This window comes from Halomonas sp. Cn5-12 (genome assembly GCF_021532545.1).
GTDB lineage: Bacteria > Pseudomonadota > Gammaproteobacteria > Pseudomonadales > Halomonadaceae > Vreelandella > Vreelandella aquamarina.
The window spans coordinates 56,500-113,569 of record NZ_JAKGAY010000001.1 but is presented as its reverse complement, the minus strand read 5'-3'; the positions used below and the strand labels follow the sequence as shown (position 1 = coordinate 113,569).

Here is a 57,070-nt window from a genome sequence, read left to right as displayed (position 1 = left end):
CTCTTCGATCTCTTTCGGGTAGACGTTTTCGCCGCCGCGAATCACCATGTCTTTGATGCGACCGACGATCTGGATGTAGCCCTCGTCATCCATGGTGGCCAAGTCGCCGGTGTGCATCCAGCCTGTCTCGTCGATGGCCTCAGCAGTGGCTTTGTCGTTGTTCCAATACTTCAGCATCACGCTGTAGCCACGGGTACACAGCTCGCCGATTTCGCCACGGGGTAGAATGCCGCCGTTGCCGGGGTCGACGATCTTGCTCTCCAGGTGGGGCTGGGTGCGGCCCACGGTGGAAACGCGCTTTTCAATGGTGTCGTTCGCGCCGGTTTGCGTAGAGACCGGGCTGGTTTCGGTCATGCCGTAGGCGATTTGCACGCCCTTCATGTTCATCTTGTTGATGACCTGCTTCATGATTTCAGCAGGGCAAATGGAGCCCGCCATAATGCCGGTGCGCAGCGTCGAAAAATCGGTGCTGGCGAAGTCAGGGTGCTCAAGTTCGGCAATAAACATAGTGGGCACGCCGTAGAGCGCAGTGGCTTTCTGCTCATGAACGGCTTTCAGCACTTTACCGGGGTCGAAGCCTTCATCTGGGTAGATCATCGCCGCGCCGTGGGTCACGCAGCCCAGGTTGCCCATTACCATGCCAAAGCAGTGGTAGAGCGGTACGGGAATCACCAAGCGGTCTTCGCTGGTAAAGCCCATGCTTTCCGCCACAAAAAAGCCGTTGTTAAGAATGTTGTGGTGGGAGAGCGTGGCACCCTTGGGAAACCCCGTGGTGCCGGAGGTGTATTGAATGTTGATCGGGTCGTCGAACTGCAGGGTGGCCTGCAGGTCGTCCACTTCGGTCTGGCTGACGGTGTCGGCCTGGCCAATGAAGTCGGCCCAGCGCCACATGCCGCTGTGCTTCTCGTCGCTGAGATTGATGATGCACTGCAGCTGCGGCAGCTTATGGGCATTCAGCGCCCCTTCGGCGCAGTGGTTCAGCTCGGGGGCCAGCTCGTACAGCATGGCGGTGTAGTTGGAACTCTTGAACTGGTGGGCGGTGATCAAAAAGCGTGCGCCGGATTGGTTGAGCGCGTACTCCAGCTCGTGGGTCCGGTAAGAGGGGTTGATGTTGACCAGAATGGCACCGATCTTGGCGGTGGCAAACTGGCTCAGCGTCCACTCGCTGCAGTTGGGTGCCCAGATGCCGACCCGGTCGCCTTTCTTGACCCCCATGGCAAGCAGGGCCCGAGCGCAGCGGTTCACCTCCCGCTGCAGTTCTCGGTAGCTCCAGTGAATGTTCTGGTGCAGTGCGATCAACGCGTCGTTGTCCGGGTATTGGGCGGCAACCTGGTCGAATTTGTCGCCAATGGTCATGCCCAGCAAGGGTTTGTCGGCGGTGCTGCTGGTGTAGCTGGGCAGGGCGCTGGAAAGCGTTGCAGATGATGCCATGGTGAGTCTCTCCGAAATCTTTTTGTTGTCTGAACGGGAAGTGAGGCGTTTTTTAATTATTAGGGCCGGGCCGTACTAGCCGGGAGTGCGCTGTGTGCACCCTCTGGCCAGCGCCACTTTGGCGCTGGGCTGGCGGCCCAACTGCCGCGTGATCCAGTCGCCGGTGTCGATCACTGCTTGCAGGTCGATGCCGGTCTCGATGCCGAGTCCTTGCAGCAGGTACAGCACGTCTTCCATGGCCACGTTGCCGGAAGCGCCCTTGGCATAGGGGCAGCCACCCAGGCCTGCCGTGGCGGCATCGATGACGCTCACGCCCTCTTCCAGCACGGCGTACAGGTTGGCGATGGCCATGCCGTAAGTGTCATGGAAGTGCGCGGCCAGCCGTTCGATGGGCACGTGTTGGGCGGTGGCTTCGACCATGCGTTTGGCGGCCAGCGGCGTGCCGGTACCGATGGTGTCCCCGAGGGAAATCTCGTAACAGCCCATGTCGTAGAGCGCTTTCGCCACCTCGGCGACTTTCTGCGGGGCGATGTCCCCTTCGTAGGGGCACCCCAGCACGCAAGAGACGTAGCCCCGCACCCGCACGCCTACCTCGTTGGCGCGGGCAAGCACCGGCTCAAAGCGCGCCAGCGACTCGGCAATCGAGCAGTTGATGTTCTTCTGGGAGAACGCTTCCGATGCCGCACCGAATACCGCGACTTCCTCAACGCCTGCCTCCAGGGCGCCTTCTAATCCTTTGAGGTTAGGCGTTAGCGCGGAATACACCACGCCGTGCTGGCGCTGAATACCGCGCATCACCTCAGCGGCATCGCCCATTTGCGGCACCCATTTGGGCGAGACAAAGCTGGCCGCTTCAATGTGGCGAATGCCCGCATTCGCCAGCCGCTCAATCAGCTCGATTTTGGTGGCGGTGGGCACCAGGGTGCCCGGCTCGTTCTGCAGCCCGTCGCGGGGGGCCATTTCAAATAGCTTGATAGACGTAGGCAGTGCCATGTGTGGCTCCTATTCGCTGGGGGCAAAGTCGAGCAGCACAGCGCCCTGGCTTACCGTATCGCCTGCCTGGAAGTGGAAGGTCTCTACGCTGCCATCGGCGGGGGCGGTCATGGTGTGCTCCATCTTCATGGCTTCCATCACCATCAGCGGCATGCCTTTTTCAACCTGAGCACCCGGTTCCACTAGCAGTGCCACCACCGTGCCATTCATCGGCGCGGTGAGAGTAGATTCCGTTTCGTGGTGGCCGTGGTCGATGGCGTCGATGCGCCGCCAGAACAGGCGGGTTTCACCGCTGGGTTCGGCCATCACCACTACATGACCATCTTTATACGCCTGTAAGCGGCGGCGGTGACCGTTGAGTGTGACGGCCACGGCATCGCCTTCCAGCGGCTGTAGGCTGGCAGTCAGTGTGCTGTTGCCAATGGTGAGCTGCCACTGGGTATCCAAGGTGGCGCGCTTGCCCTCTACCACGACTACTGCGCTGTCATTATCCGCGGCTTGAGCGCTTGCCGGGTCACACAGCGCAATGCGAATGGTGTGCGGCGCGTTGAGTCGGAAACCATCGGGGCGGTCCCAAGGGGAGTCGATTTCGCACTCCTGGGCTAATTGATGCAAACCAATCAGCGCGGCGCTGGCATAGTCTTCTGTAGAAAACGGACGCGGAGCAAACAGGGTCGCTTCGTTGCGCTCGATAAAGCGGGTATCCAGTTCGACGTTCTTAAAGCCAGGGTGATTGGCTAAGCGCTGCAAGAAGGCGCGGTTGGTGACCACGCCCTGCACATCCAGCGCCGCCAGCGCCCGGTTGAGGGTGGCTAGCGCAGCGTCGCGGTCAACGCCATGCACAATCAGCTTGGCGAGCATCGGGTCGTAGTGCATCGACACGGTATCGCCGCTCTCCACGCCGCTATCCAATCGCACTTGATCAGCGCCTAGCCCTGCGCCTTCCAAGTCCAGCGCGAAGCGGGTGAGCAGGCCAGTGGCGGGAAGGAAGTCCTGCTCCGGATCTTCGGCATAAATGCGCGCTTCAAAGCTGTGGCCGGTAATGGTCAGCTCGTCCTGGCGGCAGGGCAGCGGCTCGCCCATAGCGACTCTTAGTTGCCACTCCACCAGGTCTTGACCGGTAATCATCTCGGTAACGGGATGCTCGACCTGCAGGCGGGTGTTCATCTCCATGAAATAGAAAGCGCCGTCCTGACCTGGTGAAGAGTCCAGCAGAAACTCCACCGTGCCCGCACCCACGTAGCCAATCTCCTGGGCGGCGCGAACGGCGGCATCGCCCATGGCGGCGCGCAGTTCAGTCGTCATGCCGGGGGCGGGGGCTTCTTCAATCACTTTTTGATGTCGGCGCTGCACGCTGCAGTCCCGCTCGAACAGATACACGCCGTTGCCGTAACGGTCGCAGAATACCTGTACTTCCACATGGCGGGGCTGTACCAAATACTTCTCGATCAGCATGCGGTCATCGCCAAACGCGGCTTTAGACTCCCGGCGGCAGCCGTCCAGCGCGGCCTGGAAGCCTTCACCGCTCTCTACCACGCGCATGCCTTTACCGCCGCCACCGGCGCTGGCTTTTAGCATGACGGGGTAGCCGATCTTATCGGCCTCGGAACGCAGCAGGGCATCGCCTTGGTCGTCGCCGTGGTAGCCGGGCACCAGCGGCACGCCCGCATTCGCCATACGCGCTTTGGCGGCAGACTTGTCGCCCATGGCGGCAATGGCGGAAGCGGGCGGGCCAACAAAAGTAATGCCCGCTTGCTCTAGCGCTTTAACAAAAGTGCCGTTTTCAGACAGGAAGCCATAGCCGGGGTGAATCGCGCCGGTGCCGGTGCGTTGGGCGGCCTCAATCACCGCGTCAACGTTTAAGTAGCTTTCCCGGGCGGCGGCAGGGCCGAGGCGCACGGCTTCATCGGCTTCACGCACGTGGCGGGAGGTGGCGTCGGCATCGGAATAAACCGCCACGGTTTTTAACCCCATGCGGCGGGCGGTGCGCATCACGCGGCAGGCGATTTCGCCGCGGTTGGCCACCAGGAGCGTATCGAATTTGGTCGGGGTAAACGTCATGAGCGTGGCTCCGCAGCGTTATTGTGTTCTTCAGGAGATGTCCAGGCGGGGCGACGCTTGTCCAAAAAGCTGGCGAGGCCCTCTTGGCCCTCTTGGCTCACCCGCAGCTTGGCAATCACTTGGCAGGTGTGCTCACGAGTAGCATCGGCATCTGGAGCTTGGGCCACGGTGGCTAATAGTGCCTTGGTAGCCCGCTGTGCCTGGGGAGAGCCTTTAACCAGCGTGGCGATCATGCTGTCCACCGCGTTATCCAAGGCGTCGTGCTCCACTACCTGGTGGGCCAAACCCAGGCTGAGCGCGGTGGGCGCATCCATCACTTCGGCGGTCAGCGCGTAGCGGCGCATTTGGCGCTGACCAAGGGCGCGCTGAACGTAAGGACTAATCACCGCAGGCGACAGGCCAATATTGACTTCCGATAGGCAAAACTTGGCTTTTTCGGACGCCACGACGATATCGCAGCAGGCGGCTAAGCCCACCGCGCCACCAAACGCCGCCCCCTGTACGCGGCAGATGGTCGGGCAGGGCAGGGTATCCAGGCCGTGCATCAGCGCCGCAAGTTTACGGGAATCAGCCAGATTATCTTCCAGGTCGTAATCGACCATGCGCTTCATCCAGTTCAGGTCCGCGCCCGCCGAGAAGCTTTTGCCTTCAGAGCCGAGCACCACCACCCGTACGTCCCCTGAGCTTGCCAAGTCGTGCAGCTTTTCCAGGTGCGCGTTTAGCTCGGCAATCAGGCTATCGTCAAAGGCGTTATGCACCTCTGGGCGGTTTAAGGTTAGGCGAGCGATACCCGCCTCGATGACTAATGTTGAGTAAGCCATGATGTTCGCCCCTTACATCCGGAACACGCCGAAGCGCGTCTCTTTGACTTCGGCATTCATCGCGGCGGCCAGTGACAGCCCCAGCACATCGCGGGTTTGCAGCGGGTCGATCACGCCGTCATCCCACAGGCGGGCGCTGGCGTAGTAGGGGTGGCCCTGGTGCTCATACTGGTCGCGGGTGGGCTGTTTGAAGGCCTCTTCGTCCTCCTTGCTCCATTCTCGTCCTTCGCGCTCGTACTGCTCGCGTTTTACCTGGGAGAGCACCCCCGCCGCCTGTTCGCCGCCCATCACTGAAATACGCGCGTTGGGCCACATAAATAGCAGATTAGGGTCGTAGGCGCGGCCGCACATACCGTAGTTGCCCGCGCCGAAGCTGCCGCCAATCAGTACGGTGTATTTCGGCACGTTGGCGCAGGCCACGGCGGTGACGAGTTTGGCGCCGTGCTTGGCAATGCCTTCATGCTCGTACTTGGAGCCAACCATAAAGCCGGTGATGTTCTGCAGGAACACCAGCGGGATTTTGCGCTGGGCGCACAGCTCAATAAAGTGCGCACCTTTTACCGCGCTCTCTGAAAACAGCACGCCGTTATTCGCCACGACCCCCACCGGGTAGCCGTGAATATGGGCAAAACCGGTCACCAGCGTGTCGCCGTAGTAGCGTTTGAACTCGTCAAAGTCGGAGCCATCGACGATGCGGCCAATGACTTCGCGTACGTCGTAGGGCTTTTTCAGGTCGGTGCCGACGATGCCGTAAAGCTCTGAAGGGTCGAGCTTGGGCGGCCTAGGCGGCTGCATGGCCAGCTGGCCGCGCTTTTGCCAGTTCAGACGCGATACGCAGGCGCGGGCAAGCTGCAGCGCATGGGCGTCGTTTTCGGCGTAGTGGTCGGCTACACCGCTCACTTTGGCGTGAACATCCGCACCGCCCAAGTCCTCGGCGCTGATGCTCTCCCCCGTGGCGGCTTTTACCAGTGGTGGGCCACCCAGGAAGATCGTGCCTTGCTCTTTAACAATGATGGACTCATCCGCCATGGCAGGCACATACGCACCCCCTGCGGTACAGGAGCCCATCACCACGGCGATTTGCGGGATGCCTTCTGCTGACATCGTGGCCTGGTTGTAGAAAATACGCCCGAAGTGGTCACGGTCAGGGAAGACTTCGTCCTGGCGGGGCAGGAAGGCACCGCCAGAATCCACCAAGTAGATGCACGGCAGGCGGTGCTTGCGGGCAATTTCCTGGGCACGCAGGTGCTTTTTTACCGTAAGTGGGAAATAGGTGCCGCCTTTTACCGTGGCATCGTTGGCCACAATCACGCACTCAACGCCAGATACCCGACCAATCCCGGTGATCACGCCTGCGGCAGGTACCTCACTGTCGTAAACGTGATGGGCTGCCAGCGCGGAAAACTCCAGAAACGGCGAGCCTTCGTCGATCAGGTGGTCGATGCGGTCTCGCACGAATAGCTTGCCACGGCTCTCATGGCGGGCGCGGGCGTTGGCACCGCCGCCTTGGGCAGCGACGGCGGTGAGTTCGCGCAGCTTGCTGACTTCCTTCTGCATGGCGGCCTCGTTGGCCTGAAACACATCGCTGCGCGGGTTGATCTGTGTGGAGAGTGTGCTCATGGCGCGCCCCTGCTAATTTTTGTTAAAGGCTTTCGGTGAAAAGTTCGCGGCCAATCAGCATCCGGCGAATCTCGCTGGTGCCCGCGCCAATTTCGTAAAGCTTCGCGTCGCGCAGCAGGCGGCCGGTGGGGTACTCGTTGATATAACCGTTGCCGCCCAGTAGCTGGATGGCATCCAGCGCGACCTGGGTGGCTTTTTCAGCGCAGTAGAGGATGACACCAGCGGCATCTTTACGAGAAGTTTGGCCACGGTCGCAGGCGGCCGCGACGGCGTATAAATAAGCGCGGCAGGCGTTTAGCGTGGTGTACATATCCGCCACCTTGCCCTGCACCAGTTGGAACTCACCGATGGATTGATTGAACTGCTTACGCTCATGGATGTAAGGAATGACGATGTCCATGGCGGCCTGCATGATGCCGATGGGGCCAGCGGCCAGCACGGTGCGCTCGTAATCCAGGCCGCTCATCAATACGCGAACGCCTTTGCCAACTTCGCCCAGCACGTTCTCGGCGGGCACACGACAATCCTGGAAGACCAGCTCGCAGGTGTTGGAGCCACGCATGCCCAGCTTGTCGAGTTTCTGGGCGGTGGAGAAGCCCGGCATGCCTTTTTCGATAATAAACGCGGTGATGCCTTTGGAACCGGCATCCGGGTCGGTTTTGGCGTACACCACCAGCACGTCGGCATCGGGGCCATTGGTGATCCACATCTTGTTGCCGTTGAGCACGTAGTGGTTGCCATCTTCCTTGGCGCGCAGCTGCATCGACACTACATCAGAACCGGCACCCGGCTCCGACATGGCCAGCGCGCCCACGTGCTCACCGCTGATCAGTTTGGGCAGGTATTTGGCTTTTTGCTCGGCGGAGGCGTTGATCTTCAGCTGGTTAACGCACAGGTTGGAGTGCGCGCCGTAGGAGAGCCCAACGGAAGCACTGGCCCGGGAGATCTCCTCCATGGCGATACAGTGGGCCAAGTAGCCCATACCGCTGCCGCCATCTTCTTCCGGTACGGTAATGCCCAGCAGGCCCATATCACCGAACTTCTTCCACAGGTCGTTGGGAAACTCGTTGTTGTGGTCGATCTCGGCGGCGCGTGGGGCAATCTCACTGGCGGCAAAGGCGTTGACCTGCTCACGCAGCATGTTCAGTTCATCGTCAAGACCGAAATTTAGTTCTGAATAGTGGGAAAACATGGTCAATCACCTTGTCGTTGTTAATCGGGTCGTTATTCGTTGAGGTTGTTTATTTCGCGGTGGCCGGATGTTTCTCGTTAAGCTCTTCGAGGGCTTGGCGGCAGCGAATCTCAGCGCTTTCAAGCTCCAACTGCACCATCGTGATGTCTTTCATCTGCTGTTCCAGCGCGGCTTTACGCTCGCTGATTTTGCTCAGCATCAGCTGTAGCTGCTTCTCGCTGCCGCTACGGGTCTCATCCCACAGCTCAAACAGCTCGCGGATTTCCGCCAGTGAAAAGCCCAGCCGTTTGCCGCGCAGGGTCAGCTTCAGGCGTACGCGATCTTGACTGCTGTAAATACGTGTCTGGCCCCGGCGGGTGGGATGCAGTAGCTTCTGATCTTCATAAAAGCGGATGCTACGCGTGGTCACATCAAACTCGCTGGCCAATTCGCTGATCGAGTAGGTTTTGCTCATGATCGTTATTCTCGTCGATAGGGGATGTCCCTATGGAACACTGACCATGAGGCTAAAACAAGTTTACGTTAACGTAAAGCTGAGATTGCAATGAGTGAGTTACCGTTGAATTTTAAAAAACAACTGATAAATAAAGGCTTTTAAGCTTTAATTTGGTGCATCAGAGTGGTGCGTAGACCAAAGTTGTAATTGTAATACCCTGTGTGGGGTTGCTAGTTTGCACTTACACCTTACGTTCAGGTAAGGATGCGTTGCTGGCTAACGAGTTTCGCTTCCCACCGTACAAGAACAACAAGAGGCGTCCTACCTCATGCGTGCAGACGAAGTGACCAAGGGGCCAGTGCTCGAAACTCGAGGGCTGACCAAAGAGTTTTGCGGCTTTACCGCCGTGGATAACGTAAACCTCCAGGTGCAGGAGGGGCATATTCATGCCCTGATTGGCCCAAACGGTGCAGGTAAAACGACGGTCTTTAACCTGTTAACCAAGTTTTTGCCCCCTACGCGGGGCGAGATTCTCTATCGCGGCCAACCCATCACCAGCAAAAAATCCAACGAGATCGCCCAGCTTGGCTTAGTGCGTTCGTTTCAGATTTCAGCGGTATTTGCCCACATGACCGCACTGGAAAACGTGCGCGTAGCGCTTCAGCGCCAGCTGGGCACGTCGTTCCACTTCTGGAAATCGGAAAAAACGCTGGAACACCTCAACGACCGCGCCCTAGCGCTGCTCGATGAAGTGGGCCTGCGCGAATACGCCGATACGCTCACTGTGGAAATGCCCTATGGCCGCAAGCGCGCCTTAGAAGTGGCCACCACGCTGGCGCTGGACCCCAGCATGATGCTGCTAGACGAGCCGACCCAGGGCATGGGCGCGGAAGATGTTGACCGTATCGTGGCGCTGATCAAACGGGTTTCCCAAGGCCGCACGGTGTTGATGGTGGAGCACAACCTTAGCGTGGTCAGCCGCTTGTGTGACCGTATTACCGTATTGGCACGGGGTGCGGTACTGGCAGAAGGGGATTACGACACGGTTTCCCGCAACCCCTTAGTGCGCGAAGCCTATATGGGCAGCGAAGAGGCTGAGGAGGCTGCCGTATGAATACCGCAGAAGCATTCGAGAGCCAAGAAGCCCCAGAAAACCAGACCCTAGAGATGCTGCGAGTGCAAGACCTGCACGCCTTCTATGGCGAATCGCACATTCTGCATGGGGTGAATTTCGACGTGAAGCGTGGCGAGCTGGTGACTCTGCTGGGCCGTAACGGCGCGGGCCGCAGCACCACGCTAAAAGCGATTATGAATATGGTCGGGCGGCGCACTGGTTCGATTGTCATTAATGGCAATGAAACCCTGCGCATGAAGCCGCACCATATTCCCCGGTTAGGGATTGGCTACTGCCCGGAAGAGCGCGGTATTTTTGCGAGCTTAGATGTTCACGAAAACCTGCTGCTGCCACCCACTGTGCGTTCAGGCGGAATGAGCTTGGATGAAATCTACGGCATGTTCCCGAACCTCTACGAGCGTCGCAAAAGCCAGGGCACGCGGCTCTCCGGCGGCGAACAGCAGATGCTGGCCATGGCGCGCATTCTGCGTACCGGTGCGCGCTTGCTGCTGCTGGATGAAATCACCGAAGGCTTGGCGCCGGTCATCGTGCAAAAGCTGGGCGAGGTATTGGTGCAGCTAAAAGAGCGCGGCATGACCATCGTGCTGGTTGAGCAGAACTTCCGCTTTGCTGCCCCGCTGGCTGACCGCCACTTTGTGATGGATCACGGCCAAATTGTTGAGGAGATCACCGCCGAGCAGTTGCCTTCCCGGCGGGAACATTTAAACAGCATGCTGGGGGTATAAATCGCACACCATCTAAACTGTAAGCACGGCCTTAAAGAACAACAAACGCAACACTTACGTTTCATACACAAGCGCTCCACACACAAACGCTATAACTGAACGTCCGCATCATAAAAACAAAGGCCCTCAGGGCCAGGAGACGAACATGACCTATATGAAGAAGACGCTGGCCGCCAGCATCGCCGTTGCCGCTGCCTCCAGCATGGCGATCTCGACCGCCCACGCCGAGATCAGCGATGGTGAAGTGCGTATTGGCTACTTAGCCGATATGTCCGGCACCTACCGTGATTTGGCTGGCCCAGGTGGCCAAACTGCGATGGAAATGGCGGTGGCCGATTTTGGCGGCAGCGTGAACGGCTCACCCATTGTGATTTTCAGCGCCGATGACCGCAACAGTGCCGACGTGGGTGCCAACACCGTGCGCGAGTGGATCGACCAGCGTAACGTCGATATGGTTGGCGGCTTAGTGGCGTCGTCTGTGTCTATCGCCGTGACCAAAGTGTTGCAAGAGAACAACGGCCTGGGCATCGTCTCGGGCTCGGCGGCGTCTAGTATTACCAACGAACACTGTACTCCGAACCATATTCACTGGGTGTATGACACCTATCCGCTGGCCAACGGCACCGCGAAGGCCGTCGTTGAGCAGGGCGGCGATAGCTGGTTCCTACTCACTGCGGATTACGCCTTCGGCCATGCACTGGAAGCCGACGTGACCAGTGTGGTAGAAGCCAATGGCGGTGAGATTGTCGGCGGCGTGCGTCACCCGTTCCCCACCAGCGACTTCTCCTCCTACATTCTTCAGGCGCAGGGTTCTGGCGCGAAAATCGTTGGCCTCGCCAATGCCGGTGCCGACACGGTCAACGCCATTACCACTGCCAGCCAGTTTGGTCTGACCCAAAGCGGCCAGCAATTAGCAGGCCTGCTGATCTTCCTCAACGACGTACACGCGCTGGGGCTAGAAGCCACCCAAGGGCTGCTGCTGACCACCGGCTGGTACTGGGACATGGATGAAGAGTCCCGCGCTTGGTCTGAGCGCTACTTTGAAGAAACCGGCCGTATGCCCACCATGGTGCAAGCCGGTATCTACTCCAGCACTATGCACTACCTGAAAGCCGTGGAAGCCGCTGGCACCGATGACCCCGAAACCGTGCGCGCGAAAATGGCCGAAGAGCCGATCAACGACTTCTTCGCCCGTAACGGCAGCATTCGTGAAGATGGCCGTATGATTCACGATATGTACCTAGCCCAGGTAAAAACGCCGGAAGAGTCTACCGGTGAGTGGGACCTCTACGAGATCCTTAGCACCATTCCCGCCGCAGAAGCCTACCGTCCGCTGTCTGAAAGCCAGTGCTCGCTGGTACAGAACTGATCTGCTGACGCGCTCCAGGCTCAGGCATCTGCTGCCTTGGCCTGGGCCAAGCAAGCCGTAAAGGCGTGATGAAAGGCGTTTCTAACAATAAGCAACGCGCTGGGGCAGCCCCATAGGGCTGCCCGCTTAGCGGCGAGGAGAGTCATACCATGACGATGATATTCGGCGTGCCAATGGCCGTGTTCATGGGCCAGCTAACGCTTGGGCTTGTGAACGGTGCCTTTTACGCACTGCTTAGTTTGGGCCTGGCGGTCATCTTCGGCCTACTGAAGATCGTCAACTTTGCCCATGGGGCGCAGTACATGCTGGGAGCCTTCGCCGCGCTGCTAGGCTTTCGCTACCTGGGCATTAACTATTGGCTAGCACTGATTTTGGTCCCGCTGGTAGTGGGTGGTTGCGGCATGCTGATGGAGCGCTTTCTGCTGCGTCGCATTGCCCACCTGGACCACCTTTACGGGCTACTGCTGACCTTCGGGTTGGCGCTGATTTTCGAAGGCACTTTGATTAACTTGTTCGGCGTTTCTGGGGCGCGTTACGAAACGCCTGCCATTCTACAGGGCGGGCTGAACCTGGGCTTTATGTTCCTGCCCACCTACCGTGCTTGGGTGCTGGTAGCGGCGCTGGCCATGTGTCTATTCACCTGGTTCATGATTGAGCGTACCCGCTTGGGTGCCTACCTGCGCGCCGGTACAGAAAACTCCCAACTGATGCAGGCGTTCGGTGTGAACGTACCGCTGCTGATTACCCTAACCTACGGGTTTGGGGTTGGGCTTGCCGCCTTTGCAGGCGTGCTGGCGGCACCGCTGTACCCGGTATCGCCCACTATGGGCTCAAGCCTATTGATTGTGGTGTTTGCGGTGGTCGTTATCGGCGGTATGGGCTCCATTTTAGGCGCCATTTTAACCGGCTTAGGCATGGGCATTATTGAAGGGTTAACCAAGGTGTACTACCCGGAAGCCTCTAATACCGTGATCTTTCTAGTGATGATCCTGGTACTCATGCTACGCCCCGCTGGGCTGTTCGGTAAGGAGGCATAACCATGACAACAACGCATACCACCTCGGCAACCCAGTTGCCCTCCGTGGTGCAGGAGCGTCAACGGCGCGCCAAGCTACGCCGCAATATGTTCTACCTTGTGCTGCTGGCGATGGGGTTAGTTGCTCCCTTTGTGGCGTACCCCGTCTTCTTGATGAAGATTCTCTGTTTTGCGCTGTTTGCCTGCGCTTTCAACCTACTGTTGGGCTACGCCGGGCTGCTCTCATTTGGCCATGCGGCCTTCCTAGCCACCGGCGGCTATGTGACCGGCTACTTGCTGGCCAGCTACCCAGGCTTAACGCCAGAGCTAGGCATTCTTGCGGGTACGTTAATGGCAACGCTGCTAGGCGTATTGTTTGGCGTGCTCTCTATTCGCCGCCAGGGCATTTACTTCGCCATGGTCACACTGGCGCTGGCACAGCTGATGTTCTTCGTGTTCGTGCAGTCGTCGTTCACCGGTGGGGAGGATGGCCTGCACGGTGTGCCGAGAGGGCACCTGTTTGGCGTGATCGATTTGAGCAGCAACTTGGCGATGTACTACTTCGTCTTCGCCGTGTTCGTGTTTGGCTTCGCGGTGATTCAGCGCACGGTTCATTCACCCTTTGGGCAAGTGCTGAAAGCCATTCGCGAGAACGAGCCCCGCGCCGTGTCGCTGGGCTACAACGTCGATGCCTACAAGCTGTTGGCTTTCGTTCTCTCGGCGGCGCTAGCAGGTTTGGCAGGTTCCACTAAAACCGTGGTGTTCCAGCTGGCCTCGCTCACCGATGCCCACTGGCATATGTCGGGTGAGGTGATTTTGATGACGCTGCTGGGCGGTGTAGGCACGCTGCTTGGCCCGCTGATGGGGGCAGGGCTAGTGGTTAGCCTGCAGCATCTGCTGGCGCAGTCGCCGTTGGGGAACTGGGTGAGCGTGATTCTGGGCATCATCTTTGTGGTGTGCGTGCTGAGCTTCCGTAGCGGCATCATCGGCGAGCTGGCCAAAATGTACCGTAAAAACTTTAAGTGATGGATTCCCGTTAACCGCGTCTGTCCGTGGATTGGGTGCCTTCGGGCACCCTTTTTTCTGCTTGTGAAATAAGGCCGTAAGCCCATTTCTACGCCAAAGGTCGTGGGGGATTTGGTTGCGCAAGGTAGGGTAAGAATATAAGTTAACGTAAACGTCAACATTGCTAATAATGACAACAGCTAATGCGTGACTTGCCTGCCGCCTGCCTAGGCGCGGTGCATCCACGCACTGTGGAGATACGCCATGAATTTTGAGCTAAGTGAAGACCAAGTCGCTTTTTCCGATATGGCCCGGGCGTTCGCCCAGAACGAGCTGGAGCCCCGCGCCGCCGAGTGGGACGCAGAATCTCTTTTCCCCGTCGATGTGATTCGTAAAGCAGGGGAGTTGGGCTTCTGTTCGCTCTACGCCCCGGAAAGTGTCGGCGGACTGGGCCTTTCCCGGCTCGATGCCAGCATTATTTTTGAACAGCTCTCGATGGGCTGCACCTCCACCACCGCGTACCTCACCATCCACAACATGGTGACCTGGATGCTGGCGGACTTCGGCACACCGGACGCCGTGGCGCAGTGGGGCGAAAAGCTGGCGACCGGCGAGCTATTGGGCTCTTACTGCTTAACCGAACCCAACGCAGGCTCCGATGCGGCCTCGCTGAAAACCACCGCCAAGCGCGATGGCGAGCACTACGTGCTGAACGGCAGCAAGATGTTTATTTCCGGCGCGGGTAGCACCGATTTCCTGGTGGTGATGGCGCGCACCGGCGGCGAAGGCCCCAGCGGCGTTTCCGCCTTCGCGGTGGATGCCAAGAGCGAGGGCATCAGCTATGGCCGCAAAGAGGACAAAATGGGCTGGAACAGCCAGCCCACCCGCATGATTACCTTTGAAGACGTGCGTGTACCCGCTAACCACCTGCTGGGCAACGAGGGCGACGGCTTCAAAATCGCCATGAAGGGCCTGGACGGCGGGCGCATCAACATTGCGACGTGTTCGATCGGCACCGCTCAGCAGGCGCTCAATAAAGCCCGCGAGTATATGCTAGAGCGCAAGCAGTTCGGTAAGCGCCTGGCCGAGTTCCAAGCGCTGCAGTTTCGCCTAGCCGATATGGTGACCGAGCTGGTGGCCGCCCGCCAACTGGTGCGCATGGCCGCCACCAAGCTGGATGCAGGCCACCCGGATGCCACCACCTACTGCGCCATGGCCAAACGGTTCGCTACCGATGTGGGCTTCAAGGTGTGCGACGAAGCGCTGCAGCTCTACGGCGGCAATGGCTACATTAAGGAGTACCCGATGGAGCGCTACGTGCGCGACACCCGCGTACACCGTATTCTGGAAGGCACTAACGAGATTATGCGGCTGATTATTTCCCGCCGCGTACTGGCCGACGGTGCCGCTGAGCTATAGCCGCCAGGGCACATATCACCAAGCCCCGAGCATATAAGGACAAACCATGAGTTGCGTACTATTTGAAGAGCACACTACCCAAGATGGCCACGTGATTGGCGAGATTACCTTGAACGCCGAGCGCTCGCTCAACGCGCTCACGCTGGAGATGATCGAAGAGATCCTGCCGCGCCTAAACCAGTGGCAAAGCGACGAGCGGGTCGTAGCCGTGCTGCTGGATAGCGCAGGCGAAAAATCCTTCTGCGCCGGTGGCGATGTGGTCAACCTCTACAAAGCCATTCAAGGCGACGGCGCAGCCGATTTCCCCGAGCGCTTCTTCGAGAATGAGTACCGCCTGGATTACCAACTGCATACTTTCCCCAAGCCGGTGATCTGCTGGGGCAACGGCATCGTGATGGGCGGCGGCATGGGCCTGTTAAGCGGCAGTAGCCACCGCATCGTCACGGAAACCTCCCGGTTGGCTATGCCAGAAGTCACCATTGGGTTGTACCCGGATGTAGGCGCCAGCTGGTTCCTTAACCGCCTACCGGGCGGCGCTGGGCGGTTTCTGGCCATGACCGGCGGGCAAATTAATGCCCCGGACGCGGTTCACCTGGGCCTTGCCGACCGCGCCATTGCCAGCCACTACCGCGACGAGCTGGCCGAAAAGCTGCTAGCAGCCAGCTGGGGCGAAGGCGAACACACCGACGCCCACGGTGTGGTCAATCGCGTGCTGCGCGAGCTGGAACAGGCCTCCCAAGAAGTGTTCGCGGAGATGGAAGCGCCAGTTTATAAGTCGTCATCTTTAATTCGTGAGCTGATGGACCACGACACCGTCGAGCAGATGGTCGAGGCTGTGTTGGCAGTCGAGACCGACGACAAGTGGTTCAGCAAAGCGCAAAAAACCTTAGCCCACGGCAGCCCCGTTTCGGTCAAATTGATTCACGAGCAGCTTGCCCGCGCCAAGCATATGTCGCTGGCGGAAGTGTTTCAGTTTGAGCTTTCGCTCTCTGTGCAGTGCTGCCGCCACCGGGAGTTCCCCGAAGGCGTGCGCGCGCTGCTGGTGGATAAAGACGGCCAGCCAAGCTGGACCTACCCAGACGTGGCCTCGGTCGAGCCTTCCTTTATAGACGAGCTGCTGGCACCCGCATGGGACACCAGCCCGCTGGCAGATCTTAAATAACGCACACCGCACTCTCTACAACACGCTAATAAGGACAAAAAGATGACTACCGTTGCGTTTATTGGTTTAGGCAATATGGGCGGCCCGATGGCTGCCAACCTGGCGAAAGCAGGTTTTATCGTGCGCGCTTTCGACCTTTCCGCCCAAGCGCTGGAAACCGCGAAATCCCAAGGCTGCGACGTTGCCGCCACCGCCACAGAGGCCGCTACCGACGCCGATTTCATTATTTCCATGCTGCCCGCAGGCAAGCACGTGCGCGGGCTTTACGTGGATGGTGACGCGCCGCTGTTTGAAGTAATTAAACCAAGCGCGCTGGTGATTGACTGCTCGACCATTGATGCTGATACCGCCCGTCACGTAGCCGCTGCTGGCGCTGAAAAGGGCATCGGCTTTGTAGATGCGCCGGTTTCCGGTGGGGTAGGCGGTGCCCAAGCGGGCACGCTGACCTTTATTGTGGGCGGTTCGGAGGCTCAGTTCGCCCAGGCGCAGCCAGTGCTGCAAGCCATGGGTAAAAACATCTTCCACGCAGGCGACCACGGCGCGGGGCAGGTCGCCAAAGTGTGCAATAACATGCTGCTCTCGATTCTGATGGCGGGCACCTGCGAAGCGATCAACATGGGCGTCAAAAACGGCCTAGACCCCGCCGTGCTTTCGGAAATCATGAAGCAAAGCTCCGGCGGCAACTGGGCGCTGAACGTCTACAACCCCTACCCAGGGGTGATGGAAAACGCCCCCGCCTCGAAAGGCTACCAGGGCGGCTTCCAGGTGGATCTAATGATCAAAGACTTAGGCCTCGCCATGGACGTGAGCCAGCAATGCGCATCCCCCGTGCCCATGGGCTCCGCCGCCCGTTCGTTGTTCACCCTGCACAAAGCAGGCGGCAACGGCAAACTCGACTTCTCCAGCCTGCTCAAGCTGTATCAGGATAAGGGTGAGTAGTGAGTGGTAAGTGGTAAATCGTGAGGGGGTGGCGTAGCGCGTGGTAACGAGCAGCGCGAGGCACCCGCGAAGGGCGGCAACGCCGCCCTGGTCGCGCCACAAAACTAACCAACAACAAGGATTGCCATGATTACGCTTTGGGGCCGCAACAACTCCACCAACGTCAAAAAAGTGCTCTGGGCACTGGAAGAACTGGAACTACCGTTCGAGCAGATCATGGCAGGCCTGCAACACGGCGTAAACGACACGCCAGAATACCTCGCCATGAACCCCAACGGCTTGGTGCCGCTGCTTAAAGATGACGCCACCCAAAGCGTGCTGTGGGAGTCCAACACCATCATCCGCTACCTAGCGGCTCAGTACGGCCCCAACCATTTATGGATTGCAAACCCTGCCAAAAGGGCGCAAATGGAAAAGTGGATGGATTGGTCTAGCAGCTTGCTAACCCCCGCCCACCGCACCATTTTGATGGGCTATGTACGCACCCCGCCGGAGCAGCGCGATAGCTCACTGCTAGACCCCGCCATCGCCACCTGCGAAAAACTCTTCGCCCAGCTAGACGCCGCGTTAAGCCAGCAGTCCTGGTTCTCTGGTGATGAATTCGGCCTTGCCGATATCGCCATCGCCCCGTTCACCTACAATCTCTTAAACAGCGGCCTTACTTGGCAGCCCCGCCCGCATCTACAGCGCTGGGTAGAGCAGCTCGCCGAACGCCCCGCCTACCGCAAAATAGTGATGATTCCCGTTACTTAAAAGGCTATTGCTAACCCAACGAGCAACCACGCCCACGAGCTAAACACATCTTGTAGTGCGTGATAACGAGCAACGCGAGGCAACCGCGAGGGGCAGCAACGCTGCCCTGGGCTGTTATCTATATACTTAATTAAGCTACCGGCTGTTATCACAACATTTGAATTTAGTGCTTGTGAAAGTGCTTGTGAAAGTGCTTGTGAAAGTGCTTGTGAAAGTGCTGCTGGGAACGCATGTGGGAGGGCGCTTCAGCGCGCGACGATTCAGCCACCCAAGCCCACCTAAAACCCAGCCTCCAATAATGCCAACTCCTGATCTAACCCCTTTAACACCTCACACCCCAACCCATGCCGCTCAGCGCTCTCAATCAATGGCCCCAAAATCGCCCCGCGTTCGGTAAGCCGCCTCGCCTCCACATCCTGCAACATAGAGGCTTTATTATTCGCCGTGTACTCCACCACCTGCCACACTAACGCTAGCCACACGGCGTCACCTTCACCACCATTCGGCGGGGCAACCTCTTCCTTCGCTAAAATCGCAGCCACTTCCTTCACCACGGCAACCACACGGCCCGAGTAGGCATCACCACGAAGTTCCCCATTGCGCACGCCATGCAACGCCACCAGGGGGTTAATCACCGCGTTGACCGCTAGCTTCTGCCACAGGCGGCTACGAATATCGCCCACTGCCGTAGCGGGAAACCCAGCCTCACTCAACAGCGCCGCTAAGAATTCCGCTAACCCTGGGTGCTGGTTATCCAAATCCCCGATAAACGTTGGCCCACGGCCTGCGTGTACCACGCCATCATCCCCGGTTAAGTACGCCCCCTGAGTCGTGGTAGCGCACAGCACCGGCCCAGGCCACGTTTGGGTAATGCGCGGCTGGGTATAAAAACCGTTCTGCCACAGCACCAGCGGGGTAGAGGGGGGCAGCAGGCTGGCAATACTCGAAAGCGCCGCCTCGGCAGCCATCGCTTTGGTAGTGATATGCACAAACGCAGGCGGCTTAGGGGCATTAGCCACCAACTGTTTAGCGGCGAGTGAGGTTAAGTACTGATCACGCGCTTCGCCTTCTGGCGTGGTGAGCACCTGCCGCGTAGGCAATTCACGGCGGCCAATCACCGCCACCTCCACAAACGGGGCCAGCGAGTGCGCCAATAAACGGCCAATGGCCCCAGGGCCAAGAATCCAGTGGGTTGTCATGGGTAAAGCATCTTCAGCAACGAGAGTGCCGCCAAGCTTACCGTGTTCGGTGTGGGGAGGCTAAGCTAAGGGAAACGCTGCACACATCCCGCCACAGCTGTCATCTGCCCTGCCAGCCGGCTAATCCGGCTGGCAGGGGAAACAGACCACCTTCGCTGATCAGAAAGCGACCGCTGATGCAGTGAAAGTGCCATTATGAGCGTTTCAGCCGCTTAGAGACGAATTGATCAGCGGTTCCTGAAGGTAAGCTTTTTTGTAACTTTATGTTTCGCGATTTGCTTCCAATTGCTCAATCATTTTGCGGGCAGCATTAGAGGGCGTGCGGTTGTTATGTACTAGATAGCCCAACGGACGATGGATGGGCGCGGTGTCTACGGGTAGCGCTACTAGCTCGCTGTCGAGCATTTTTTCGGGTAACAGGCTCCATCCTAAACCAACGCCACACATCATTTTGAGCGTTTCAAGGTAGTTGGTGGACATGCTCACGGGCAGGTTAAGACCTGCTTCTTCAAAGCGCTGGCCAATCAGCGTGCGGGTAAAGGTTTTGGCTCCCGGCAATATGCAGTTCACTTCACACAGTTCCGCCAAGCTCAGGGGCTTGTCATCAGCACGGCTGCGTTGGGCCAGCGGGTGGTCTTTGGCGCAGACAAAACACAGCCGGTCTCGCCAAAGCTCGACTACCTGCAGTTGTTCAACGGGGTGAGGGGCGAGCGTCACAATGGCCATTTCCAGCGTGCCATCCATTACGCCCTGGTAGGCCAGTTCGGAATCTAAAAAGTGCAGGTCTAACGCGACTTCTGGGTGGCGCTGGGTGTACTGCTTTAATAGCGGCGGCAGCCGGTGCAAACCAATATGGTGGCTGGTGGCGAGCGTCAGTTTGCCGCCCACTTGACCAGAGAGATTCGCCAGCGCGCGGCGGCTGTCTTCCACGGTAAACAGAATGCGCTGAGCTTTGGGTAGCAGCACGTTACCCGCCTCGGTGAGTGCGATGCGCCGTCCAATGCGGTCGAAGAGCCGCGTGCCCAGCAAGTCTTCCAGTGTGGCGATGCGCTTGCTGACGGCGGGCTGCGTGAGATGGAGCTGCTCGGCAGCGCGGGAGAAGCTCTGGGTTTCCGCCACGGCGAGAAAGGCTTGCAGGCTTTGGGTATCCACGGCGGCTCCTGGTCATTTATTCCTATTTGGAATCTAAAGTATGAATAACATGAATTGCTTTTATGCACGAGTCGCGTAACACTCCTGTTCATCGCAATTTAAGCAGCACGCAGAGGCTGCCATACCGAACTAGCAGGGCACTGCCCAGGAGAGCCACATGTCAGGTCAAACCCTTTACGACAAACTCTGGAACCAGCACTTGGTGAAACAGCGCGATGATGGTACGGCGCTGATCTACATCGACCGCCAGTTGCTCCACGAAGTGACCTCGCCCCAGGCGTTTGAAGGCCTGCGTTTGGCCAACCGTAAGCCCTGGCGTTTGGATGCCAACCTGGCAACGCCGGACCACAACGTGCCCACCACGGTGAAAGAGCGCGCCGAGGGCAATAGCGGCATTAAAGACCCGGTCTCGCTTATTCAGGTGCAAACCCTGGACGATAACTGCGTCGAGTACGGCATCGAAGAGTTCAAAATCAACGACCCACGCCAGGGTATCGTGCACGTGGTAGGCCCCGAGCAGGGCGCTACATTGCCCGGTATGACCGTGGTATGCGGCGACTCCCACACCGCCACTCACGGCGCATTTGGTGCCTTGGCTCACGGTATTGGTACGTCAGAAGTGGAGCATGTATTAGCCACTCAGTGCCTGCTGGCGCAAAAAATGAAAAACATGCAGGTGCGTGTCGAAGGAAAGCTGGGCCTGGGCGTGACCGCAAAAGACGTAGTGCTGGCGATTATCGGCAAGATTGGCACCGCAGGCGGCACAGGCTACGCCATCGAGTTCGCTGGCAGCGCCATCGAGTCGCTCTCCATGGAAGGCCGCATGACGGTGTGCAACATGGCGATTGAAGCGGGTGCTCGCGTGGGCCTGATCGCCGTGGACGATACCACTATCGACTACCTCGCCGAGCGCCCCTTTGCGCCCACCGCCGAGCAGTGGGAAGCCGCCGTAGCCGATTGGCGCAACCTGGTGTCGGATGCAGACGCCCACTTCGATAAAGTGGTGACGCTGAAAGCCGAAGAGATCGAACCGCAGGTGAGCTGGGGCACCAGCCCGGAAATGGTCACCGGTATTTCAGGCCAAGTACCCGACCCGCAAGCCGCCGATGACGAAACCGTTCAGCGCAGCCACGCCCGCGCGTTGGAGTACATGGGCTTGCAGGCGAATCAGAAGATCACCGATATCAAGTTGGATAAAGTCTTTATCGGTTCCTGTACTAACTCGCGTATTGAAGACCTGCGTGAAGCGGCAAAAGTGGCCAAGGGCAACAAGGTGGCCGATTCCATCAAACTGGCCATGGTGGTGCCGGGTTCAGGCTTGGTGAAGCGCCAAGCGGAAGCGGAAGGCCTGGACAAAATCTTCATTGAGGCGGGTTTTGAATGGCGCGAGCCGGGCTGCTCCATGTGTCTGGCCATGAATGCCGACAAGCTGGGCGCAGGCGAGCATTGTGCGTCTACCTCTAACCGTAACTTCGAGGGTCGCCAGGGCTACGGTGGTCGTACTCACTTGGTCAGCCCTGCCATGGCAGCGGCAGCGGCGATTGCCGGTCACTTTGTCGATGTACGCACCTTACCCGCTAACGACGCCACACACGCGCAGGAGGCCTAAGTCATGAAAAAGTTTGAACGTTTTGAAGGCATCGTCGCGCCGCTGGATCGCGCTAATGTCGACACCGACCTGATCATTCCCAAGCAGTTTTTGAAGTCCATCAAGCGGACCGGCTTTGGCGTCAATTTGTTCGACGAGCTGCGCTATTTGGATGAAGGCCAGCCGGGTCAGGACTGCTCCCAGCGCCCGCTGAATCCGGATTTCGTCTTGAACCAGCCGCGCTACCAGGGCGCCGAGGTACTGCTGGCGCGGCGTAACTTCGGCTGCGGTAGCTCCCGCGAACACGCCCCTTGGGCGCTGGAAGATTTCGGTTTTAAAGTCGTGATTGCCCCGAGCTTTGCCGATATTTTCTACAACAACGCCTTCAAGAACGGCATTCTGCTGATCACCCTGGCGGAAGAGGAAGTGGATCGCCTGTTTGCTGAAGTAGAGGCCAACGAGGGTTATCAGTTAGATATCGACCTTGAGCACCAGCGGGTGATCACGCCCAGCGGCGAAATTCTGGAGTTTGAGGTGGACGCATTCCGCAAGCACTGCCTGCTGAATGGCTTGGACGATATTGGCATCACCCTGCAAGACGAAGACGCTATTCGTAGCTTTGAAGAGAAGCATCGCCAGCAGCGCCCGTGGCTGTTCCGCCAGCCAGCTTAGCGTCCACTCACCGAGTAATGGCAAGGGCAAGTCTATGCGAGGGTCTTTTGCCATGGATGGCAAAAGTAGCGCCCAGGGAGGGGTTCACAGCGCCCTCGCAGAGAGTTGCCATGGGCTATGAATATCTAAATTATCAGTGCTAAGGATTGAGCATGACTCATAAAGTGTTACTGCTGCCCGGTGATGGTATCGGCCCGGAAATCGCGGCTCAGGCGGCGCGGTTATTGAAAGCCTGCCAAGAGGCGGGCTTGGATATCGAGGTAGAAGAGGGCTTGGTGGGCGGTTCCGCTTACGATGTCCACGGCGAGCCGCTGCCCGCTGAAACACTGGAAAAAGCCAAAGCCGCCAGCGCCATTCTGCTGGGTGCGGTGGGTGGCCCCAAGTGGGATAAACTCGAAGACCTTTCCAAGCGCCCTGAAAAAGGCCTGCTGGGGCTGCGTAAGAATCTCGGTCTGTTCGGCAACCTTCGCCCGGCCATGCTCTACCCGCAGCTAGCCAGCGCTTCCAGCCTAAAGCCGGAGTTGGTGGCGGGCTTGGATATCATGATCGTGCGGGAACTGACCGGAGGCATATACTTCGGGCAGCCGCGCGGTATCGAAGAGCGCAACGGTGAGCGCGTTGGTTTCAACACCTATGTCTACTCCGAAAGCGAAATTGAGCGCATTGGCCGCGTCGCCTTTGAGATGGCCCAGAAGCGGGGCAAAAAGCTCTGCTCAGTAGATAAAGCCAATGTGCTGGAAGTCACTATTCTGTGGCGTGAGGTCATGGAGCGGCTGGCGCCGGAGTACCCGGATGTCGAGCTGTCCCACATGTACGTGGACAACGCTGCCATGCAGCTGGTGCGCGCGCCGAAGCAGTTCGATGTGGTGGTAACCGGCAACATGTTTGGTGACATTCTCTCCGATGCCGCCGCCATGCTGACAGGCTCCATTGGCATGCTGCCGTCTGCCTCGCTCAACGAGAGCGGTCAGGGCATGTACGAACCTTGCCATGGCAGCGCGCCGGATATCGCGGGCCAAAACATCGCCAACCCGCTGGCTATGATGCTCTCCGTGGCGATGATGCTGCGTTACTCGCTCAATGAAACGGCGATGGCTGAGCGTATCGAAGCCGCCGTGGGTAGCGTGTTGGACGATGGCTTGCGCACCGCCGATATCGCCTCTGAAGGCATGAAGCGCGTCTCGACGGTTGAGATGGGGGACGCCGTACTCGCGGCGTTCGAGCATTATCAAGCATAAAGCGAGCTTGCTAACTAACTGATTCGCCTTGTTGCTTTGTAAACAGACCGCGTCGGCCGCCCTCAGGGGTGGCCGACGTCGTGTCTGATATGTGTGTATAATATAGGTCTCATTCTTAGTTGGAGGACTTCACATGTTGAAAGTCGGTTTCGTGGGATGGCGTGGCATGGTTGGCTCGGTGCTGATGCAGCGCATGCAGGAAGATGGTGATTTTAACGGCATTGAGCCGATCTTTTTCACCACTTCTCAAGTTGGCCAACCCGGCCCCGACATCGGCGTGGACGTGCCTCCGCTGAAAGATGCGTTTGCACTGGATGACCTGAAAGCGCTGGACGTGATCATCACCTGTCAGGGCGGTGACTACACCAAGAAGGTCTACGGCGACCTGCGCAGCGGCGGTTGGCAAGGCTACTGGATCGATGCCGCCAGCACCCTGCGGATGGAAGACGAAGCCACCATCATCCTCGACCCGGTGAACCGCAAGGTCATCGATGCGCAGCTGGCGAAAGGTGCCAAAACCTTCGTGGGTGGCAACTGCACCGTTAGCTTGATGCTGATGGGCTTAGGCGGCCTGTTTGAAGCCGATATGGTCGAGTGGATGACCTCCATGACCTACCAAGCGGCGTCTGGCTCCGGTGCCAAGCACATGCGCGAGCTGCTCAACCAGATGGGCCACCTGCGTGATAGCGTGGCCAGCGAATTGGCCGACCCGGCAAGCGCGATTCTGGACATCGACCGCAAAGTGACGGCAGCCATGCGTAGCGGTGATTTCCCCACTGACAACTTCGCTGCGCCGTTGGCAGGCAGCTTGTTGCCGTGGATCGACACCAAGCTCGATAACGGCCAGAGCCGTGAAGAGTGGAAGGGTAGCGTCGAGACCAATAAGATTCTGGGTCTTGAGAACAACCCGATTCCCATTGATGGCCTCTGCGTACGTATCGGTGCTATGCGCTCGCACAGCCAGGCGTTCACCATCAAGCTGAAGCAAGATGTGCCGCTGGATGAAATTGAAGAGCGTATTGCCAAGCATAACGAGTGGGTTAAGCTAATCCCCAACGATAAAGATGCCACCATTGCGGGCCTAACGCCTGCAGCTGCCACTGGCACGCTGCAAGTGCCGGTAGGCCGTCTGCGTAAGCTGAAAATGGGCGGTGAATACCTCTCTGCCTTCAGCGTTGGCGACCAACTGCTTTGGGGTGCTGCTGAGCCGCTCAAGCGCATGCTGAAAATTCTGCGTGAGCAGTAAGCGGTCGCGAAACACCGGCGTTTAATCGCTAGCTAAAAGTGGGAAGCTGTTCGCAGCTTCCCATTTTTTTGCCGTGACTTATGTTTCTAATCCATGGCTTCATGCAAATGTATGCGTTGAACATAACGGCATGATAAATACGCTATGATAAGAACGAACTAACTTATCTAGTCGCAACAGAATGCAGGTGTTGCATCGTGGCAGTGAATCGCAGGCAGTAGGGGCCCTACATGAAAAAGAAGCTGGCATGGTGGTTGTGGTTGCCACTGAGCGCTGTTAGCCCGTTGGCTTTAGCAGTTGGGCTTGGGCAAGCCACCGTGAATTCTCCGCTGCAATCGCCGCTAGATGCCACCGTGCCGCTGGTCGATGCCGCCGGTGTGGCGCTAGACGATGTACGCGTGGAAATAGCAAATGAAGCTGCCTTTAACGCGCTGGGCTTAGAGTGGACGCCGCTGGTCGCCAGCGTGCGCGCTGAATTACAGCATATGCCCGGTGGCCCACAGTTGGTGCTGCGTTCTGAGCAAGCGGTGAGCGAGCCATGGTTGGATCTCTTGGTCACCATCACTACGCCTGAAGGGCGGCGTACGGAAGCGATTATGCTGCTGTTTGACCCGCCCAATATGGTGAATGCACGCAGTCCATCGCATGAGCAGCAGAAAATTGCTCTACCCAATCGCCAGTCTGCCGCTTCTGCAGCCCCTGGCGTGCCAAACGGCGGTAGCACTTCCACAGCGAATAACACCGCTTATGTGGCAAGTGGCGATACGCTGTGGAGTGTGGCCGACCGGATTAAGCCCGATAATGCTAGCGTACAGCAGATGATAGTGGCGCTGGTGGATGCAAATCCGAGCGTTTTTCCCTCTGGCAATATCAATAGCCTGCGTGCTGGCCAAACGTTGGCGGTGCCGAGCCGGGAGCAGGTGATGGCGCGCTCTCCCGGTGAGGCAGCGCGTGCGGTACAAGCAATGCGGCGGACAAGTCAATCGCCGCCTGCCGAAGCGGCGGCAGAAATCCCGCAGGAAGAGCCGGGTCAGGCCACTGGTGATAGCGCTTCTGTCGCGGAGTCAGTGGCAGAGCCACTTGACGCTGAGCAGGCGCAAAATCCTGAAAGTGCGCTGGCTGGCCTTACTTTAGATGACGTCATAGAGCAGCTGGCCGAAAGCCAAGCCATGCTCCAACAAGTGCTTGAAGAGCGAGCCCAGCTGCGTATAGAGCTGGCTGAGCTACGCCAGGAGGTTGCTGCGTTAACCGAGGCGCTGAATGCCTCTCAGCAGGAGAGCCGCGCGGCTAATGCCGTCGCAACGGGGCTTTCGGTAGGTGCAGGGCGTGAGCAAGGCCAGGGCGCTTCACCTGAACCTACTGCCAATCAGGGCAGTGTGTTAGCGCCGCTGGCTGAGTATCGGTGGCCGCTAGCCAGTGCTGCCCTCGTGCTGTTGTTGGCAGGGTTAGTCTGGTCGCGCAAGCGCCGAGAGCGTCAGTGGGAAGATGCACCGGTAACCGAATGTTCCGTAACGCCTCCGCCGGCGTCTGCTGCGACAGCCTCAGGGCGCACGGAGCCGCATGTCGCGGAGCCTGCCCATGCTGCCCCTTTTGAATCACAGGCTGCTGAGCCAGAGCTGGAGACCGCAGCGTTTGATGAGGCGCCGGTAATGAAGCCCGGCATGGCTGCGCCAAATGAGGAGCCGCCAACGGTTAGTGACAGCGAAGCACCAAAAGAGTGGGAAGCGGACGAGGATGACGTGTTTACACGCAGCCAAGCATCGGGATTAGCGGCACAGCGTCAGCAGCATAAACCGGATAGCCAAGATCAGGTATCGCTAACGCCTTCGACGGCGAAACAGGAAACCAGTGCGCTCGATGATTTATCCCATGCCGATGAGCAGGAAAGCCCGAAGGAGGGCGTGGAGGACGAGATGTCGCCGCCTGATGAGGATCAGCGCTCTCAGCCCCTGGATTACTACATTGACTATAACCCCCCATCGCTAAAACAAGAGGAAATGGGTGAGGAGGGCGCGTATAACGATGGGCTGAACAGTGGCACGACAACCCCGTCTAAGAGCGCGAATCACACGCGGCGAGTGCCCGAAGAGGAGTGGGAAATCGAAGAGGTGGCATTCGAGCCGCGACGTCGGGATAATAGCTAACCTTCAAAATCCTCTAAATGACGTGGCTCGATGACGCTGTTCTACCACTTTGATGAGACACAACCGCTGGCTGGCCGTTTGGCGATGGGCGTTGAGTACGATGGCTCACGCTTTTGCGGCTTCCAGCGTTTAAAGCATGCGGCCTCTGTCCAGCAGGCCATCGAGGATGCGTTAGCCAAGGTGGCTGGCGCGCCGGTACGTATCCATGCCAGTGGGCGCACAGATTCAGGTGTACACGCCACGCGCCAAGTGATTCACTTCGACCCGCCGGTACAGCGTACCGAAAAGGCCTGGATCTTTGGCGCCAATACCAATCTACCCAGAGACGTGGCGGTGCGTTGGGTGAAGCCGGTGTCCGACGATTTTCATTCGCGCCTTGGCGCGCTGGCGCGCCGTTACCGCTATATCTTTCTGAATCAGATCAGCCGCCCGGTCATGGAGCGCCACAACGTCACCTGGTGTCGCGACCCGCTGGATGCCGATGCCATGCATCGTGCTGCCCAGGCGTTGGTTGGCGAGCATGACTTCAGTAGTTTTCGCGCCGCCGGTTGTCAGTCGAAAACCCCCTGGCGGCAAATGCACTTTGTGGAAGTGAAGCGTCACGGCCCGCTGGTGGTGATCGATATCCAAGGTAATGCCTTCCTGCATCACATGATCCGTAACATTGCCGGAGCGCTGGCCAGCGTTGGCCGGGGGGCGCAGGACGAAGGGCATATTGAGCGCCTGCTGGCGATGAAAAATCGCCAGAAGGGCGATGTCACGGCGCCTGCCTGCGGCCTGCATTTCGTCGACTCCATCTACGATGAGCGTTTCGAGCTACCCAAAGAGCCGCTAGGCCCGAATCTACTCGCCTTTACTGGGGAGTGGACCGGAGAGCGCGTATTGCCGGAAAGCCCTCGGGTGGCCGCAAGGCGGCGGCTGACGTTCTCCAAGCAAGCGAAACCTGAGCAGCAGGAGACTTCCTCATGAGCCAGCTGATGACACGCACGCGTATCAAATTTTGTGGGCTCACTCGCCCCGAAGATATCGCCAAAGCGGTGGCATTGGGTGTCGATGCGCTAGGTTTTGTGATGTGGCCGAAAAGTAGCCGCAGCATTACCCCTGAGGCCCTGCGGGTACTTGCCGCACAGGTGCCTGCGTTTGTGACCCGCGTGGGGCTATTTGTGAACCAGCCTGCCGAGCTGATTGAGCAGTGTCTGCCGCATTTAGATCTTATTCAGTTCCACGGCGATGAGTCGGCGGCGTTTTGCCAACAGTTTGGGCGGCCCTGGATTAAAGCGCTGCGCATGCGCGATGACATCGACCTACACGAGGCGGCAAAAGAGTACGCGGCGGCGCAAGCGCTGCTGTTAGATGCCTACCGCCCGGGCGTGCCGGGTGGAACTGGCGAGACCTTTGATTGGTCTAGAATCCCCGCAACCTTGGAAAAACCTGTTATCCTCGCGGGTGGGCTAACAGCCAATAATATTGCCGCCGCGGTGACTCAGGTAGCGCCGTATGCGGTTGATGTTTCAGGCGGTATTGAGGCATCCCCCGGTGTTAAAGAGGCCGAGTTAATGGCCGCTTTTGTTCGTCATGTGGCGCAGGCCAATACGCATTAAGCGTTACCACCTGTGTGCACTCAGAATTACGATGCGTGGCTCACCGCGAACGTGGGCGCGCTAGACGTTTGTTCATTCATTTTTGCCTTTTCTGGCGATCCTGTGAGGTATGCCTGTGACTGTCTCAGCAACTGAAACCAAGTTCAGCGACCTGACCCGAATGCCGGATGCCCGTGGTCATTTTGGCCCCTACGGCGGCCGGTTTGTGTCAGAAACCTTAAGCTTTGCGCTGGAAGAGTTGGAGCAGATTTATCTGAGTTTGCGTGATGATCCGGATTTTCAGGCCGAGTTTGATCGTGACCTGGCTCACTACGTTGGCCGTCCTTCTCCGCTGTATCACGCCAAGCGCTGGTCAGAGTCGTTAGGCGGCGCGCAAATCTGGCTGAAGCGGGAAGACCTCAACCACACGGGCGCTCATAAGGTTAATAACACCATTGGTCAGGCGCTGTTGGCGAAAAAGACCGGCAAGCCGCGCGTGATTGCTGAAACCGGTGCTGGCCAGCACGGCGTTGCCACAGCCACTGTAGCCGCCCGCTTGGGCCTTGAGTGCGATATCTATATGGGGGCTGCCGATGTGCAGCGCCAGAAGCTCAACGTTTACCGCATGCGTCTGCTGGGTGCCCGGGTTATCCCGGTGGAGTCTGGCACCCGTACACTTAAAGACGCCATGAACGAAGCCCTGCGCGACTGGGTAACGAACGTGGATAATACCTTCTATATCATCGGTACCGTGGCGGGTCCGCACCCATATCCGCAGTTGGTGCGTGATTTTAATGCCGTGGTGGGCCGCGAAGCCCGTCGCCAGTCACTAGAGCAAATCGGCCGTTTACCCGATGCGCTGGTCGCCTGCGTGGGCGGTGGCTCCAACGCACTGGGGCTTTTCTACCCGTTTGTAGAAGATGACGCAGTGGCCATGTACGGCGTGGAAGCCGGTGGCGATGGGGTAGAGACAGGCCGTCACGCCGCACCGCTCTCATCTAACGCGCCGCGTGGCGTGCTGCACGGCAACCGAACTTACCTGATGTCGGATGAGGCGGGGCAGGTGTCGGATACGCACTCTATTTCTGCAGGCCTAGATTATCCCGGCGTTGGCCCCGAACACGCGCTGTGGAAAGACGTGGGCCGGGTTAACTATGTAGCCGCGAACGATAAAGAGGTGCTGGAAGCTTTCCGTGAGCTGACCCACATGGAGGGCATCATGCCCGCGCTGGAGTCGGCCCATGCGTTGGCCCATGCCAAGGTGCTGGCCCCCACCATGCGTCCGGATCAGCATATCGTGGTGAACCTCTCGGGTCGTGGTGATAAAGACATCATGACCGTTGCGAAAATCGACGGCATCGAGTTTTAAGGGCGAGCATGAATCGTATTGACCAGCGTTTTTCAGAATTGAAGCAGCAGGGTCGCAAAGCCCTGATTCCTTATATCACCGCAGGCGATCCAGCACCGCAGTACACAGTGGGCTTCATGCATGCCCTGGTCGAGGCGGGTGCCGACGTGATCGAGCTTGGGGTGCCATTTTCAGACCCCATGGCCGATGGCCCGGTGATTCAGAAAGCCTGCGAGCGGGCGCTGAAACAGGGCACCCGCTTGGTCGATCTGCTGGACATGGTGGCCGAATTCCGCCAGACCGACACCACGACGCCCATCGTCTTGATGGGCTATCTCAACCCCATCGAGCGCATCGGTTACGAAATGTTTGCCGACAAGGCCGCAAGCGTTGGGGTGGATGGCGTGCTGGTGGTGGATATGCCGCCTGAAGAGGCCGAAGAGTTCGGTCCGCTGTTGAAAGCCCGGGACTTGGCTGCGATTTTCCTCGTTGCGCCTACCACTTCCCACGCCCGTGCCGCTACAATATGCGCCCACGGTGAGGGCTACCTTTACTATGTTTCGCTGAAAGGTGTCACCGGTGCGGCCACGTTGAACGCTGAAGACGTGGCCGAGCACCTTGCGCCGCTGCGGGATATGACCGATTTACCGCTTTGCGTTGGTTTTGGTATTCGCGATGGTGTGACGGCTGCCGAAGTGGCAAAAGTTGCCGACGGCGTGATTGTGGGCAGTGCACTGGTTAACCGTATTGCCGATAGCGTCGATGCGCCTGAAACGATCGCCGGGCAGTTAAAAAGCGTGCTGGCAGAAATGCGCACCGCGATGGACGCCTAAGCGCGTTCCCTCATCGTCTACACTGAATTGATTGACGACACTCATCAGGCTTGGCGCTGCCAAGCCTTGACGTACACGGAAGCCTTTTTGATATGAGCTGGTTAGACAAGATCGTGCCCTCCATGGGGCGTATCCAGCGTAAAGACCGTCGTGCCAGCGTGCCCGATGGTCTCTGGCGTAAATGTCCCAAATGTGAAGCCGTTCTCTACCTGCCTGAATTAGAGAAACATCACAGCGTATGCCCCAAGTGTGAGCATCATTTACGCTTAACGGCGCGCAAACGCTTGGACTGGTTCCTGGATAAACAGGGGCGCGAAGAGATCGCGGCAGAGATTGAGCCGAATGATCGCCTCAAATTCCGCGACTCCAAGAAGTACAAAGACCGCCTGACCGCAGCGCAAAAAGAGACTGGCGAGAAAGACGCGCTGGTGGCGATGCGCGGCGAGCTGGATGGCTTGCCGATCGTTGCTGTGGCGTTTGAGTTCACCTTTATGGGTGGTTCTATGGGCGCTGTGGTGGGTGAGAAATTTGTACGTGCCGCCACCATCGCTCTGGAAGAGGGCATTCCGTTGGTCTGCTTTGCTGCCTCGGGTGGTGCGCGTATGCAGGAAGCGCTGTTCTCGCTGATGCAGATGGCGAAAACCTCAGCGGCCCTTGAGAAACTCAAGCAGGCGGGCGTGCCCTATATTTCGGTGCTGACTGACCCCGTGTTTGGTGGTGTTTCGGCTTCCTTGGCGATGTTGGGCGATCTAAATATTGCCGAGCCCAACGCGCTAATTGGTTTTGCTGGCCCCCGTGTTATTGAGCAAACCGTGCGTGAAACGCTGCCGGAAGGTTTCCAGCGCAGTGAGTTCCTGCTAGAGCACGGCACGGTGGACATGATTGTTCACCGCCACGATATGCGTGCCCGCGTGGGTGGCGTGCTACGTAAGCTGACACATCAAAGTGCTAACCCTGCTGAAGGTGATCTGCCCGAAGCTGACGTGGTTGAGCCGGTGGCCAATGAAGAGCAGCTAGCGGAAGCGGCAGAGACATCTGCTCAAGCGGATTCTCGTCACGCGACGAGCGATGACGCTTCACGCAATGCCTAATACCTTAGCCGAATGGCTTCATCACCTTGAAACCCTGCATCCCGTAGGGATCGATATGGGGCTGGAGCGTGTTTCTCTGGTGGCCAAGCGTATGGGGTTGCTAGAGCGCGCCATTGCGAAACAGGTCATCACGGTAGCAGGTACCAATGGCAAGGGGTCTACCCTTGCCATGATAGATGCTGTCGCTCGTGCCCACGGGTTACGGGCGGGTACTTATACCTCTCCGCACTTGCTGCGTTACAACGAACGCGTGACGGTGGATGGCCGGGAAGCCAGCGACCAGCGTTTGGTGGAAGGCTTTCAGCAAGTAGAAAGCGCCCGTTTACAAGAGCCTTCAATTAGCCTCACGTATTTCGAAGCTGGCACGCTGTGTGCGCTGTGGTGCTTGGCTAATGCCACATTGGATATTGCGATTCTGGAAGTGGGGCTGGGCGGCCGTTTAGACGCGGTGAATATTATTGACGCGGATGTGGCTATCGTGACCACGATTGCGCTTGATCACGCGAATTTTCTAGGCAACGATCTTGAACAGATCGGGCGAGAAAAGGCGGGTATTTTTCGCCCGCTAAAACCCGCTGTGCTAGGTAGCCAGTCGCTTCCGCCAAGCGTGTTGGAATCAGCAATAGCGATAGCGGCCCATAGCTACGCACTAGGCACCGCCTTCAGTCATAGCGCTGGTGAGACGGTAGGCAACCCCTGGTGCTGGCATGGCCTTACTGCCGATGGCAGTACACTTTCGCTGGATGGTTTACCAGACCCTGGATTGCCAATTGATAATGCCGCCACGGCGCTTCAAGCGCTGGCCTTAGCGGGTGTCACTTTGCAGTTAAACACGGTGCGCAAAGCGCTGCGTACGGTAACGCTCTCCGGGCGAATGCAGTGGGTAGGGCAGTGGTGTTTGGACGTAGGGCATAACCCTCATGCGGCACACTACGTGGCCCGCCGTTTGCCCGCACCACCCAAAGGGGGTCGTCAGTGGGCGTTGATTGGTATGCTTAACGACAAAGATGCCGACGGTGTGATTCAGGCGCTTTTGCCAAGTATCACGGACTGGGTGTGCGTTACCCTTGAAGGTGAGCGTGGCCGTTCTGCAGACGAGTTAGCCAAACGTATTACGTCGCTGGGCGGACACGTGTATTATTGCGCCGACTCCCCCGCAGCGGGGGTTGCCAAGCTTGCCAAGCAGCTAGCCCCAGAGGACCGCGTGCTGGCCACCGGCTCATTCTTCACGGTAGCTGAGTTACTGGCCATGCCACTGCCGCAAGCAGCGCCGCGGGCACGCTAAGCTTGATGGAGAGGGATATGAAATACGGTAAAACGGAACGCATTAGTGGCATCGTGATACTGCTGGCGCTACTGGCCATCGTTGTCCCTTGGTTGATGAGCGACCCCGCACCTCGGGAAGAGCGCCCTCAGCCCACCTTTGTAATCGAACAGCCTGTGGATGTGGAGCGTCAAGATGTGCCCGTGCCTGACATGCCTGACACCATTGATACACCTGCACCGTCGTCACCTGTCCTTACCGATGAAGCGCTGGATGAGCCGATAGAGGAAATACCTCGAGCGCCACAAACAGATCAAGTAGCGAGCTCTAGTTCTGATGAAGGTTCATCGTCGCAAACCGCTGCTGCCGAGCCTAGCCAACAAGCGCCTTCGCAGCCCAGCCGTGAACCGGATTCTCCGCCGCAAGAAGACCCCATTGCCGCGCTGGTCGCAGCGAATGAGAGCCGCAATAGCGGTGCCTCCGTAGCACCCTCTGCTCAGCAGCAGGGTGAGTGGGCAGTCCAGGTGGGCAGCTTTGGTGATACCGCCAATGCCCAGCGTATTAGCGACCAGCTAAGCGGTGAAGGTTTTAGCGTGTTTCAGCGCGCCCGTGATAACAATCTGACTACTGTATTAGTAGGCCCTTACGCCACGTCTGAGGATGGTGAGGCAGCGATGGCGCTTATCAAACAGCGTATTAATGTGCAGGGTTTGCTTGTTCGAGTAAGAGATTAACGATGGCATTGACCTGGATTGATGCGCTGTTTTTAGCCGTTCTTGGGCTTTCGATGCTGGCGGGCTTTGTGCGCGGTTTCGTGCGCGAGTCGCTTGGCTTAGCTGCTTGGGTCGTTGCGTTAATGGTCGCACGTGTTTTGGCGGAGCCCGTTGCAGAGTTAATGAGCGGCTTTATTGAGAGCTTTGATGCACGCTTAGTGCTGGCATTTGCTCTGGTGATTTTTGCCGTCATTCTGTTATGTGGCATTGTTATTCGCGTGGTGCATGCGGCCGTTGAATGGGTTGGCATGGGGTTGTTGAATCGATTTGCAGGTGCTGCCTTTGGGATAGCCCGCGGGGCGGTGATTCTGCTAGTGGCTACTGTGTTGATTACCCTAACGCCGCTGGCTGAGCTCCAGGCTTGGCAGCAAGCATCGTTACGGCCAACCTTTATTGAGCTTCGCGATTGGGCGGTCAGCCAGCTAGACCAATGGGAGCGGGAGCTGCCGACACCGCCTGAGTCGCTGCGCGATATTTCACTACCTGAACTGCGTCGCCCACAGCCGACGCTACCCTCCAGCAGCGCCCCTGAGGTTGAGTAACGGGAACTGCCAGAAAATTCTCCGCTGGTGCTGCTTCCAGCGCCAGTGCTTGTCAGTTTGATGAACGTACGGGCTTGCGTCAGTAAGCCATGGTATTAAAGCGAGGTAACTGGAATGTGCGGTATAGTGGGCCTTCTGGCCAAGCAGGCAGTAAATCAGGGAATCTACGATGCCCTGACCGTACTTCAGCATCGGGGCCAAGACGCTGCCGGAATGATGACTTGGAATGAGGGACGCTTCCTACTGCGCAAGAGTAACGGATTAGTTCGTGACGTCTTCCATACTCGCCACATGGCACGCCTGAAAGGCAACCTGGGCATTGGTCACGTTCGCTATCCGACAGCTGGCTCCTCCAGTGAGGCAGAATCACAGCCTTTCTACGTTAACTCTCCTTACGGCATTGCGCTGGCCCACAACGGTAACCTGACCAACTCAGAGCAGTTGAAGCAGGAGCTGTTCTCCACGGATCTTCGCCATATCAATACCAGCTCTGACTCGGAAGTGCTGTTGAATGTGTTCGCCCATGAATTGGGCAAGCAGGGGCTGCATCTAGAGGCTGAGGATATTTTCGATGCGGTTCGTAGAGTGCACCGGCGCTGCAAAGGCGGCTACGCGGCGGTCGCGATTATTAATGGGTTTGGTATGGTGGCGTTCCGTGACCCTCACGGTATTCGTCCGGTGGTGTTTGGTACCCGTCAGGATGCTGATGGCCAAGAGGTGATGATTGCCTCTGAGTCGGTGGCCCTGGACGTGGGTGGCTTCGAGCTGGAACGCGACCTTGGCCCCGGCGAAGCGATTTTTGTTGATATGCAGGGGCAAGTACACACCCAGGTATGTGCAGATCGCCCACAGCTACGCTCGTGCATTTTTGAGCATGTTTATCTGGCGCGTCCTGACTCTATCCTGGACGGTGCTTACGTTTACGGCACGCGGATGCAGATGGGTCGTAAGCTGGGTGATCGCATCTTGAGCGAGTGGCCGGATCACGATATCGATGTGGTTATTCCGATTCCCGATACCTCGCGTACTTCCGCTCTAGAGATGGCTCAGCATCTCGGCGTGACCTACCGCGAAGGCTTTATGAAGAACCGTTACATTGGCCGTACCTTTATTATGCCGGGTCAAACCCAGCGCAAAAAATCGGTACGCCAAAAGCTGAACGCCATTGATGTGGAGTTCAAAGGCAAGAATGTACTGCTAGTGGATGACTCCATCGTACGAGGTACCACCTGCAAACAGATTATTCAGATGGCGCGAGATGCCGGTGCGCGTAAGGTTTACTTTGCCTCTGCCGCGCCGCCCGTTCGTTACCCCAACGTTTATGGGATTGATATGCCAGCGGCGTCTGAGCTGATCGCCCATGGTCGTACTGAAGAGGAAGTTGGGCAGCTGATCGGTGCCGACCGCATCTTCTATCAGGATCTGGAAGATCTCAAAGACGCCTGCCGCGAAGTAAATCCTGACATGGAAGCCTTCGACTGTTCAGTGTTTGACGGTAACTACGTCACTGGCGACATCGACGATGCGTATTTGGCCGTCTTGGAAGCCAGCCGTAACGATGCAGCAAAAGATCAGAGCGCGGGTGACCACGCGCTGGTCGATATGCATAATCAAGACGACGATCTGGACGATTAAGTGTCACGCTACCTGCGGTGCCCAAGTGGCCCGCAGGAGAAATGTGTATGTGGTGCAATAATTAGCATTTTGAAATCGCGTTTGGAATAAGGGGCTCTGCCATGCACGAAGATAGCCATCAGGATGAGTGGTCGCTTGAGACGCTCGCTATTCGCTCGGGCCACCACCGCACGTTTGAGCAGGAGCACTCGGAACCCATTTTTCCCACATCAAGCTTTGTGTACGAGAGTGCTGCCGAGGCGGCACGCAAGTTTGGTGGTAAAGAGCCAGGCAATGTTTACTCGCGCTTTACGAACCCTACCGTACATACCTTCGAGCGCCGTCTAGCGGCGCTTGAAGATGGTGAACGCTGCGTGGCGACTAGCTCTGGCATGTCAGCCATTCTCTCAACGGCGCTGGCACTGCTTTCGGCAGGCGATGAGATTGTGGCGTCTCGTTCGCTATTTGGCTCCACGGTCAGCCTGTTTGATAAGTATCTGGGCAAGTTCGGTATCACAACGCGCTATGTGGAGCTTTCCAACTTGGCCGCGTGGGAAGAGGCGATCAGCCCTAAGACCAAGCTGCTGTTTGCTGAAACGCCTTCAAACCCGCTTTCCGAAGTGGCGGATATCCCTGCGCTGGCGGCGCTCGCCAAGCGTAGCGGTGCACTGCTCGCCATTGATAACTGCTTTTTGACCCCCGCACTGCAAAAGCCTATCGCGCTAGGTGCGGACTTGGTCATTCACTCTGCCACGAAATATCTGGATGGTCAGGGACGCGCAGTAGGCGGAGCCGTGGTAGGCAAGCATGACGTGCTGGAAGAAGTTTTTGGTGTCGTGCGCACCTGTGGACCTTGCATGAGCCCGTTTAATGCGTGGATTTTCACCAAAGGCTTGGAAACCCTCTCACTGCGTATGAAAGCGCACTGTGAAAACGCACTGGCACTGGCGCTCTGGCTAGATCAGCACCCGGCCGTCAACCGCGTCTACTACAGCGGGCTGGAAGCACATCCTCAACATGTGTTAGCGAAACAGCAGCAGCAGGGCTTTGGTGCGGTGCTCGGTTTTGAGGTGAAAGGTGGGCAAGAGGGCGCTTGGCAGGTCATTGATGCCACGCGCATGCTTTCCATTACCGGGAACTTAGGTGATGTAAAAACCACTATTACGCATCCGGCAACCACCACGCATGGCCGTCTCTCGGACGCACAAAAAGCGGCGGCAGGCATTTCGCCGGGCTTGGTTCGTGTGGCTGTTGGGCTTGAAAGTCAGGAAGATATTCAGCGTGACTTGGCACGAGGCCTAGATGTACTAGCCGCCCAGTAAGGAACATTGGTTCAAGCTAAATAAAAAACCCACCGTGAGGTGGGTTTTTGTCATCTAAGGAGCTAAGCGTTTCTGCGTTGGACAGCAGCGCTTACCTGTCTTAGGAGGCGTTGCGATGCGGCAGGTCAGACTGCGCAATCTGGTCATTGTTGCTGTTTGAGTGACGCGCTTCAGAGCTAGGCTCGATAACGGTGTTTTTAGCAGCATCACCGTTTACACGCGTCAGATCAGCGGGCGTCAGGTTTAAGCTTTCTGTGCTGTGGTTCACAGAAGAGCTGGCCTGAACGATTTCATTGAGCTCAGCAGAGCCTTGTTCGGCTAGAGCCGCTGTAGAGGTCAATGTTAGGGCGATAGCGGAAATAAGGGTCAATTTTTTCATGGGTCATACTCTCTATAGATAGTGGATTCGTTTAAAAGCGTTGTGATGTGTCGTGTCAGAAAGTGCGCTAATAATAAGTGCGCTAAACAAATAGTAAAATTGATTAAAATTGCTGGGTTTGTTCGATTTTTTAAACTTTCGTCTAAGATGCTAGGCTTGGAACATGTCGTGGAGAATTTGTGAAGAAGCATCAGAGTCATTAGCGACATAACCAATGGTTTTTACGAACGATGTATTCTGCTTTTTTCAGCAGAGTTTTTGCCGGTGAAACGGTATGCTCATTACGAAACGAGCGGGCAGACCCTTGCGGGCAGTTTTATATGGGGAATCAAGGATGTTGCGGAACACACGCAGCGGTTGGGGTGTCATTAGTATTCTTTTTCACTGGCTCAGTGCCCTGGCGATCATTGGGTTGTTTATTTTGGGCTGGTGGATGACCGGATTGGGTTATTACGATCCTTGGTATAACCAAGGCCCCTGGGTTCATCGCTCGATAGGTATTTTGTTACTGTTGGTGACTGTAGGCCGCTTGATTTGGCGTTTTGTACAGCCCACGCCTGCGGCAGAAGGTAGCCGCATTGAACGCGCGGCGGCACATCTAGGCCATATAGCGCTTTATGTACTATTACTGCTTGTGTTGACCAGTGGCTATTTGATTTCCACAGCGAATGGCCGCGGTATTAGCGTGTTTGGATGGTTTGAGATTCCTGCGGTGCTGTACGATCTGCCGAATCAGGCAAGCCTTGCGGGGGAGGTTCATTGGTATAGCGCGATTGCGCTAATGCTGTTGGCGGGTGGTCATGCCCTGGCAGCGTTAGTACATCACTACCGGTATCGTCATACAACGCTGAGTCGGATGGTAAACCCCCGCTATAGCCGAACCAGCCTCTGATTGCTGGGTGACAATTTTTGAACGCTGTCGGGTAAGGTAGAGGCAATGCCGACAGTGCCCATAAAGGAAAGAAAGGAGATGGAAATAATGATGAAGAAAAGCGTAATGGCAGTGGCCGTAGCGGCAGCGGCGATGGTTCCTTTGAGCCAAGCACAGGCAGCGGACTACCAGATTGATACGGAAGGCCAGCACGCCTTCGTTCAATTCAAAATTAACCACCTGGGCTTCTCCTACATCCTGGGCAGCTTTGAAGAGTTCGGCGGCCAGTTCTCTTACGATGCTGACGATCTGGACGCTTCTTCTGTCGAAATGGAAGTTCAAATTGATAGTCTGACCAGTAATCATGCTGAGCGTGACCGTCACATCTTGAGTGGTGACTTCCTGAATGCCAGCGAATTCCCTACCGCTACTTTCACGTCTACCAGCTTTGAGTCTACCGGCGATAACGAAGGTGTGGTTACGGGTGAGTTGACGCTGCACGGCCAAACGCAAGAGATCGAAATGCCGGTAACCCTGATGGGCGAAGGTGAAGATCCCTGGGGCAATTACCGTGCAGGTTTTGAAGGCAGCACGATGCTTACCCTCGGCGATTTCGGTATTAACATGAGCGATTTCCCGGAAGTTATGCACGAAGTTGAGCTGTACGTGACGTTTGAAGGTATTCGCCAGTAAGCGATACGGTTTAAAAACGCCGCCACCCTAACGGGTGGTGGCGTTTTTTTGCGTTTAGTATTCCTACATTTATGACGCTAAGGAGTCAGTTTTTGGCAGCTGTCATGCAACAACGCGAGTTGGCGATAACCCTATGGCGGCAAACGTGGCCGATGGCCATTGGCGTACTGGCGCTATTGGGTTTTCAGCTTGTGGACAGTGCGTTTATCGCACGTTTAGGCACTGCGCCGCTGGCGGCTCAGTCGTTTACCTTTCCTCTGTCGTTTTTGATCATTGGTATACAGGTGGGAATGGGCATTGCCATCGCCGCGCTGATTTCCAGAGCATTAGGAGCAGGAGAGCAGGCGAGGGCCAAGCGGCTCTCCAGTCTGGTGCTGATTGCTGGTGGGGCGGTGATTGCCGTACTGGCAGTGGCGTTATGGCTGCTTCAGGTGCCGCTCTTTCAGCTGCTGGGGGCGGACGAAACGGCGCTGACGTATATTCGTGCCTACTGGGGGCCTCAGCTATTTTCTGCCTGGTTAGGGGCGCTGCTTTACTTTATGTATAGCGTTTTTCGTGCTCACGGTGATACACGCATGCCCGGCAAGATGATGGTGCTCAGTAGCCTGATCAACCTAGCGCTCGATCCGCTGTTTATTTTTGGTGTAGGTGGCTGGGAAGGTTGGGGGCTTCCGGGGGCAGCGTGGGCGACTGCCGTGGCGTTTTCCGTTGGGCTGTTGCTAACAGGGGCTAAATTGCGGCGCTGTCAGTGGGCGACAATGGATGATATTGGGCAAGAAGCTGTGCGCTCATGGCGGCCTTTTACAGGCATTGCCGCTCCCGCGATGGTCAGCCAGTTAATGCCGCCGCTGGCGGCAATGCTTGCCATTGCCGCAGTGGCGGGCTTAGGCGACACCCAAGTAGCGGCGTGGGGGTTAGCGAGTCGCCTTGAGACGCTATCGCTCATGGTGATTTTAGCGATGACCATGTCGTTGCCCCCTTGGCTGGGGCGCTGTTATGGCGCGGGGGATTGGGGGCAAATTCAGCAGCTTATGCGCCTAGCATTAAAAGTGGCCGTGATCTGGCAGCTAAGCCTTGGCGTGCTGCTGGCGTTAGCGTCGCCGTGGGTGGCCATGGCCTTGGCGGGCAATCCAGAGGTGCAGAGTGAACTTGCTCTGCTGATTCGCTTTATGCTGCCAAGCTATGCGGCACTTGGTGTCTGTATGCTGGTCGTATCGGCCGGTAATGCGCTGGGATGGCCGCTTAGGGCAATGCTGCTTTCTAGTGCGCGGCTGTTTATCTGCTACCTGCCCTGTTTATGGCTAGGGGCAGCGCTATTTGGCTGGACGGGCCTCGCTGCTGGTGCAGCTATCGGCAATTTACTGGCCGGGCTAACGGCCTGGGTCTTGCTGAAGCGTATCCTCTCCCGCCCGCATCGGCAGGCGGGAGCGTCAGGCTAGCTTAGCGTTTATAGGGGGCTTCTTGGAACGAGAAGTACGTAAACAGCAGGGCCATGGCTAAGTAGCCCATCACAAATTCCGGCGCGGCGTTAAAAGCGAGTTTGGGCGCATGCATTAAGCCGACAAACGAGAAGCCTGCAGCTATCACAGCAAACGCGGCCGCCCGTCGGAATTGATGATCAATCACAGACACCGTCATGGCGCCCAAGAAAATGGCCATAAACATAGCGCCTTGCCCCATCACCACAATTGCGCTGGAGATATCGCTCACAACTTCGCCTGCACCCCGGTTAAAGCGTGTCATGACGTAGTTGGCGAAGTAGGGCAACATGGCCAGCGCAATGGCGGGGTAGTAGCGGGTATCGTTAGCTTGGAACGCCGTGGCAATCATCGACATGCCCACAAATACCAGAATGGGGGCAACGACGGAGACCGGAATAATGGCGGCCAGGGCGGCAATCAGCCCAAACATGGTGGCCAGTGCATAGACGGCACCGTTGAGCAGGCTGTAACCGCGACCCGCGCCCATCCATTTCGCGCCCACCGTAGCGATATAAACCGTCGTTGGGAATACGCCACCAAACAGCGCGCCGATCATGGTGCCTACTCCGTCTACCGCTTGGCATTCACGCACGTCGTATTTGTCCCCTGCGGCTTCCATTGCCTCGACATTGTTCATAGTTTCGATGGCGTTATAGAGAGTAATCGGTAGCACGACGGTGAGCACGGCCAGCATACCGGTAAACAGCAGGCCTAGCCCTTCAAACCAGGCGAGGTTAGGTAGCAGCGGGTAAAAGCCCAAATGAGTGAAGGCATCGCTGAATCGCTCGCTACCCGCATCGCCAATCAGATAGGCCATGGCGGTGCCAACGACAATGGCAAACAGTGAGGTGGGCAGCTTGAAGGGCATGCTAACCCGGGCAACCAAACCGACAATAATAATACCCAGTACCAACAAGCCGATGACGGGCATTTCCAGCGTTTTGAACAGCATTTCACCGGCAATAAACGTCAGCGCTACGCCCGCGACTGCCCCCAACATGGCGGCACGGGGGAGGTGATATTGCACCCAGCGGCCAATCACGCTAATCACGGCTTCAATAGCACCGCTGATAAAGCAGGCTGCCACGGCGACTTTCCAGGCTAGCTCCGCATCACCCGTTAGCTGTTTGGCAGGTAACAGGACGCCAAATAGAAACACAAACATTACGGGGGTAGAGATGCCGTAGGAGAGGGCGGTAACGTCGCTGCGGTTCTCGTTGCGAGCAAGTCTTGAGGCACTCCAAGCGTAATAAAAATTGCCTACCATCACCGCAACTGCGGCGCCGGGGAGTACTTGGCCGTAAACAATCGAGGTGGGGAACCCCATGCCTAACATCGTAATCGCGATGATAACGAAGTTGGCAATATTGTTTTGAAAGAGCGCGAAGAAGGCGTCGGTATCTTCTTTTTTGTACCACGGGTAGTGAGTGTTGGCAGCCGCCATGTTAGGCCTCTTGGTTATGGTGTGTTGTATACAAGGCAGCGCTGAGTGTGCCGAATATTTGACTAATCGGTCAAGCGTTGCTTTGCAGCGAGCGCCGCGCGGGCGCCCCAGGCTCTGGCGGCGAACGCGCAATTGTACACAACATTTGCCAAGGGGTTGATAATCTTATGGCTTTTCGAAATAGCCAGTTGTTACCAACAAAAACGCCCAGGCGCTTGGCCTGGGCGTGGATAGCGTATGCTGTTGGTTAGTCGTTAACCGCAGCAATGGCTTTGGCGAGGTAGGGCAGATTTTCATGGGAGAAGCCTGCCACGTTCGCGCGGCCAGAGCGCACCATATAGATGCCGAACTCGTCGCGCAGACGATCTACCTGTTCCGGTGTGAGGCCGGTGTAAGAGAACATGCCGCGCTGCTCGGCAACGCAGGCGTACTTCTCATCGAGACCGTAAGGCTTCAGCGCATCAACGAAGTCACGACGCAGCGTGTTGATCCGGTCACGCATTTCGGTCAGCTCTTCGCGCCACATGGCAGAAAGCTCTGCATCATGCAAAATCTCGCTGACAATCGCACCGCCGTGGGCTGGCGGGTTAGAGTAGTTTTCACGGGCCACAATAGCCACCTGGGAGCGAACGTTCTCCATCTGCTCTGCGTCTTTAGCGACTAGAATTAAGCAGCCTGTGCGCTCACAGTAAATGCCAAAGTTCTTGGAGCAGGAACTGGTGATGATCACTTCATCCAGGTTTTCAGCTAGCAGGCGAACGCCATAGGCGTCTTCATCAAGGCCTTCACCGAAACCTTGGTAAGCGAAGTCGACGAGTGGCAACAAATGGCGCTCTTTCAGTACCGCCAGCACTTCTTGCCACTGCTGTTGAGAAAGATCAAAACCGGTCGGGTTGTGGCAGCAGGCATGCAATACCACTACATCGCCTTCGGGGATCTTTTTCAGCGCGGCCAACATACCATCAAAATCTAAACGGTTGTCGGCATCTACATAGGGGTACTTATGCAGTTCAATGCCGGCAGCGGTGAAAATACCGTGGTGGTTCGGCCAAGTGGGGTCGCTGACCCAAATGCCTTTACCTGGCAGTTGGCTGGCAATAAAGTCGGCTGCCAGACGTAAGGCACCGGTGCCGCCAGGGGACTGGGTAGCGCTGGCGCGGTTGGCTTTTAGCACCGCAGAGTCAGCGCCCAATACCATCGGCAGAACGACATTGCCATAAGCGGGTGCACCGTGGGAGCCAATGTAGGTTTTGGTGGTTTCATTCTTGAGCAGGCGAGCTTCTGCTTCCTTGACGGCGCGCATGACCGGCGTGTTGCCAGCGGCGTCGCGGTATACACCAACACCAAGGTCCACTTTCTGCGGGTTGGTATCTTTTTTGAAAGCTTCGATCAGCCCGAGAATGGCATCTCCAGGGACTCGCTCAATTTGCTCAAACATTTATTCGGCTACCTCGTCGGTTCTGGCGGCAAGAATGAAGTCATTAAGATGCAGGCCGTTTATTTTATGAGACCACCACGTCACCGTGGTTTTGCCCCACTCGGTCACCAATGCTGGGTGATGGCCAGCCTGCTCTGCGACATCACCAACACGCTGGCTAAACGCTAGCGCATCAGCAAAATTACGAAACGTAAATTGTCTCGTCAGCTTCATGATGCCATCGTGCTCGATAATCTGCCACTCTGGAAGCGCCTTAAGATGCGCTTGGCATGCGTCATAAGAGAGCGGTATAGCGCTACCGCTGCAGGGTTCGCACTGCGACTGAGCAAGAGATGTCATAGTGTTAGTCTCCAGGGTTGACTTATCTATCAGGGTAGAAGGCAGACACAGTCACGACCAACATCCTTTGCACTATATAACGCTCGATCGGCCCGTTCGATCAGGCTCACCAGTGGCTCTCCGCAACGATATTCAGCCACGCCAATGCTGAGTGTGACGTTACCCTGGCCAATGCCAAAATCGTAGTCTGCAATGGTGTGGCGTAAACGGTCGGCAAGCTTATGGCATTGCTGCAGCGAGGTAAGCGGCAGCACTACCATAAACTCTTCACCTCCTAGCCTTGCCACCATATCTTCACAGCGAAGCAGTGACTGCGTCACATCGGCTAGCTGTGCCAGAACGCTATCACCTTGTAGATGACCCCAGCGGTCGTTGAGCCGTTTGAAGTGGTCGATGTCGATCATCATAATCGAAAGCGGCGTACCGTGGCGTGTGCTCAGCGATGTGAGGTGGGTTAATTGCCCCATCAGTTTGCGCCGATTAGGTAGGCCGGTCAGCGGGTCGGTATCGCTTAGTTTGCGCAAGCGAAGCTCTTCCAGCACTTGGTCAGTAATATCCAGCATAATGCCGTTCCAGCGTACCCCCGTCTCCATTGGCTCGGGGTTAGCGCTAACGGCGATCCAGTGCGGTTTTGCTTTAGGAAAGGGCAGCCTGAAACGCGTATTTAACGGCAGCATCCAGCGCGCGGAGCGCTCAATGGCTGACATCACCTTAGGGTGATCATTACCTGTCAACTGTTCGATTAGTTGGCTTGCATTGGTCGCTAGCTGCTGTCTGTCAACATAAGCAAGCGCCATGCCGCCGCCCTCTAGGTAAGGGAAGTGCATATGGCCGCTATGGGAGCGATAGAATTGAAAAAGCACCCCAGGGATATGTGGAACTAAGGTATCAGCACTTTGAGGAATGGCGACAGGAGGTACAGGTGCATCATTCACGGGCATGCGTGAATCTCCAATTTTATGCCTGTTGTAATTTAGCCGTGAAGATTAGCGGTAAAATCGTAAACAATATGTAAGCTTTTGCTGACAATTCATCTTTTTTTAATATTTTTTGGTAATTAAAAATTGCTTATCTATTCCATTTTTGTTGTTTTGCCGTAAAAATGACAAAAGTTGGGCGGATTATGCTTTTTATTCTTTTTTTGAAATATTAAAAAATAATTTAATTCTATTTGGTGGTCGCTTTGGTTACGCAGAAATTACACACGGGCGCCGTTACGGCAACAGCATCTGAAGCGGCGCCGCGTTCCCAGGGGCGCGTTAGCTTGGTAGGGGCTGGCCCAGGAGACCCTGATTTATTAACGTTAAAGGCTTACAAACGACTTTTGAGTGCGGAAGTCGTGCTGTATGACCGCTTGGTTAGCGATGAAATTTTGGCACTGTTACCCGCAGAGACCGCGCGCCACTACGTGGGCAAAGCGCGCTCCTCCCATAGCGTCCCGCAGGAGGATATCAATCAATCGCTGGTAGAGTGGGCTAGGCAAGGAAAGCAGGTGGTACGCCTGAAAGGCGGTGATCCATTTATTTTTGGGCGCGGTGGTGAAGAGCTTGAAACGCTGGTCGCCGCTAATGTGCCCGTTGAGGTAGTGCCTGGCATTACCGCCGCTTCCGGATGTGCAGCTTATGCGGGCATTCCGTTGACGCATCGCGACCATGCGCAGTCGGTGCGGTTTGTGACCGGACATCTTCAGCATGGCGAATTTACCCTAGATTGGCCCACCTTAGCTCAGCCTGGCCAAACGCTGGTGTTTTATATGGGGTTGAGCAATCTCACGTTGATCTGTCAGGAGCTGATTGCTCATGGTTTAAACCCAGCAACACCTCTTGCACTGATTGAGCAAGGCACTACACAACAGCAACGAACCCACATAGGCACACTACAGCATTTGCCGGATGGCTTTTTAGCAGGTGACATTAAGCCACCCACGCTGTTAATAATTGGTAGCGTGGTATCGCTGCACCGGACGCTTTCATGGTTTGAGACTGATAGCGGAACAGCAGTTGGTTTTTCAGAGGGTAAGCATGCGCGTTTAACAGATGGTTGAGCGTTTTGAGAGCCAAGCCGGGTGGCGTTATGTAATTGTCTGTGTATGCTAGTAAAGAACACTTTTAAAAAACGATCATTCACTTATCGTGCTACTTGCCACTAACGCTGCTAACGCCAGTAGCCAAGCAAAAAGAGGGGCGCAGCATGTCAGAAGAAAACCGTTCAGATCAGTACACGCCAGGCCACAAGCCGGATATGAAAACGCTGTTTAAGGATAACCGGGTCAAAGGTATTGCCGGTATTGCAGCCATTGCGGTGATCTGGGCCATTATGGCGCAATCCAATTCAGGCACCCACCAGGAGCGTGTAGAGGCGCTTGAAGGGCAGCTCGCCAGCGTTGAGCAAGAGAATACTGAGCTCAGCCAGCGCCTGTCGGAAGTAGAGCAGGCCGAAACTGATTTGACCGCGATGCGCGATGAAATGGCGTCTTTAGAGCAGCAGCAAGCAGAGGCAACCGCCAGCCTTGAGTCTGCTCAGGGAGATGTCAGCAGCGTACAGTCTCGTCTTGAAGAGTTAGAAAGCCAGCGTGAAACGCTGCAGCAGGAAGTCACTGCTTTGGAAGAGCAGCTTGCTAGCACCGAAAGCGAGTTGCAGTCGCTTCGTGAAGAGCGTGAGCAAGTGGTAAGTGAGCGCGATGAGGCGGAGGCGTCGCTTCAGCAGGTTGAAGAAGCTCGCCAAAGTGCTGAGGACGCTCGTCAGCAGGCAGAGTCTGCTCGTCAGGAAGCTGAAGAGCAGCGTCAGCAAGCTGTTGAAGAGCTAGGCGCCGCTGAAACCAAGCTAAGCGATCTTGAAACCCAAGTGACGGATGCCAATGAGCGCTTAGCGGCGCTTGAAGAGGAAATTGCTGCCCAGGAGAGCGAGCTGCAAACCTTGCAGGATGAGCGCGATAACGTGGTTGAAGAGCGTGACTCGCTGCAATCAGAAGTGGACTCTTTAACTCAGCTGCGCGAAGAAGAGCAGCAAAGCCTAGAGCAGGTTCGCACTGAAATGGACGACCTGATGGTGGCACTGGATATCGGTCGCGATGAAGTGGCTAAGGTCGAGAGCGATATCGAAACCCGTGAAGAGCAGCTAGCACGTTTAGAAGCGCAGTTGAGCGAGTGGCGCGATGAACTCTCTGCGCTGGATGAGCGTTTAAACGTAGAAGATGCTGCCTCTGGTGAGGTGCCCAGCCTAACGGGTGAACAGCAAAACCAACAAGATCAGCAAAATCAGGAAGGCCAGGACCAAGAAGATAGCGCTGGTGATGACAACAATGCAGAGAGCGAAGATGCCCAAGCGGCTGAAGAGAGCCAGCCAAGCAGCAACTAAGCACGGCGCCGTGGCTTCCGGGGGTTGATAACTCCTTTAGCGGATGTGGGGTGGTTTCCCACATCCGCTTTTGTTTGTTGGTTTAGAAATAGACCGCTGAGGAGTATCATTCACGCCATGTTCACGATAAACAAACAACGGGAGTGCCATTGATGGATGGTGTAAAACATATTGTGGCAGTGGCATCCGGCAAAGGTGGCGTTGGTAAATCCACCGTGACCGTCAATTTAGCGCTGGCGTTGTCTGCACAGGGCTATCGTGTAGGCGTTTTGGATGCCGATATTTATGGCCCCAGCCAGGCACAAATGCTGGGTGTAGAAGAGGGTGTGCGTCCTCAGGCGGCGGCAGATAATAAGTTTCTGCCGTTGGAAGCCCACGGTATTCAGGCCATGTCGATGGCGTTTATGGTTAACACGCGGGATGCCATGGTGTGGCGTGGCCCGATGGTAGTGGGTGCGTTTCAACAGATGCTGACCCAAACCCAGTGGGACAACCTGGATTTTCTGCTGATCGATATGCCGCCGGGCACGGGTGACATCCAGCTAACGCTGGCGCAGAAAGTGCCGGTATCTGGTGCTGTGATCGTCACGACACCACAGGACATCGCGCTATTGGATGCCCGTAAAGGCATCGAAATGTTCCGCAAAGTGAACGTGCCAGTGCTGGGCGTGGTGGAGAACATGAGCCTGTACCACTGCGAGAAGTGCGGCCATGAAGCCGCTATTTTTGGCACTGGCGGTGGCGATCGTATTGCAGAGGAGTACGACACTACCGTGTTGGGACGTTTGCCGCTGACCCTGTCGATTCGCGAGCTGGCAGATTCTGGACGCCCAAGCGTGGTTTCCGAGCCAGACAGTGCCGTTAGCCGTACCTTTGCCGAGATTGCCAGCCAAGTAGCGCAGTCCGTCAGTGCTAGCCAAAGCGGCGGCCCTACGATTTCTTTTAGCGAGTGATGAAGTAACCGATGAGCATTAAATCAGACAAGTGGATTCGCCGAATGGCGCAAAGCGATGCCATGATCGAGCCTTTCGAGGCAGAGCAGGTGCGCTATGTGAACGATCAGCGGGTGATCTCCTATGGCACTTCCAGCTACGGCTACGATGTACGCTGCGCCGATGAGTTTAAGGTATTTACCAACATTCACTCGGCGATTGTTGACCCTAAAGCCTTCGACGACAAAAGCTTTGTCGATGTGAAGGGCGATGTTTGCATCATTCCGCCAAACTCTTTTGCGCTGGCGCGGACGGTGGAGTATTTCCGCATCCCGCGTAATGTGCTGACCATTTGTCTGGGCAAATCCACCTACGCGCGCTGTGGCATCATCGTCAACGTGACGCCGCTGGAGCCTGAGTGGGAAGGACACGTGACGCTGGAATTCTCCAACACCACCAACCTGCCCGCGAAGATCTATGCCCATGAAGGCGTCGCCCAGATGCTCTTCCTGGAGTCGGATGAGGTGTGTGAAACCTCTTATAAAGATAGGGGTGGTAAGTACATGGGCCAACGTGGCGTGACGTTGCCGCGTACCTAATACGCCTTCTGTGCTACTAAAAAAGCCTTGCCGCATCACTGCGGCAAGGCTTTTTTTAACGGAGGCTCTGCTGAGAAATTAGGCGTCGTCGATCTCTTCATCCAGCTCTTCAGCGGCATCCGCATGGGAGAGGCGCATGCCGTACGGCGGAAGCGGGTGGCCGTCCATGGTGGCACCCTCTGCGTTGTACTGCAGGCGTCCTTCCAGGAACCACTGCACCGCAATCGGGAAGATCAGGTGCTCGCGCGCGTGGACTTTCTCCTTTAGCGTCTCCACCGTGTCATCTGGGTTAACCTGCAGCTCCGCTTGCAGCACAACGGGACCGCCATCGAGCTCTTCAGTGACAAAGTGTACGCTGCAGCCGTGGTGCGAGGCGCCATCAGCTAATGCGCGTGCATGGGTGTTCAAGCCCTGGTAAGCCGGCAGCAGTGAGGGGTGAATATTAAGCATCCGCCCCAAGAAACGCTGTACAAAACGCGGTGTTAGAATGCGCATAAAGCCCGCTAGAACGATAACGTCTGGCTCGTGGCGTTCTATCACCTTGATCAGCGCGCCATCGTAAGCATCGCGGCTATCATATTCACGATGAGGAAGTACTACCGCTTCGATGCCAGCTTCATGGGCACGTTTCAAGCCATAGGCATCGGGCTCGTTGGAGATCACTGCAACGATCTCACCGCCCAAGCGGTCATGCTGCTGAGCATCAATGAGCGCCTGTAGATTACTGCCGCTGCCAGAGATCAGTACCACCACGCGGCGTGCGCCCACAGGATCAGGCGTCATGCCGTTTAGGGTGTCGCTGCTGTAGTCGGTGCTGCTCATGCGTTGTGGCTCGCTTGGGCGTGGTCGAGTACGACCGCCTCGTCCTGGCGCTGAATAATCTGACCGATTTGATAAACGGTCTCGCCCTGGGCCTCAAGGTGCGCCTTAGCGTTCGCTGCCTGCTCTGCGGGCACCACGATGACCATACCAATACCGCAGTTCAGCACGCGGTGCATTTCGGTTTCGTTGACGTTGCCTTTGGCCTGCAGCCAGTTAAACACTTCAGGGCGCTGCCAACTGGTCAAATCGATATGCGCTGCCAGGGTGTCTGGTAGAACGCGGGGGATATTTTCCAGCAGGCCGCCGCCAGTAATGTGCGAAAGGGCATGTACGGGAATGTCGGTGCCGCGCATCATGGAGAGCAGTGATTTTACATAGATGCGCGTAGGGGCCATCAAGGCATCGCCTAGTGGCTTGCCGTCAACGGTTTCTTCCAGGGAAGCATTGCTGACTTCTAGAATTTTACGAATCAGCGAGTAGCCGTTGGAGTGTGGGCCAGAGGAGGCCAGACCGAGCAGCACATCGCCTTCGGCCACCTTGCTGCCGTCGAGAATCTCTGACTTTTCTACGACGCCAACGCAGAAGCCAGCTAGGTCGTAGTCGCTGCCTTCGTACATGCCGGGCATTTCTGCGGTTTCACCACCTACCAGTGCGCAGCCTGCTAGCTCGCAGCCAGCGCCAATACCGGTCACTACGTCGGCAGCAATATCCACATCTAGTTTGCCCGTGGCATAGTAGTCCAGGAAAAGTAGCGGCTCGGCACCCGCCACGATCAAGTCATTCACACACATGGCTACCAGGTCGATGCCGATAGTGTCATGCTTGCCAAGATCCATTGCCAGACGCAGTTTAGTGCCCACCCCGTCTGTACCTGAGACGAGTACCGGCTGTTTATAACCCGCGGGCAGCTCGCACAGTGCCCCGAAACCGCCAAGGCCACCCATCACTTCAGGGCGTGATGTGCGCTTGGCAACGTGCTTGATACGATCAACAAGGGCGTTGCCGGCATCAATATCGACGCCTGCGTCTTTGTAGCTGAGAGAGGGAGTAGCCTGGGAGGGAGAGGTCTCGGTCATGACAGGTCCTGTGAAGCCTATGCAAAGCTGCAATGCGATTGTGCTGGCAAGTAGCCAGTGCCGGAGCAATAACGGGGTGCGATTGTATCACTCAGCGACGTAAGTCGCATCGATGTGACGCGTTATCAGGTGCGCTGCGAGCAACTTTTGTTACTATTCAAGCATTACCGCTGACCGTATATCCAGGAAGGAGCGTGGAATGAGAAACTCAAGGTGGGGAATTGCGCTACTTGTCGCGCTGGTTGGCACGGTTTACTTTCTCGATGCAGTACTGATGCCCTTTATTGCTGGGTTGATATTGGCGTACTTGGCCGACCCATTGACCAATTATTTCCAACGCCTGGGAATGAAGCGTACTTGGGCAGTCAGCAGCGTGTTTTTAGTCCTGATGATTGTTCTGGCGCTGAGCTTACTTATTCTTATTCCGCTGGTGGTACAACAGATTAAGCAACTGGGCGAAGCGCTCCCGGGCGTGCTTAACTGGATTGAAGGCGTATTGGCTCCACAGGTGCAAGAGTGGACGGGCTATGACCTCGCCTCCGAGCTGAGCAATGTACGTGAAACGCTGGTTGAAAACTGGCGTGATGCGGGTAGTTACGTTGCCCAGGCGTTAGGCCAGATTGGCCGCTCGGGCATGGCGTTTGTCTCTTGGGTCACCTATGTAGCGCTGATTCCTGTGGTGACGTTTTATTTGCTGCTGGATTGGGAGCGCATGCTTAACAATATGGCGAATCTAGTACCCCGCCAGTGGGTGGACGATACGTTTCGCTTGGCACGTCGCTGTGATGAGGTATTAGCCTCGTTTTTACGCGGTCAACTGCTGGTCATGCTTTGCTTGGGTATTATCTACGCAGTGGGTTTAACCCTGTTGGGGCTTAACTTTGGCCTGCTGATTGGTGTGCTCTCTGGGCTAGTGAGCATCGTGCCATTTTTAGGTTTTATCGTCGGGCTAGTAATTGCTCTGGTGGTGGCACTGTTTCAGTTTGATACGTGGTGGGCGCTATTAGGCGTCATTGCCGTGTTTGGTCTGGGGCAAGTGGCTGAAAGCGTGGTGCTGCAGCCGAAGCTATTAGGCGATAAGATTGGTCTGCATCCGGTAGCAGTTATTTTTGCCGTACTGGCGGGTGGGCATCTCTTTGGTTTAACTGGGGTGTTGTTAGCGCTTCCGGCGGCGGCGGTGATTATGGTGCTGCTGCGAGAAGTAAAAGATCGTTATAAAAATAGTGCGCTGTATGATGCACGGTCAGAACCATTAGAACAGCAAACACAGCATGATGAGCTGGGTCGCGACGACAAAAGGGAGTCATCATGAGCCGAGTACCGGCACAGCTACCGCTTGGGGTAGGGTTGCGCGACGATGCTACGTTTAATAATTACTACGCATCCAGTGCCAATGCTTCGTTGGTAGACCACTTAAGCCATCAGCTAATGCCTGGCTCAGAGCCGTTTCTTTATCTATGGGGCGCGCCGGGCAGTGGCCGTAGCCATCTTTTGCAAGCGGCCTGCCATGCGGCCTCTGATCAAGACAAACGAGCGCTCTATTTACCTCTGGCTGATTTAGGTCATTTCCCCCCGCTGATGCTAGAGGATATTGAGCGTCTTGATTTAGTCGCGATTGATGACCTTGAGTATGTGATAGGCCGTAAGCGCTGGGAGGAAGCGCTATTTCACGCCTTCAATCGCTTACGGGATGCGGGCAAAGCATTACTGATTGCCGCCAATAAGCCTCCACGCCACTTGGAAGTAGCCCTACCGGATTTGGCATCGCGTCTTGCCTGGGGGGTAACGTTTCACCTACATCCTATGGATGATAGTGATCGCTTGGCCGCCTTAAAGCTGCGTGCGAATGTCCGCGGGATGCAACTACCGGATGACGTTGGGCGCTACATTATGCATCGTGGCCCAAGGGAGTTAGGGGAGCTGTGTCGAGCGCTGGAAACGTTGGATCAAGCGTCACTCTCTGCGAAACGTAAACTCACCATTCCTTTCGTGAAATCCGCGCTTAATTGGTAAAACGCCCCTGCCAGAGAACTGGCAAGGGCGTCATCTAGCCGCTTTTAAGTTGCTGAATCGCTTTCGCGATCAGTTCAACATTAGGCAGTTTTGCTCATTTTGCTGGCAGTCGCTTGTGCCTGCTTAACGTTATCTTCCGTCAGCTTTTGGCTCTTCTGCAAGAAGTCCTGCTGCAGTGATACCACTTTGTCTGCATCACCTTTGACGCGCTCAGCCAACTCTTTGGCTACTTTCTGCTGGCCTTCCATGTAGCTGCGCAGGCCCTCAGCGTCTTTAACGCTCATCAGCTGGCGCATTTGTGCAATGCCAGTATCAACATAGGCTTTGTTAGCGTCTAGCTGAGCGTTTAGCAGTTTTTCAGAATAGTCGATGCTGAGGCTCATGTAGGCACGTGCCGGAGCCATAAACAGGTTATCGAACTGCTGAGTCATTTCATTGGTGTTAAAGGTACGCATAATCAACACTCCTGTGCCATTGCTAAGGTCTGTGGGCTGCTAAGCTAAACCCAAGACGATTCGTTTATCAGCGACGGCGAGCTAAGGAATGCACCGTTACTGATCTGGGTTATCTTGCATTGCAGCATAGCAAGCGGTTTTGTGCAGCGCAACAATTTGGGCAAAATAAACCTTGAAAACGCGCCCAGCCAGCTTGGTGGTTTACCAAACCGGGCGGGGTGGCTAGGCTGAAGCGTAGAGAGAATCGTTATCAATGGAGCGGTGTTAGTTCAAATGCCGCTGATGACTTAACAGGAGTGTGGAATGGATACGCGTATTGAACGAGATAGCATGGGAGAGCTTGAGGTACCGGCAAGGGCGCTTTACGGTGCCCAAACCCAGCGTGCCATTAATAATTTTCCCGTCTCAGGCACGCCCATGCCGGTGGCATTTGTGCATGCCGTGGCACGCATTAAGCTAGCGGCTGCTCGTAGCAATCACCAGCTAGGACTATTAGATGCCGAGCGCGCGCAGGCTATCGAAAAAGCCGCACAAGCGGTGATTGATGGCCAGCATGACGACCATTTCCCCATTGACGTTTTCCAGACTGGCTCGGGCACCTCCACCAATATGAACGTGAATGAGGTGCTGGCGACGTTGGCTAGCCGTGAAGGAGTCGAGGTGGCGCCTAACGATCACGTTAATATGGGCCAATCCAGTAACGATGTGATCCCGACGGCGATCCACCTCTCCGCCGCTATCGCCGTGAATGAGTCACTGAAGCCTGCATTAGTCGCGCTACAAGCGACCATTGATCGCCGTGCTGACGAACTCAGCCATGTCGTTAAAACCGGTCGCACCCATTTGATGGACGCTATGCCTTTGCGGATGGATCAAGAGTTAGGGGCGTGGTCTAGCCAGGTGGGGCAAGCCATTGAGCGCTTTGACAGTGCGGTGGTGCGGTTATGCCGCCTTGCCCAGGGTGGAACTGCAGTGGGTACGGGGATTAACGCGCCGGAGGGCTTTGCTGACTTAATGGCGAAAGAACTGAGCCAACAAACGGGCCTCTCTTTTGTTCCTAACGATAGCTTTTTTGCCAGCTTGGCTTCGCAAGACGCTGCGGTGGAATTATCCGGCCAGCTGAAAGGCTTCGCCTGCGTGGTGATGAAGATCGCCAACGACCTACGTTGGATGAACTCGGGGCCGCTGGCCGGGCTGGGTGAAATTGAGCTTGAGGCGCTGCAGCCGGGTAGCTCTATTATGCCGGGCAAAGTCAACCCGGTGATTCCCGAGTCGGCAGCACAGGCGGCGGCGCAGGTGATGGGGTTAGATACGGCGATCACAGTGGCGGGGCAGAGCGGCAATTTCCAGCTTAACGTTATGCTGCCGCTGGTGGCGTTTAATCTGCTCACGTCAATTACTCTGATGAGTAATACCGCCAAGCTGTTGGCTGAGCGTGCTATCGCAACTTTCAAAGTGCGTGAAGATAACCTGCAGGTGCCGCTGGCGCGTAACCCGATTTTGGTGACCGCGCTGAACAGTGTGATTGGCTACAACGCGGCCGCCGCGATTGCTAAAAAGGCATATCAAGGAGGACGGCCGATTATCGATGTCGCGGAAGAGGAAACGGACCTGGACCGCGCCACCCTAGAGCGCCTGCTTGATCCCACTGTATTAACGCAAGGCGGTCTGCCCGAGTAACCTATTCCATCCTACGCCTAGCGATTGGGCAAAACGGTTAAGTTTGCTGCGTCTCCGTTTTGCCCTTTTCAATGGTTTCGCTGGCTTCCTGGTGCTCTTCTTGACTGGCTTCTGGTGTTTCATGCTCGTTCTGGCGAGTAGGGCGATAGCAGAGTGTGGCCAGAATAGGGAAATGGTCAGACCCAAAGGCATCTAAGCGCTGCATGCTGTCCAGCGTAAAGTGTTCACTGACAAAGACGTGATCTAACGGCCAGCGCAGGACCGGGTAGTTAGCGTGAAACGTGCTGAACATGCCCCGGCCACGACGAGGGTCAAGCATGCCGCTGATGCGGCAGAAGCGTCGGGTAGTGCGCGACCAAGCAACATCGTTTAGATCGCCTGCGACCAGAGTGGCAGAAGGGTGGCGATGAATTTCCTTACCAACTAACAGTAGTTCAGCATCGCGCCAGAGCGACTTCTCGCTTTCACTGGGTGCTGGCGGACGCGGGTGAAGAGCATATAGGCGGATTCGGTCGCCGCTTTCCAGCGTGACATAGGTATGGATAGAGGGGATGTCATCCTGAATCAGCCACTTTACCTCGGTCTCGCTGAGGGTTAGTCGCGAGTACATATGCATGCCGTAAAGATTATCGAGCGGAATTTTGACGCTATTAGGCCACTTATCCTCTAACGCTTGATCTAGTTGATCCTGCCACCACTGGTCTGACTCCAGCGTTAGCACAATATCGGGCTGGTATTGCTCAATCATACTGAGCAGTTTATCCGCCTGGCGATTCGGAGTAAGCACATTGGCGATCAGCAGGGTGATTTTTTGATTGCTTGGCGCCTCATGGGTCGATTTCACTTGAACGGGCCAGAGACGCGTCCAAGGGATGATGTAACGCAGCTGTATCAGCAGGGTAAGCAGCGATAAGCCTGTCGATGCCATTCGCCATTTACCTGGCTCCAGCAGCATCCAGCTTGCTAGCGCACATACCCCAGCGAGTAAGGCAATCTGCAGGCGTGGAAACTCAAAACTGCGTATCCACCACCAGCGCAATCTTATGCGAGCAATTAACGTGGAAAGTAGCAGTAAAACGGCGATGCATCCTAGCAAAGGCCCTAGCAAAACCTACCTCCTTATTTCACGGGCGATCAGTATTAATCTATGTCCAGCTTAGTCCTTAGGTTTGATAAGTGCCGACATTATTCATAGAAACAGCGATAAGGTACTCGTTGGTAAGGGTGTGAAGAATAAAAACTACTTGCAATTCAGCTATGAAGCCGTAGAATACGCATCCGTTGCACAGCAGGACCATAGCTCAGTTGGTTAGAGCGCCACGTTGACATCGTGGAGGTCGGCGGTTCAAATCCGCCTGGTCCTACCATTTCATGTGTGCACACTTTTCTAGGACCATAGCTCAGTTGGTTAGAGCGCCACGTTGACATCGTGGAGGTCGGCGGTTCAAATCCGCCTGGTCCTACCAAATTTCAAAAGCCCCGCTCAATGAGCGGGGCTTTTTTGTACGTGCTGACTTTCCCGGCCTTGAATCAAAACGGCCTTGAATCAAAGGAAGCGGGGTAGGTCTGTCTGGCGCATGAACGTAGCAACAAGCGCCTCGATGCCGGCTTGGTCTTCTTGGCTAAAGCGCGCATGTTGCGGGCTGTCGATATCCAGCACGCCCCAGACGAAACCATCGGTCACGATAGGAACCACCAGTTCAGAGTTCGAGTTTGCATCACAGGCGATATGATCAGCAACGGCGTGCACATCGTCGACTCTTTGGGTGGCTTGCTCGCGTGCTGCTGCGCCACATACCCCTTTGCTAA

Annotated in this window: 53 protein-coding genes and 2 tRNA genes (2 of these 55 running past the window's edge); 36 read left to right on the top strand and 19 right to left on the bottom strand. The window is 56.6% G+C overall.

Translation table 11 applies throughout. The features are described from left to right. The 7 genes from L1249_RS00530 to L1249_RS00500 form a co-directional block, all read right to left on the bottom strand. Nucleotides 1-1,431, bottom strand: partial view of an AMP-binding protein gene (locus tag L1249_RS00530; protein WP_235252969.1) — the 5' portion only. Its footprint begins 282 nt before the window's first position; only the first 1,431 of its 1,713 coding nucleotides appear in the window; the start codon lies at nucleotides 1,429-1,431; its stop codon lies off the left edge, out of view. A gap of 75 nt (nucleotides 1,432-1,506) precedes the next feature. Further along, on the bottom strand, nucleotides 1,507-2,424 hold the full coding sequence (locus L1249_RS00525; RefSeq protein WP_235252968.1) for a hydroxymethylglutaryl-CoA lyase: 918 nt from the start codon (nucleotides 2,422-2,424) through the stop codon (nucleotides 1,507-1,509). A gap of 9 nt (nucleotides 2,425-2,433) precedes the next feature. Then, on the bottom strand, nucleotides 2,434-4,485 hold the full coding sequence (locus L1249_RS00520; RefSeq protein WP_235252967.1) for an acetyl/propionyl/methylcrotonyl-CoA carboxylase subunit alpha: 2,052 nt from the start codon (nucleotides 4,483-4,485) through the stop codon (nucleotides 2,434-2,436). After that, nucleotides 4,482-5,306 (bottom strand): enoyl-CoA hydratase/isomerase family protein, encoded by an 825-nt coding sequence (locus tag L1249_RS00515; RefSeq protein WP_058578067.1) that lies wholly within the window; start codon nucleotides 5,304-5,306, stop codon nucleotides 4,482-4,484. The genes L1249_RS00520 and L1249_RS00515 overlap by 4 nt, the downstream gene beginning before the upstream one ends. Nucleotides 5,307-5,318: 12 nt before the next feature. Next, nucleotides 5,319-6,926: a carboxyl transferase domain-containing protein gene (locus tag L1249_RS00510; protein WP_062361129.1), complete on the bottom strand. Its 1,608-nt coding sequence runs from the start codon at nucleotides 6,924-6,926 to the stop codon at nucleotides 5,319-5,321. 22 nt (nucleotides 6,927-6,948) lie between these two features. Further along, nucleotides 6,949-8,118, bottom strand: coding sequence for an isovaleryl-CoA dehydrogenase (locus L1249_RS00505; protein ID WP_235252966.1), 1,170 nt, complete (start codon nucleotides 8,116-8,118; stop codon nucleotides 6,949-6,951). Between the two features lie 49 nt (nucleotides 8,119-8,167). After that, the gene (locus L1249_RS00500) at nucleotides 8,168-8,572 is read right to left on the bottom strand and encodes a MerR family transcriptional regulator (RefSeq protein WP_228219149.1); all 405 of its coding nucleotides are present in this window, start codon (nucleotides 8,570-8,572) and stop codon (nucleotides 8,168-8,170) included. 310 nt (nucleotides 8,573-8,882) lie between these two features. Between L1249_RS00500 and L1249_RS00495 the strand changes: the two genes are divergently transcribed. The 9 genes from L1249_RS00495 (at nucleotide 8,883) to L1249_RS00455 (ending at nucleotide 18,076) form a co-directional block, all read left to right on the top strand. Beyond that, complete coding sequence (locus L1249_RS00495) at nucleotides 8,883-9,668, top strand: ABC transporter ATP-binding protein (RefSeq protein ID WP_235252964.1); 786 nt, start codon at nucleotides 8,883-8,885, stop codon at nucleotides 9,666-9,668. Beyond that, nucleotides 9,665-10,414, top strand: a complete 750-nt coding sequence (locus tag L1249_RS00490) for an ABC transporter ATP-binding protein (protein ID WP_054640828.1) — start codon at nucleotides 9,665-9,667, stop codon at nucleotides 10,412-10,414. The genes L1249_RS00495 and L1249_RS00490 overlap by 4 nt, the downstream gene beginning before the upstream one ends. Before the next feature lie 145 nt (nucleotides 10,415-10,559). Beyond that, complete coding sequence (locus L1249_RS00485) at nucleotides 10,560-11,783, top strand: ABC transporter substrate-binding protein (protein WP_235252962.1); 1,224 nt, start codon at nucleotides 10,560-10,562, stop codon at nucleotides 11,781-11,783. 149 nt (nucleotides 11,784-11,932) lie between these two features. Then, entirely contained in the window at nucleotides 11,933-12,820 is an 888-nt protein-coding gene (locus L1249_RS00480) for a branched-chain amino acid ABC transporter permease (RefSeq protein ID WP_044628348.1), read from the top strand. 2 nt (nucleotides 12,821-12,822) lie between these two features. Beyond that, nucleotides 12,823-13,824: a branched-chain amino acid ABC transporter permease gene (locus L1249_RS00475; RefSeq protein WP_044628347.1), complete on the top strand. Its 1,002-nt coding sequence runs from the start codon at nucleotides 12,823-12,825 to the stop codon at nucleotides 13,822-13,824. Between the two features lie 243 nt (nucleotides 13,825-14,067). Then, entirely contained in the window at nucleotides 14,068-15,222 is a 1,155-nt protein-coding gene (locus L1249_RS00470) for an acyl-CoA dehydrogenase family protein (protein ID WP_044628346.1), read from the top strand. A gap of 46 nt (nucleotides 15,223-15,268) precedes the next feature. Continuing rightward, nucleotides 15,269-16,384: an enoyl-CoA hydratase/isomerase family protein gene (locus tag L1249_RS00465; protein ID WP_044628345.1), complete on the top strand. Its 1,116-nt coding sequence runs from the start codon at nucleotides 15,269-15,271 to the stop codon at nucleotides 16,382-16,384. Nucleotides 16,385-16,426: 42 nt separating this feature from the next. Continuing rightward, the gene (gene mmsB / locus L1249_RS00460; RefSeq protein ID WP_058578070.1) at nucleotides 16,427-17,323 is read left to right on the top strand and encodes a 3-hydroxyisobutyrate dehydrogenase; all 897 of its coding nucleotides are present in this window, start codon (nucleotides 16,427-16,429) and stop codon (nucleotides 17,321-17,323) included. Between the two features lie 126 nt (nucleotides 17,324-17,449). Continuing rightward, on the top strand, nucleotides 17,450-18,076 hold the full coding sequence (locus L1249_RS00455; protein ID WP_228168394.1) for a glutathione S-transferase family protein: 627 nt from the start codon (nucleotides 17,450-17,452) through the stop codon (nucleotides 18,074-18,076). Nucleotides 18,077-18,354: 278 nt separating this feature from the next. Here the strand turns inward: L1249_RS00455 and L1249_RS00450 are convergent, their stop codons facing one another. After that, nucleotides 18,355-19,275, bottom strand: a complete 921-nt coding sequence (locus L1249_RS00450) for a ketopantoate reductase family protein (protein ID WP_235252961.1) — start codon at nucleotides 19,273-19,275, stop codon at nucleotides 18,355-18,357. Between the two features lie 261 nt (nucleotides 19,276-19,536). After that, nucleotides 19,537-20,427, bottom strand: a complete 891-nt coding sequence (locus tag L1249_RS00445) for a LysR family transcriptional regulator (protein ID WP_058578072.1) — start codon at nucleotides 20,425-20,427, stop codon at nucleotides 19,537-19,539. 157 nt (nucleotides 20,428-20,584) lie between these two features. Here L1249_RS00445 and leuC point away from each other — a divergent pair, with 157 nt between their 5' ends. The 15 genes from leuC to L1249_RS00370 all read left to right on the top strand — a co-directional run bounded on the left by leuC (nucleotide 20,585) and on the right by L1249_RS00370 (nucleotide 37,682). After that, nucleotides 20,585-22,036: a 3-isopropylmalate dehydratase large subunit gene (leuC, locus tag L1249_RS00440; RefSeq protein ID WP_058578073.1), complete on the top strand. Its 1,452-nt coding sequence runs from the start codon at nucleotides 20,585-20,587 to the stop codon at nucleotides 22,034-22,036. Between the two features lie 3 nt (nucleotides 22,037-22,039). Next, a complete protein-coding gene (leuD, locus tag L1249_RS00435) occupies nucleotides 22,040-22,687 on the top strand; it encodes a 3-isopropylmalate dehydratase small subunit (protein ID WP_054640831.1) in 648 nt (215 codons plus the stop codon). A gap of 152 nt (nucleotides 22,688-22,839) precedes the next feature. Next, nucleotides 22,840-23,925, top strand: a complete 1,086-nt coding sequence (gene leuB / locus L1249_RS00430) for a 3-isopropylmalate dehydrogenase (protein WP_058578074.1) — start codon at nucleotides 22,840-22,842, stop codon at nucleotides 23,923-23,925. A gap of 133 nt (nucleotides 23,926-24,058) precedes the next feature. After that, complete coding sequence (gene asd / locus L1249_RS00425) at nucleotides 24,059-25,171, top strand: aspartate-semialdehyde dehydrogenase (protein ID WP_044628337.1); 1,113 nt, start codon at nucleotides 24,059-24,061, stop codon at nucleotides 25,169-25,171. Between the two features lie 230 nt (nucleotides 25,172-25,401). Next, nucleotides 25,402-27,315 (top strand): FimV/HubP family polar landmark protein, encoded by a 1,914-nt coding sequence (locus tag L1249_RS00420; RefSeq protein ID WP_172416246.1) that lies wholly within the window; start codon nucleotides 25,402-25,404, stop codon nucleotides 27,313-27,315. Between the two features lie 30 nt (nucleotides 27,316-27,345). Then, nucleotides 27,346-28,284, top strand: coding sequence for a tRNA pseudouridine(38-40) synthase TruA (gene truA / locus L1249_RS00415; protein WP_058578076.1), 939 nt, complete (start codon nucleotides 27,346-27,348; stop codon nucleotides 28,282-28,284). After that, nucleotides 28,281-28,916: a phosphoribosylanthranilate isomerase gene (locus L1249_RS00410; protein WP_044628334.1), complete on the top strand. Its 636-nt coding sequence runs from the start codon at nucleotides 28,281-28,283 to the stop codon at nucleotides 28,914-28,916. Before truA ends, L1249_RS00410 begins: the two co-directional genes overlap by 4 nt. Before the next feature lie 109 nt (nucleotides 28,917-29,025). Further along, nucleotides 29,026-30,264 (top strand): tryptophan synthase subunit beta, encoded by a 1,239-nt coding sequence (gene trpB, locus L1249_RS00405; protein WP_044628333.1) that lies wholly within the window; start codon nucleotides 29,026-29,028, stop codon nucleotides 30,262-30,264. An 8-nt stretch (nucleotides 30,265-30,272) separates the two neighbouring features. Next, on the top strand, nucleotides 30,273-31,076 hold the full coding sequence (trpA, locus tag L1249_RS00400) for a tryptophan synthase subunit alpha (protein ID WP_044628332.1): 804 nt from the start codon (nucleotides 30,273-30,275) through the stop codon (nucleotides 31,074-31,076). Nucleotides 31,077-31,168: 92 nt separating this feature from the next. Next, entirely contained in the window at nucleotides 31,169-32,167 is a 999-nt protein-coding gene (gene accD, locus L1249_RS00395) for an acetyl-CoA carboxylase, carboxyltransferase subunit beta (RefSeq protein ID WP_058578077.1), read from the top strand. Continuing rightward, nucleotides 32,145-33,452: a bifunctional tetrahydrofolate synthase/dihydrofolate synthase gene (gene folC / locus L1249_RS00390; protein WP_228168391.1), complete on the top strand. Its 1,308-nt coding sequence runs from the start codon at nucleotides 32,145-32,147 to the stop codon at nucleotides 33,450-33,452. The genes accD and folC overlap by 23 nt, the downstream gene beginning before the upstream one ends. Nucleotides 33,453-33,469: 17 nt before the next feature. After that, nucleotides 33,470-34,165 (top strand): SPOR domain-containing protein, encoded by a 696-nt coding sequence (locus L1249_RS00385; RefSeq protein WP_058578078.1) that lies wholly within the window; start codon nucleotides 33,470-33,472, stop codon nucleotides 34,163-34,165. Between the two features lie 2 nt (nucleotides 34,166-34,167). Continuing rightward, nucleotides 34,168-34,746, top strand: coding sequence for a CvpA family protein (locus tag L1249_RS00380; RefSeq protein WP_044628328.1), 579 nt, complete (start codon nucleotides 34,168-34,170; stop codon nucleotides 34,744-34,746). Between the two features lie 114 nt (nucleotides 34,747-34,860). Then, nucleotides 34,861-36,381, top strand: coding sequence for an amidophosphoribosyltransferase (purF, locus tag L1249_RS00375; protein WP_058578079.1), 1,521 nt, complete (start codon nucleotides 34,861-34,863; stop codon nucleotides 36,379-36,381). 101 nt (nucleotides 36,382-36,482) lie between these two features. Continuing rightward, complete coding sequence (locus L1249_RS00370) at nucleotides 36,483-37,682, top strand: O-succinylhomoserine sulfhydrylase (RefSeq protein ID WP_058578080.1); 1,200 nt, start codon at nucleotides 36,483-36,485, stop codon at nucleotides 37,680-37,682. 100 nt (nucleotides 37,683-37,782) lie between these two features. Here L1249_RS00370 and L1249_RS00365 read toward each other — a convergent pair whose 3' ends face one another. After that, nucleotides 37,783-38,061 (bottom strand): hypothetical protein, encoded by a 279-nt coding sequence (locus tag L1249_RS00365; protein WP_044628325.1) that lies wholly within the window; start codon nucleotides 38,059-38,061, stop codon nucleotides 37,783-37,785. A 334-nt stretch (nucleotides 38,062-38,395) separates the two neighbouring features. Between L1249_RS00365 and L1249_RS00360 the strand changes: the two genes are divergently transcribed. The 3 genes from L1249_RS00360 (at nucleotide 38,396) to L1249_RS00350 (ending at nucleotide 41,064) form a co-directional block, all read left to right on the top strand. Beyond that, a complete protein-coding gene (locus L1249_RS00360; RefSeq protein WP_228168388.1) occupies nucleotides 38,396-38,953 on the top strand; it encodes a cytochrome b in 558 nt (185 codons plus the stop codon). 87 nt (nucleotides 38,954-39,040) lie between these two features. Then, complete coding sequence (locus L1249_RS00355; RefSeq protein WP_228168387.1) at nucleotides 39,041-39,625, top strand: YceI family protein; 585 nt, start codon at nucleotides 39,041-39,043, stop codon at nucleotides 39,623-39,625. Nucleotides 39,626-39,729: 104 nt separating this feature from the next. Continuing rightward, the gene (locus tag L1249_RS00350; protein ID WP_172515673.1) at nucleotides 39,730-41,064 is read left to right on the top strand and encodes an MATE family efflux transporter; all 1,335 of its coding nucleotides are present in this window, start codon (nucleotides 39,730-39,732) and stop codon (nucleotides 41,062-41,064) included. 1 nt (nucleotide 41,065) lies between these two features. Here the strand turns inward: L1249_RS00350 and L1249_RS00345 are convergent, their stop codons facing one another. From L1249_RS00345 to L1249_RS00330, 4 genes are all read right to left on the bottom strand, one after another. Further along, a complete protein-coding gene (locus L1249_RS00345) occupies nucleotides 41,066-42,550 on the bottom strand; it encodes an NCS2 family permease (protein WP_228168385.1) in 1,485 nt (494 codons plus the stop codon). A 247-nt stretch (nucleotides 42,551-42,797) separates the two neighbouring features. Next, nucleotides 42,798-43,988 (bottom strand): amino acid aminotransferase, encoded by a 1,191-nt coding sequence (locus L1249_RS00340; protein WP_235252960.1) that lies wholly within the window; start codon nucleotides 43,986-43,988, stop codon nucleotides 42,798-42,800. Next, nucleotides 43,989-44,327, bottom strand: a complete 339-nt coding sequence (locus tag L1249_RS00335) for a 4a-hydroxytetrahydrobiopterin dehydratase (protein ID WP_235252959.1) — start codon at nucleotides 44,325-44,327, stop codon at nucleotides 43,989-43,991. A gap of 29 nt (nucleotides 44,328-44,356) precedes the next feature. After that, on the bottom strand, nucleotides 44,357-45,268 hold the full coding sequence (locus tag L1249_RS00330) for a GGDEF domain-containing protein (RefSeq protein WP_235252957.1): 912 nt from the start codon (nucleotides 45,266-45,268) through the stop codon (nucleotides 44,357-44,359). A gap of 242 nt (nucleotides 45,269-45,510) precedes the next feature. On the opposite strand from L1249_RS00330, the gene cobA reads away from it, so the two are divergent. The 4 genes from cobA (at nucleotide 45,511) to dcd (ending at nucleotide 49,215) form a co-directional block, all read left to right on the top strand. Further along, entirely contained in the window at nucleotides 45,511-46,371 is an 861-nt protein-coding gene (cobA, locus tag L1249_RS00325; protein ID WP_089674513.1) for a uroporphyrinogen-III C-methyltransferase, read from the top strand. 146 nt (nucleotides 46,372-46,517) lie between these two features. Beyond that, nucleotides 46,518-47,684: a kinesin gene (locus tag L1249_RS00320; protein WP_235252946.1), complete on the top strand. Its 1,167-nt coding sequence runs from the start codon at nucleotides 46,518-46,520 to the stop codon at nucleotides 47,682-47,684. A 152-nt stretch (nucleotides 47,685-47,836) separates the two neighbouring features. After that, the gene (gene apbC, locus L1249_RS00315) at nucleotides 47,837-48,637 is read left to right on the top strand and encodes an iron-sulfur cluster carrier protein ApbC (protein WP_052509914.1); all 801 of its coding nucleotides are present in this window, start codon (nucleotides 47,837-47,839) and stop codon (nucleotides 48,635-48,637) included. An 11-nt stretch (nucleotides 48,638-48,648) separates the two neighbouring features. After that, nucleotides 48,649-49,215: a dCTP deaminase gene (gene dcd / locus L1249_RS00310; RefSeq protein WP_044628317.1), complete on the top strand. Its 567-nt coding sequence runs from the start codon at nucleotides 48,649-48,651 to the stop codon at nucleotides 49,213-49,215. 78 nt (nucleotides 49,216-49,293) lie between these two features. On the opposite strand, the gene purN is transcribed toward dcd, so the two are convergent. After that, complete coding sequence (purN, locus tag L1249_RS00305) at nucleotides 49,294-50,037, bottom strand: phosphoribosylglycinamide formyltransferase (protein WP_044628316.1); 744 nt, start codon at nucleotides 50,035-50,037, stop codon at nucleotides 49,294-49,296. Further along, on the bottom strand, nucleotides 50,034-51,113 hold the full coding sequence (gene purM / locus L1249_RS00300; protein WP_074210514.1) for a phosphoribosylformylglycinamidine cyclo-ligase: 1,080 nt from the start codon (nucleotides 51,111-51,113) through the stop codon (nucleotides 50,034-50,036). The genes purN and purM overlap by 4 nt, the downstream gene beginning before the upstream one ends. Nucleotides 51,114-51,312: 199 nt before the next feature. Between purM and L1249_RS00295 the strand changes: the two genes are divergently transcribed. Next, the gene (locus L1249_RS00295) at nucleotides 51,313-52,425 is read left to right on the top strand and encodes an AI-2E family transporter (protein WP_062360405.1); all 1,113 of its coding nucleotides are present in this window, start codon (nucleotides 51,313-51,315) and stop codon (nucleotides 52,423-52,425) included. Beyond that, nucleotides 52,422-53,126, top strand: a complete 705-nt coding sequence (gene hda / locus L1249_RS00290) for a DnaA regulatory inactivator Hda (RefSeq protein ID WP_044628313.1) — start codon at nucleotides 52,422-52,424, stop codon at nucleotides 53,124-53,126. Before L1249_RS00295 ends, hda begins: the two co-directional genes overlap by 4 nt. 80 nt (nucleotides 53,127-53,206) lie before the next feature. On the opposite strand, the gene L1249_RS00285 is transcribed toward hda, so the two are convergent. After that, nucleotides 53,207-53,581, bottom strand: a complete 375-nt coding sequence (locus tag L1249_RS00285) for a phasin family protein (protein WP_044628312.1) — start codon at nucleotides 53,579-53,581, stop codon at nucleotides 53,207-53,209. Between the two features lie 303 nt (nucleotides 53,582-53,884). Between L1249_RS00285 and L1249_RS00280 the strand changes: the two genes are divergently transcribed. Beyond that, entirely contained in the window at nucleotides 53,885-55,261 is a 1,377-nt protein-coding gene (locus tag L1249_RS00280; RefSeq protein WP_044628311.1) for a class II fumarate hydratase, read from the top strand. A 37-nt stretch (nucleotides 55,262-55,298) separates the two neighbouring features. Here the strand turns inward: L1249_RS00280 and L1249_RS00275 are convergent, their stop codons facing one another. Next, nucleotides 55,299-56,369, bottom strand: a complete 1,071-nt coding sequence (locus tag L1249_RS00275; protein ID WP_044628310.1) for an endonuclease/exonuclease/phosphatase family protein — start codon at nucleotides 56,367-56,369, stop codon at nucleotides 55,299-55,301. Between the two features lie 182 nt (nucleotides 56,370-56,551). Here L1249_RS00275 and L1249_RS00270 point away from each other — a divergent pair. Then, nucleotides 56,552-56,628: transfer RNA gene (locus tag L1249_RS00270), tRNA-Val, on the top strand. Nucleotides 56,629-56,650: 22 nt separating this feature from the next. After that, nucleotides 56,651-56,727: transfer RNA gene (locus L1249_RS00265), tRNA-Val, on the top strand. A gap of 80 nt (nucleotides 56,728-56,807) precedes the next feature. On the opposite strand, the gene L1249_RS00260 is transcribed toward L1249_RS00265, so the two are convergent. Further along, on the bottom strand, nucleotides 56,808-57,070 hold the 3' portion of the coding sequence (locus L1249_RS00260; protein WP_044628309.1) for a GAF domain-containing protein. Its footprint extends 208 nt past the window's final position; only the last 263 of its 471 coding nucleotides appear in the window; its start codon lies off the right edge, out of view — the gene reads right to left on this strand; its stop codon occupies nucleotides 56,808-56,810.

Bases quoted from the DNA above. Each gene is read 5' to 3' on its own strand.
- L1249_RS00525 (WP_235252968.1), bottom strand. From the start codon at position 2,424: ATGGCACTGCCTACGTCTATCAAGCTATTTGAAATGGCCCCCCGCGAC.
- L1249_RS00520 (WP_235252967.1), bottom strand. From the start codon at position 4,485: ATGACGTTTACCCCGACCAAATTCGATACGCTCCTGGTGGCCAACCGC.
- L1249_RS00515 (WP_058578067.1), bottom strand. From the start codon at position 5,306: ATGGCTTACTCAACATTAGTCATCGAGGCGGGTATCGCTCGCCTAACC.
- L1249_RS00510 (WP_062361129.1), bottom strand. From the start codon at position 6,926: ATGAGCACACTCTCCACACAGATCAACCCGCGCAGCGATGTGTTTCAG.
- L1249_RS00505 (WP_235252966.1), bottom strand. From the start codon at position 8,118: ATGTTTTCCCACTATTCAGAACTAAATTTCGGTCTTGACGATGAACTG.
- L1249_RS00500 (WP_228219149.1), bottom strand. From the start codon at position 8,572: ATGAGCAAAACCTACTCGATCAGCGAATTGGCCAGCGAGTTTGATGTG.
- L1249_RS00495 (WP_235252964.1), top strand. From the start codon at position 8,883: ATGCGTGCAGACGAAGTGACCAAGGGGCCAGTGCTCGAAACTCGAGGG.
- L1249_RS00490 (WP_054640828.1), top strand. From the start codon at position 9,665: ATGAATACCGCAGAAGCATTCGAGAGCCAAGAAGCCCCAGAAAACCAG.
- L1249_RS00485 (WP_235252962.1), top strand. From the start codon at position 10,560: ATGACCTATATGAAGAAGACGCTGGCCGCCAGCATCGCCGTTGCCGCT.
- L1249_RS00480 (WP_044628348.1), top strand. From the start codon at position 11,933: ATGACGATGATATTCGGCGTGCCAATGGCCGTGTTCATGGGCCAGCTA.
- L1249_RS00475 (WP_044628347.1), top strand. From the start codon at position 12,823: ATGACAACAACGCATACCACCTCGGCAACCCAGTTGCCCTCCGTGGTG.
- L1249_RS00470 (WP_044628346.1), top strand. From the start codon at position 14,068: ATGAATTTTGAGCTAAGTGAAGACCAAGTCGCTTTTTCCGATATGGCC.
- L1249_RS00465 (WP_044628345.1), top strand. From the start codon at position 15,269: ATGAGTTGCGTACTATTTGAAGAGCACACTACCCAAGATGGCCACGTG.
- mmsB (WP_058578070.1), top strand. From the start codon at position 16,427: ATGACTACCGTTGCGTTTATTGGTTTAGGCAATATGGGCGGCCCGATG.
- L1249_RS00455 (WP_228168394.1), top strand. From the start codon at position 17,450: ATGATTACGCTTTGGGGCCGCAACAACTCCACCAACGTCAAAAAAGTG.
- L1249_RS00450 (WP_235252961.1), bottom strand. From the start codon at position 19,275: ATGACAACCCACTGGATTCTTGGCCCTGGGGCCATTGGCCGTTTATTG.
- leuC (WP_058578073.1), top strand. From the start codon at position 20,585: ATGTCAGGTCAAACCCTTTACGACAAACTCTGGAACCAGCACTTGGTG.
- leuD (WP_054640831.1), top strand. From the start codon at position 22,040: ATGAAAAAGTTTGAACGTTTTGAAGGCATCGTCGCGCCGCTGGATCGC.
- leuB (WP_058578074.1), top strand. From the start codon at position 22,840: ATGACTCATAAAGTGTTACTGCTGCCCGGTGATGGTATCGGCCCGGAA.
- asd (WP_044628337.1), top strand. From the start codon at position 24,059: ATGTTGAAAGTCGGTTTCGTGGGATGGCGTGGCATGGTTGGCTCGGTG.
- L1249_RS00420 (WP_172416246.1), top strand. From the start codon at position 25,402: ATGAAAAAGAAGCTGGCATGGTGGTTGTGGTTGCCACTGAGCGCTGTT.
- truA (WP_058578076.1), top strand. From the start codon at position 27,346: ATGACGCTGTTCTACCACTTTGATGAGACACAACCGCTGGCTGGCCGT.
- L1249_RS00410 (WP_044628334.1), top strand. From the start codon at position 28,281: ATGAGCCAGCTGATGACACGCACGCGTATCAAATTTTGTGGGCTCACT.
- trpB (WP_044628333.1), top strand. From the start codon at position 29,026: ATGCCTGTGACTGTCTCAGCAACTGAAACCAAGTTCAGCGACCTGACC.
- trpA (WP_044628332.1), top strand. From the start codon at position 30,273: ATGAATCGTATTGACCAGCGTTTTTCAGAATTGAAGCAGCAGGGTCGC.
- accD (WP_058578077.1), top strand. From the start codon at position 31,169: ATGAGCTGGTTAGACAAGATCGTGCCCTCCATGGGGCGTATCCAGCGT.
- folC (WP_228168391.1), top strand. From the start codon at position 32,145: ATGACGCTTCACGCAATGCCTAATACCTTAGCCGAATGGCTTCATCAC.
- L1249_RS00385 (WP_058578078.1), top strand. From the start codon at position 33,470: ATGAAATACGGTAAAACGGAACGCATTAGTGGCATCGTGATACTGCTG.
- L1249_RS00380 (WP_044628328.1), top strand. From the start codon at position 34,168: ATGGCATTGACCTGGATTGATGCGCTGTTTTTAGCCGTTCTTGGGCTT.
- purF (WP_058578079.1), top strand. From the start codon at position 34,861: ATGTGCGGTATAGTGGGCCTTCTGGCCAAGCAGGCAGTAAATCAGGGA.
- L1249_RS00370 (WP_058578080.1), top strand. From the start codon at position 36,483: ATGCACGAAGATAGCCATCAGGATGAGTGGTCGCTTGAGACGCTCGCT.
- L1249_RS00365 (WP_044628325.1), bottom strand. From the start codon at position 38,061: ATGAAAAAATTGACCCTTATTTCCGCTATCGCCCTAACATTGACCTCT.
- L1249_RS00360 (WP_228168388.1), top strand. From the start codon at position 38,396: ATGTTGCGGAACACACGCAGCGGTTGGGGTGTCATTAGTATTCTTTTT.
- L1249_RS00355 (WP_228168387.1), top strand. From the start codon at position 39,041: ATGATGAAGAAAAGCGTAATGGCAGTGGCCGTAGCGGCAGCGGCGATG.
- L1249_RS00350 (WP_172515673.1), top strand. From the start codon at position 39,730: ATGCAACAACGCGAGTTGGCGATAACCCTATGGCGGCAAACGTGGCCG.
- L1249_RS00345 (WP_228168385.1), bottom strand. From the start codon at position 42,550: ATGGCGGCTGCCAACACTCACTACCCGTGGTACAAAAAAGAAGATACC.
- L1249_RS00340 (WP_235252960.1), bottom strand. From the start codon at position 43,988: ATGTTTGAGCAAATTGAGCGAGTCCCTGGAGATGCCATTCTCGGGCTG.
- L1249_RS00335 (WP_235252959.1), bottom strand. From the start codon at position 44,327: ATGACATCTCTTGCTCAGTCGCAGTGCGAACCCTGCAGCGGTAGCGCT.
- L1249_RS00330 (WP_235252957.1), bottom strand. From the start codon at position 45,268: ATGCCCGTGAATGATGCACCTGTACCTCCTGTCGCCATTCCTCAAAGT.
- L1249_RS00320 (WP_235252946.1), top strand. From the start codon at position 46,518: ATGTCAGAAGAAAACCGTTCAGATCAGTACACGCCAGGCCACAAGCCG.
- apbC (WP_052509914.1), top strand. From the start codon at position 47,837: ATGGATGGTGTAAAACATATTGTGGCAGTGGCATCCGGCAAAGGTGGC.
- dcd (WP_044628317.1), top strand. From the start codon at position 48,649: ATGAGCATTAAATCAGACAAGTGGATTCGCCGAATGGCGCAAAGCGAT.
- purN (WP_044628316.1), bottom strand. From the start codon at position 50,037: ATGAGCAGCACCGACTACAGCAGCGACACCCTAAACGGCATGACGCCT.
- purM (WP_074210514.1), bottom strand. From the start codon at position 51,113: ATGACCGAGACCTCTCCCTCCCAGGCTACTCCCTCTCTCAGCTACAAA.
- L1249_RS00295 (WP_062360405.1), top strand. From the start codon at position 51,313: ATGAGAAACTCAAGGTGGGGAATTGCGCTACTTGTCGCGCTGGTTGGC.
- hda (WP_044628313.1), top strand. From the start codon at position 52,422: ATGAGCCGAGTACCGGCACAGCTACCGCTTGGGGTAGGGTTGCGCGAC.
- L1249_RS00285 (WP_044628312.1), bottom strand. From the start codon at position 53,581: ATGCGTACCTTTAACACCAATGAAATGACTCAGCAGTTCGATAACCTG.
- L1249_RS00280 (WP_044628311.1), top strand. From the start codon at position 53,885: ATGGATACGCGTATTGAACGAGATAGCATGGGAGAGCTTGAGGTACCG.